The 57671-nt window shown below is 50.8% G+C and carries 48 protein-coding genes and 3 tRNA genes (1 of these 51 only partly in view); 22 read left to right on the forward strand and 29 right to left on the reverse strand.

What is annotated here, in order from left to right:
• Positions 1–1062: the 3' portion of a MocR-like pyridoxine biosynthesis transcription factor PdxR gene (gene pdxR, locus ACJJJA_RS18850; protein ID WP_444903039.1), read on the forward strand. The gene continues 411 nt to the left of window position 1, outside the view; 1062 of the gene's 1473 nt are visible here — the last part of the coding sequence; its start codon lies off the left edge, out of view; it ends in the stop codon at positions 1060–1062.
• 314 nt (positions 1063–1376) lie between these two features.
• Positions 1377–2717, forward strand: a complete 1341-nt coding sequence (locus ACJJJA_RS18855; protein WP_444903040.1) for a hypothetical protein — start codon at positions 1377–1379, stop codon at positions 2715–2717.
• Between the two features lie 404 nt (positions 2718–3121).
• Here ACJJJA_RS18855 and ACJJJA_RS18860 read toward each other — a convergent pair whose 3' ends face one another.
• The 3 genes from ACJJJA_RS18860 to ACJJJA_RS18870 form a co-directional block, all read right to left on the reverse strand.
• Entirely contained in the window at positions 3122–4033 is a 912-nt protein-coding gene (locus ACJJJA_RS18860; RefSeq protein ID WP_444883926.1) for an alpha/beta hydrolase, read from the reverse strand.
• An 11-nt stretch (positions 4034–4044) separates the two neighbouring features.
• Positions 4045–4422: a YybH family protein gene (locus tag ACJJJA_RS18865; protein ID WP_444889533.1), complete on the reverse strand. Its 378-nt coding sequence runs from the start codon at positions 4420–4422 to the stop codon at positions 4045–4047.
• A gap of 866 nt (positions 4423–5288) precedes the next feature.
• Positions 5289–7748, reverse strand: coding sequence for a ricin-type beta-trefoil lectin domain protein (locus ACJJJA_RS18870; protein WP_444903041.1), 2460 nt, complete (start codon positions 7746–7748; stop codon positions 5289–5291).
• A 355-nt stretch (positions 7749–8103) separates the two neighbouring features.
• Between ACJJJA_RS18870 and pdxR (ACJJJA_RS18875) the strand changes: the two genes are divergently transcribed.
• Positions 8104–9570 (forward strand): MocR-like pyridoxine biosynthesis transcription factor PdxR, encoded by a 1467-nt coding sequence (pdxR, locus tag ACJJJA_RS18875; RefSeq protein ID WP_444903042.1) that lies wholly within the window; start codon positions 8104–8106, stop codon positions 9568–9570.
• Between the two features lie 925 nt (positions 9571–10495).
• Complete coding sequence (gene pdxR, locus ACJJJA_RS18880; RefSeq protein WP_444903043.1) at positions 10496–11974, forward strand: MocR-like pyridoxine biosynthesis transcription factor PdxR; 1479 nt, start codon at positions 10496–10498, stop codon at positions 11972–11974.
• 157 nt (positions 11975–12131) lie between these two features.
• Here the strand turns inward: pdxR (ACJJJA_RS18880) and ACJJJA_RS18885 are convergent, their stop codons facing one another.
• From ACJJJA_RS18885 to ACJJJA_RS18910, 6 genes are all read right to left on the reverse strand, one after another.
• The gene (locus ACJJJA_RS18885) at positions 12132–13157 is read right to left on the reverse strand and encodes a lipase family protein (protein WP_444903044.1); all 1026 of its coding nucleotides are present in this window, start codon (positions 13155–13157) and stop codon (positions 12132–12134) included.
• 132 nt (positions 13158–13289) lie between these two features.
• Entirely contained in the window at positions 13290–13886 is a 597-nt protein-coding gene (gene msrA, locus ACJJJA_RS18890) for a peptide-methionine (S)-S-oxide reductase MsrA (RefSeq protein ID WP_444887072.1), read from the reverse strand.
• A 63-nt stretch (positions 13887–13949) separates the two neighbouring features.
• Positions 13950–15134: an iron-containing alcohol dehydrogenase gene (locus tag ACJJJA_RS18895; RefSeq protein WP_444903045.1), complete on the reverse strand. Its 1185-nt coding sequence runs from the start codon at positions 15132–15134 to the stop codon at positions 13950–13952.
• 233 nt (positions 15135–15367) lie between these two features.
• A complete protein-coding gene (locus tag ACJJJA_RS18900) occupies positions 15368–15829 on the reverse strand; it encodes a hypothetical protein (RefSeq protein WP_444903046.1) in 462 nt (153 codons plus the stop codon).
• Positions 15830–15853: 24 nt separating this feature from the next.
• Complete coding sequence (locus tag ACJJJA_RS18905) at positions 15854–17242, reverse strand: aldehyde dehydrogenase family protein (protein WP_444903047.1); 1389 nt, start codon at positions 17240–17242, stop codon at positions 15854–15856.
• Positions 17243–17323: 81 nt separating this feature from the next.
• Entirely contained in the window at positions 17324–18697 is a 1374-nt protein-coding gene (locus tag ACJJJA_RS18910) for a glutamine synthetase family protein (RefSeq protein WP_444887076.1), read from the reverse strand.
• A gap of 162 nt (positions 18698–18859) precedes the next feature.
• On the opposite strand from ACJJJA_RS18910, the gene ppa reads away from it, so the two are divergent.
• On the forward strand, positions 18860–19396 hold the full coding sequence (ppa, locus tag ACJJJA_RS18915) for an inorganic diphosphatase (protein WP_020412430.1): 537 nt from the start codon (positions 18860–18862) through the stop codon (positions 19394–19396).
• Between the two features lie 121 nt (positions 19397–19517).
• On the opposite strand, the gene ACJJJA_RS18920 is transcribed toward ppa, so the two are convergent.
• The 3 genes from ACJJJA_RS18920 to ACJJJA_RS18930 all read right to left on the reverse strand — a co-directional run bounded on the left by ACJJJA_RS18920 (position 19518) and on the right by ACJJJA_RS18930 (position 21741).
• Positions 19518–20006, reverse strand: coding sequence for a hypothetical protein (locus ACJJJA_RS18920; RefSeq protein ID WP_444903048.1), 489 nt, complete (start codon positions 20004–20006; stop codon positions 19518–19520).
• A 51-nt stretch (positions 20007–20057) separates the two neighbouring features.
• Positions 20058–20882: a serine O-acetyltransferase gene (cysE, locus tag ACJJJA_RS18925; RefSeq protein WP_252083153.1), complete on the reverse strand. Its 825-nt coding sequence runs from the start codon at positions 20880–20882 to the stop codon at positions 20058–20060.
• Positions 20883–21024: 142 nt separating this feature from the next.
• Entirely contained in the window at positions 21025–21741 is a 717-nt protein-coding gene (locus ACJJJA_RS18930; RefSeq protein WP_444903049.1) for a M15 family metallopeptidase, read from the reverse strand.
• A 243-nt stretch (positions 21742–21984) separates the two neighbouring features.
• Between ACJJJA_RS18930 and ACJJJA_RS18935 the strand changes: the two genes are divergently transcribed.
• The 4 genes from ACJJJA_RS18935 (at position 21985) to ACJJJA_RS18950 (ending at position 24984) form a co-directional block, all read left to right on the forward strand.
• Positions 21985–22269 carry a TfoX/Sxy family protein gene (locus ACJJJA_RS18935; protein WP_252083155.1) on the forward strand — a complete coding sequence of 95 codons (285 nt, stop codon included), beginning with the start codon at positions 21985–21987 and terminating at the stop codon, positions 22267–22269.
• A gap of 208 nt (positions 22270–22477) precedes the next feature.
• Positions 22478–23362: a protease HtpX gene (htpX, locus tag ACJJJA_RS18940; protein WP_252083156.1), complete on the forward strand. Its 885-nt coding sequence runs from the start codon at positions 22478–22480 to the stop codon at positions 23360–23362.
• Between the two features lie 124 nt (positions 23363–23486).
• The gene (locus ACJJJA_RS18945; protein ID WP_444903050.1) at positions 23487–24542 is read left to right on the forward strand and encodes a S1C family serine protease; all 1056 of its coding nucleotides are present in this window, start codon (positions 23487–23489) and stop codon (positions 24540–24542) included.
• 97 nt (positions 24543–24639) lie between these two features.
• Positions 24640–24984 (forward strand): Rieske (2Fe-2S) protein, encoded by a 345-nt coding sequence (locus ACJJJA_RS18950; RefSeq protein WP_252083158.1) that lies wholly within the window; start codon positions 24640–24642, stop codon positions 24982–24984.
• A 49-nt stretch (positions 24985–25033) separates the two neighbouring features.
• Here ACJJJA_RS18950 and sfsA read toward each other — a convergent pair whose 3' ends face one another.
• Complete coding sequence (sfsA, locus tag ACJJJA_RS18955; protein WP_444883909.1) at positions 25034–25732, reverse strand: DNA/RNA nuclease SfsA; 699 nt, start codon at positions 25730–25732, stop codon at positions 25034–25036.
• A gap of 254 nt (positions 25733–25986) precedes the next feature.
• On the opposite strand from sfsA, the gene dksA reads away from it, so the two are divergent.
• From dksA to ACJJJA_RS19010, 11 genes are all read left to right on the forward strand, one after another.
• Positions 25987–26424: an RNA polymerase-binding protein DksA gene (gene dksA / locus ACJJJA_RS18960; RefSeq protein WP_152454721.1), complete on the forward strand. Its 438-nt coding sequence runs from the start codon at positions 25987–25989 to the stop codon at positions 26422–26424.
• 30 nt (positions 26425–26454) lie between these two features.
• Positions 26455–27375, forward strand: coding sequence for a tRNA glutamyl-Q(34) synthetase GluQRS (gene gluQRS / locus ACJJJA_RS18965; RefSeq protein WP_444903051.1), 921 nt, complete (start codon positions 26455–26457; stop codon positions 27373–27375).
• An 86-nt stretch (positions 27376–27461) separates the two neighbouring features.
• On the forward strand, positions 27462–27638 hold the full coding sequence (locus ACJJJA_RS18970; RefSeq protein ID WP_252083161.1) for a hypothetical protein: 177 nt from the start codon (positions 27462–27464) through the stop codon (positions 27636–27638).
• A complete protein-coding gene (locus tag ACJJJA_RS18975) occupies positions 27628–30588 on the forward strand; it encodes an ATP-binding protein (RefSeq protein WP_444903052.1) in 2961 nt (986 codons plus the stop codon). The genes ACJJJA_RS18970 and ACJJJA_RS18975 overlap by 11 nt, the downstream gene beginning before the upstream one ends.
• Positions 30589–30715: 127 nt before the next feature.
• Positions 30716–32107 (forward strand): sigma-54-dependent transcriptional regulator, encoded by a 1392-nt coding sequence (locus ACJJJA_RS18980; protein ID WP_252083163.1) that lies wholly within the window; start codon positions 30716–30718, stop codon positions 32105–32107.
• A gap of 856 nt (positions 32108–32963) precedes the next feature.
• The gene (gene pcnB / locus ACJJJA_RS18985) at positions 32964–34343 is read left to right on the forward strand and encodes a polynucleotide adenylyltransferase PcnB (protein WP_252083164.1); all 1380 of its coding nucleotides are present in this window, start codon (positions 32964–32966) and stop codon (positions 34341–34343) included.
• Positions 34343–34819 (forward strand): 2-amino-4-hydroxy-6-hydroxymethyldihydropteridine diphosphokinase, encoded by a 477-nt coding sequence (folK, locus tag ACJJJA_RS18990; protein WP_444903053.1) that lies wholly within the window; start codon positions 34343–34345, stop codon positions 34817–34819. The genes pcnB and folK overlap by 1 nt, the downstream gene beginning before the upstream one ends.
• A gap of 108 nt (positions 34820–34927) precedes the next feature.
• Positions 34928–35614: a deoxynucleoside kinase gene (locus ACJJJA_RS18995; protein ID WP_252083166.1), complete on the forward strand. Its 687-nt coding sequence runs from the start codon at positions 34928–34930 to the stop codon at positions 35612–35614.
• Positions 35615–35619: 5 nt separating this feature from the next.
• Positions 35620–36432 (forward strand): 3-methyl-2-oxobutanoate hydroxymethyltransferase, encoded by an 813-nt coding sequence (gene panB, locus ACJJJA_RS19000; protein WP_444903054.1) that lies wholly within the window; start codon positions 35620–35622, stop codon positions 36430–36432.
• Between the two features lie 89 nt (positions 36433–36521).
• Positions 36522–37313, forward strand: a complete 792-nt coding sequence (locus ACJJJA_RS19005) for an acyl-CoA thioesterase (protein WP_444903055.1) — start codon at positions 36522–36524, stop codon at positions 37311–37313.
• Positions 37314–37745: 432 nt separating this feature from the next.
• A complete protein-coding gene (locus ACJJJA_RS19010; protein ID WP_444903056.1) occupies positions 37746–38783 on the forward strand; it encodes an endonuclease/exonuclease/phosphatase family protein in 1038 nt (345 codons plus the stop codon).
• A 39-nt stretch (positions 38784–38822) separates the two neighbouring features.
• Here ACJJJA_RS19010 and ACJJJA_RS19015 read toward each other — a convergent pair whose 3' ends face one another.
• The 14 genes from ACJJJA_RS19015 to ubiM form a co-directional block, all read right to left on the reverse strand.
• Positions 38823–39791, reverse strand: a complete 969-nt coding sequence (locus ACJJJA_RS19015; protein ID WP_444903057.1) for a zinc transporter ZntB — start codon at positions 39789–39791, stop codon at positions 38823–38825.
• Between the two features lie 142 nt (positions 39792–39933).
• Complete coding sequence (locus tag ACJJJA_RS19020; RefSeq protein WP_444903058.1) at positions 39934–40347, reverse strand: GFA family protein; 414 nt, start codon at positions 40345–40347, stop codon at positions 39934–39936.
• On the reverse strand, positions 40340–40990 hold the full coding sequence (locus ACJJJA_RS19025) for a hypothetical protein (RefSeq protein ID WP_444903059.1): 651 nt from the start codon (positions 40988–40990) through the stop codon (positions 40340–40342). Before ACJJJA_RS19025 ends, ACJJJA_RS19020 begins: the two co-directional genes overlap by 8 nt.
• Before the next feature lie 138 nt (positions 40991–41128).
• Positions 41129–43252 (reverse strand): polyribonucleotide nucleotidyltransferase, encoded by a 2124-nt coding sequence (gene pnp, locus ACJJJA_RS19030; RefSeq protein ID WP_444903060.1) that lies wholly within the window; start codon positions 43250–43252, stop codon positions 41129–41131.
• A gap of 263 nt (positions 43253–43515) precedes the next feature.
• The gene (gene rpsO / locus ACJJJA_RS19035) at positions 43516–43785 is read right to left on the reverse strand and encodes a 30S ribosomal protein S15 (RefSeq protein ID WP_252083174.1); all 270 of its coding nucleotides are present in this window, start codon (positions 43783–43785) and stop codon (positions 43516–43518) included.
• A 144-nt stretch (positions 43786–43929) separates the two neighbouring features.
• The gene (gene truB / locus ACJJJA_RS19040; RefSeq protein ID WP_252083175.1) at positions 43930–44871 is read right to left on the reverse strand and encodes a tRNA pseudouridine(55) synthase TruB; all 942 of its coding nucleotides are present in this window, start codon (positions 44869–44871) and stop codon (positions 43930–43932) included.
• Between the two features lie 3 nt (positions 44872–44874).
• Positions 44875–45270 carry a 30S ribosome-binding factor RbfA gene (gene rbfA / locus ACJJJA_RS19045; RefSeq protein ID WP_252083176.1) on the reverse strand — a complete coding sequence of 132 codons (396 nt, stop codon included), beginning with the start codon at positions 45268–45270 and terminating at the stop codon, positions 44875–44877.
• Between the two features lie 90 nt (positions 45271–45360).
• On the reverse strand, positions 45361–48222 hold the full coding sequence (gene infB / locus ACJJJA_RS19050; RefSeq protein WP_444903061.1) for a translation initiation factor IF-2: 2862 nt from the start codon (positions 48220–48222) through the stop codon (positions 45361–45363).
• A gap of 64 nt (positions 48223–48286) precedes the next feature.
• A complete protein-coding gene (gene nusA / locus ACJJJA_RS19055) occupies positions 48287–49789 on the reverse strand; it encodes a transcription termination factor NusA (protein ID WP_444883899.1) in 1503 nt (500 codons plus the stop codon).
• A gap of 42 nt (positions 49790–49831) precedes the next feature.
• Entirely contained in the window at positions 49832–50296 is a 465-nt protein-coding gene (gene rimP / locus ACJJJA_RS19060; RefSeq protein ID WP_252083179.1) for a ribosome maturation factor RimP, read from the reverse strand.
• A gap of 136 nt (positions 50297–50432) precedes the next feature.
• A tRNA-Met gene (locus ACJJJA_RS19065) sits at positions 50433–50509 on the reverse strand.
• Positions 50510–50550: 41 nt separating this feature from the next.
• Positions 50551–50627: transfer RNA gene (locus ACJJJA_RS19070), tRNA-Met, on the reverse strand.
• Positions 50628–50666: 39 nt separating this feature from the next.
• Positions 50667–50743: transfer RNA gene (locus ACJJJA_RS19075), tRNA-Met, on the reverse strand.
• Between the two features lie 274 nt (positions 50744–51017).
• Positions 51018–52184, reverse strand: coding sequence for a 5-demethoxyubiquinol-8 5-hydroxylase UbiM (ubiM, locus tag ACJJJA_RS19080; protein ID WP_444903062.1), 1167 nt, complete (start codon positions 52182–52184; stop codon positions 51018–51020).
• 169 nt (positions 52185–52353) lie between these two features.
• On the opposite strand from ubiM, the gene ACJJJA_RS19085 reads away from it, so the two are divergent.
• Positions 52354–53160, forward strand: a complete 807-nt coding sequence (locus ACJJJA_RS19085) for a PhzF family protein (protein WP_444903063.1) — start codon at positions 52354–52356, stop codon at positions 53158–53160.
• Between the two features lie 75 nt (positions 53161–53235).
• Positions 53236–53658 carry a GFA family protein gene (locus tag ACJJJA_RS19090; RefSeq protein WP_444883896.1) on the forward strand — a complete coding sequence of 141 codons (423 nt, stop codon included), beginning with the start codon at positions 53236–53238 and terminating at the stop codon, positions 53656–53658.
• A 60-nt stretch (positions 53659–53718) separates the two neighbouring features.
• Here ACJJJA_RS19090 and ACJJJA_RS19095 read toward each other — a convergent pair whose 3' ends face one another.
• Positions 53719–54879 carry an NnrS family protein gene (locus ACJJJA_RS19095; protein ID WP_444887096.1) on the reverse strand — a complete coding sequence of 387 codons (1161 nt, stop codon included), beginning with the start codon at positions 54877–54879 and terminating at the stop codon, positions 53719–53721.
• Positions 54880–55401: 522 nt separating this feature from the next.
• Positions 55402–56787, reverse strand: coding sequence for an MFS transporter (locus ACJJJA_RS19100; protein WP_444903064.1), 1386 nt, complete (start codon positions 56785–56787; stop codon positions 55402–55404).
• Positions 56788–57671: the final 884 nt, after the last annotated feature.

Below are 57671 nucleotides of genomic sequence, written 5' to 3' on the forward strand. Positions count from 1 at the left end.
CCGGATCTCAATGCCTTTCCTTTAGCTATTTGGTCCAGACTCTACAGGCGCCACAAAGATAGGTTTCCACTGCTTGGTTATGGGCACAGCCAGGGCCATCCACCCTTACGCCAGGCACTGGCAGAATACCTGCGCAGCTGCCGCGGAGTGCTCTGTGATGAAAGCCAGATCATCATAACCAATGGCGCCCAGGAAGCCTTGAGCCTGTGCGCACAAGTGCTACTAAGCCCCGGCGATACCGCCATCATGGAAAACCCTGGCTACCGCCGCGCCCGCTGGGTGTTTCAAGCCTGCGGCGCCAAGTTGGCATTGGCCGAATTGCAAAGCGGCTATTTAGACGTGGATGCACTGATCAAAAGCCAACTGCACGGCAAAGTCCTCTACACCACGCCAACCCATCAGTACCCCATGGGCGGAGTCATGCCTGCCAGTGAACGGCTAAAGCTGTTGGACTGGGCCAGCAAGACGCGATGCTGGATTTTAGAGGATGACTATGACAGCGAATTTTCCTTTAAGCACAAACCTGTCGCCGCTCTCCAGGGAATGGCAGAGCATACCCCGGTTATCTATATGGGCAGCTTCAGTAAAAGCCTGCAGCCCGGCCTTCGTTTAGGTTACATGATCGTTCCCAAACCCTTTGTACAGGCATTTGCTCGGGCAAAGGAAATACTCTCCGGCCACTCCCCCCTACTTGCCCAGGCGGTTGTTGCCGACTTTATTGACGAGGGACACTTCGTACGACACCTGCGCAAAATGCGCATCAACTATCGGGAAAAATGGCTGCATTTTTGCGACTTGGCACGAGATAAACTTGAACCCCAGGCGCAACTCATCGCAAGTAGTGCCGGAATGCACTTGGTACTCGCCACGCCCGGCAGGAATGACCTAGAACTGTCAAAGCAATTAGCCCAGCACCGCTTCGGTAGCACGCCACTTTCTTTTTTCTACCCCGATAAATCATTGAACCATGGCCTGGTATTAGGGTTTGCCAATACCAGTAAACAACAACGAGAGGACTGTATAGATCTTCTGCAGAGTTTTTTAACACACTCATTCAGCTAGCAAACTTTCAATATCATTATTATTGGCAACAGCATTTCTATGCCATGGTCAGTAGAAAATATTGTTAGTGTATTTCTTATATACACTCACCCCGCATATGCCTGGCCAGCCCTAGCCTGAAGTTATCCACGCTTTCCTATTGCCGATAAAGACAACAACTTGGATGAAAACACGCTGAAATAGCGAACTTTTTTTGGCACAAGGATTGATCTATGGGGGTCGAATTCAACTAGGCTGGGTTTATGCACAATTCCAGCCAAACTTTAGATACTAGCCAAACAAAAGCGGCAACCTCGCCAACTGCATGGCTAGCCATGATAAGCCTTTTTTTAGGCGCCGCTTGTATCCAACTGGTAATTATGCGCTACCTGAATGGCGAGATGGCTCCGCAGGCCTTTGCAGCCGTATTAGAGCAGCTTATTCGAACGGAAGAAGTCCCCGCAGCTATTCAATCTTTAGCCATATTTTTCACCCCGCACATCACTAGCCTGACTTACTCACTGCATTTTGTCATTCTACTTGCCGCGGTACTCTTAATATTGCGGGTATTAATGACCCTAGGCGCCCTACTCATGTTTGTGAGCTTCATAGTATTATGGGGCTTTACTTATATGGGCGAAAATAGCTGGTTCTTTGAGTTTTTATCACCGGCTTTATATGCATTAGTCTTAGCGGTAAGCAACTATAGCCTCACCCCAAATATTCAGAAACCATCCGATCAAGCCTTATCTCATCCAACGCCCTATCACCAGCGTCTATTGGGCAGTATTCAGGCACCCGATATAAGCTTTTTGTCCTGGTGCCTCTGGGTGATTGTGGCATCTAGCGTGCTGTTCGCGATATTTTTGATGTCGCGTAACGGTGGCAATCACATACTTCTAGCCAGCCTTTTATCCAGTATCACCATTGCCGCCCTAGCAATACTTTCAAAATTTTTAGACCGATATCGCATAGTCTTACAGACAGAACAATCCAACCTACTGGTAGGGCGTTGGATTAACCTGTTCACCATCACCATAGGTGTTATGTTGATTTTCCAGGTTTATGAAGACAGCTTACTGAACTGGTTTACCGTAGAGGGCTATAGGGGGCTGGTGAAATCCTATGTAGAATACGGAAACACCCCGTTATGGTTTCGCAACGCATTAGCCTGGGTTGCAGAGCATGCCAATATTTTTATGCCCATTCAAAGGGTTTTCGAAGTCTCTGCCGCAATTTGCATGGTCATATTAGTTTTTCGGTTCCCTATCGTTCTATTGACTACCGGACTATTTGCCATTCTTTCCTTTACCGAGTTCGGCGTGACCAACGTTTGGCCCCCAGCCCCTGGCAAGCCCCCGGCCTGGGTATTTGAGCTACTACTCACAACTTTGGTGAGCTTAACTTGTGGCCTCTACTACCTTTTTGATGCTTTAAAATACAAATCCTGGCGTTACTGGCTGCTTGGTTCCAAGGTGTTTAAATCCATATCTAAGCTGGATAAACATCTATTGTTTATCTTGTTTTTTATCCTGGAGATAATTGTATTTTCAGTGAGCCCATCCAGCAAAGAAAACGATGTAATAGCATTGCACTTGGCAGCGCTCACACTGATTCCTTTATTTTATATATTGATACTTATAGATATTTATAGAAAAGACAGCACAAAACACTAATCATCAATCCGACTTAATCTTGGTCAAACTGATAAGCGTCCATTCGCGGCTCTCTACTCTTTTATCCACATAATTTATTCACACAAAAATTTAGCACAGGAATCAGAAAAACCTAAACCAAAGGCTTGGATAAAAATTCAATATCAAAAACAGGTTACTAAAGAATTAAAAGCTTGTTAAAGCTGAGCACAGTATTTCTATATTAAAAAAACAGACAAACTCTGAGCCATACAACTTGGTTGTCAATAGAGGCTTATCTTTATTACTTGAAACCAAGTTAGAAAAATTAAGCTATTTATTTAAAAGACACCCCACCTAGGATTTATCTACAATTTATTTCAAAACTTTAAATACTGTTTAGACAGGAGGACATAGACATTACTTGCCATGCCCTAGTTTTAGCACTAAACCAAAATATGATTCAAGAGATAACTTAGCACTTCATCATCTTCGACAACTAATCTTTCAAGCAAATCAAGATGATCACGATTATTTGCAATGATAAAATGACAGGGATTTCCGGACTTTAATAGCTTTTCTTGGTACTCCTTTGTCTGACGAAAAAACTCAGGGGTATCAAATTCAGGTACTATCAAATGTAGTGGACAGAGCTTTCTACCTTCACTTAGCGGCATTAACTGTGGGCTTACCTTCTCCGCCGACTCCATTGACATATTAATCGTGTCATTGACAAAGCTATTCACCAGTGGACGGATATCGAAAAGCCCAGCCAGAGAAAATGCGCCTTTGAACTTATCCTGCGTAGATTTTGAAATATCAAACTGGCTCCAATCTGTCTGATGTAACATCCCAACTAACTGACCACCTGCCGAGTGCCCCATCAGGTAAACTGCAGGCGTACCTCTTAGCTCTGCCTCCTTAAGTACCTTAGCCATTGCATACTGTGTCTGTTTTACTATGGACTCCATAGGCACGCCATTATTCCAATCCTGGGCCATACGATAACCAGGCATATAAACAGCAATCCCTTTTCTATTAAAAGGCTCAGCCAGAAAGGAAAACTGCTCTTTTGAGAACCATTGCCACCAACCTCCATGGATATAAATGACTATGGGTGCATCTTCAGCAACATTCTCAGGCCTAAAAATATCCATTGAACCTGAAAATTCCCCTTCCCCAAAACTAACTGTTTGCAGTCCACCTTTGATCGCCTGTCGGTAATTGGAGCTGTGACTCTCTGTGAATTCTACATGAGCTGGTAACAATTTTTCTGGCGGCAAACGATGATTCCACAGAGTCGGATTGTACTGTTCGTCAGTTTTTTCCCGGGTAAAACTATTCCAATATTCGTTCATGTTATATCCTTTCACTTCGCATTTTTGTCCAAGGCTTCAAAATGGTCCTCACGCAGGCGCATAGTACCGTCCTCCTGGAGAACCCAGAGCTCTCGTGTAATTACCCCTTGCGCGTTATTCATTCTCCAGTTGCTGGAAAGTACGGTTGAAGTGTCATCTACTGCCTCGATTTTTGTATCCAGATAAGTCACATCCGAGAACCCCTGAGCCACAAGGTTTTCCCAAAAAGCCTGTATCTGCTCCCGCCCCTGGAATAGCCCAAATGGCTTGGCCATCATTTGCGCATCTTTTTCGTACATAGAAGCGCAGCCTTCTGCATTTCCTTGGTTGAAAAATGACTTCCAACGCTCGCTGGCTATTACAGTTTTCTCAATTAATGCCTTATTCAAATCAGATTCCTCTTCACGATAATTAAGTATTAACTTTCTGCAAGCATAGTGCCCCAGACACCGCCTTTTGATAAACAGCCATAAAGTTAAATTAGTGTTTAGAAGAATTAAACAATGAAACCCTAACTAGAAGATATGCAAGTATTTCTAGCTGTTGTTAAAATGTGCAGTTTTACGGCAGTGGCTAATAGCCTGTCACGTACTAGACCGGCAAAGCCAAACGGTAACCCAACTGGAAAGAGGTCTGGGAATGAGGCTACTATACCGAAGTACCCGAGTGCTCTCGTTAATGTAAGCAGGCACGCAGTTCTACATTACTTGCCATAAAATAAGTATCCACCATTTTTATGGTCTAAATAAATCAACTGGTAGATCCTCTCCTGATGTAACGATACACCGTTATATCTCTTTAAATAGATGGCTGTCTGCTGAAGATTTAACTCTTTCCGAGTTAGGCTGCCTATTTGTTGCCACACAACACCAATCACTTTCCGTGCCTTATCCGCTTGCAGGCTTCTTAGCTCCTCAAACTTGTGTGCTTGCCCTAGGCGATATCCTCGCAATCCAGTATTGCCTCATAGCTCTCAACCGATCGTCAGAGGGTACCCCATCAAGAGGTTTGCTATTACTTTCTGGGAGTGTCCAGCTTTTCTTGGACTGTAAATCTGGTATCGCTGATTCTCACTCAGTTGATAGCAGCTCATCAGCGCCGATCTCTTGGTTGCGAGAGGTGACGATTCTATCAACTAAGCCCTCCCGTACTAATTGCACTTATAATCCGAAACCAAGACCAGATAAAATTCCAGACAATCCTATCTATAAAAACGCCCACTAAAGCGGGCGTTTTTATTAGAGCTGTTTAGTTCTTACTCTCCAATATCATAGAGGGTCCAAATTCTTGACGCAGTAGTATCACTACAGTCTCCTTTTGAAAGAGCCCCAACACCACTATTAGTACTCAGTTTTACTGTTTTCAGGCATTCACCAGTAGCTCTATTCCTAATACTGAAATAGTTAACCCCAGAATAGTTATATGGACCAAGGAAATCCCAGGTCGTAGAATCACTCGGCACACCGCTTGGTACTAACTGTTCGTATTTACGAAGATCGGTATCGTTACTGTCTTCGATATACTCGTCATTAGTGATATCATAGATCATGTAACCGCCATTATATTTTACGAGTGCCATGTCTGTTAGACTACACGATCCATTGAAATAGGCAGTCTGACCCGTGCCCGCGTTTGCAGTATATCTTTTACCCATACAACGACCAACAGTCGATGTATTATCCTTTAGATAGATTCTCTCGGCATTTGAGGAATTGGGTAAATCTACAATATCAAATGCAAACAATTCACTTACTGCTGTATCAAGATGACAGCTAGCTGCAACTAGACTTCCACTCTGGTAATCAAGGCACTGTCCGGTATATCGATTTTGCAGTTTAAAAACACCATCACTATTCCAGTCTGAAAAATCCCAAGTAGCAATATCTCCTATCGCAGGGGAAAATAAGATCCCAGAACCTTCCATATTTATCAAATTCAATCCATTGTGTGACACACGATAGCCGCCGTTGTATGGAAGAATTTGATAGATAACCGAGTCTATATCACAGCTTACAGTTGCACCAGCATTGTTAATGCACTTTCCCTCTCCGGTATGTCGCATACTGACTAAGGAATGGGTATCAGGGATATCGACTCCATCAACCTCCCAAAAATCACCCTCAATTTCATCACAATCAACCGCTGTGAGGCTGGCATTATCATCAAGTGCTAAACATCTTCCTGTACTCGCATTAATAAAATTAGGATAAGGGTCTAAGCCCCAAGCACCTTCTTTTTCGGCTATCCACTTGGAGTCCAACCCTTCTCCAGACCGAATAACGAAGCCATCAGAGTCTTCACCTTTGTCTTTAAAATTCCTGTTATCAGATATCCGAGTTATTTTAAAACCATCTTCAAATGGACGGAACATAAAAACATTTTTACTGATATCGCAAGTATACTGTGCTTTTGCATCTGAACCGACACATAAATCGGTATCTAAGTGTTTCAGTCTCACACCACTATAAGTTGGTACTGAAAAAGCCTCATAGAGTCGCATTGTATCTTCATCTAGCTGGGCCACGCCTTCCGGAGTGACGTGACTATACCAGTCCCAAGAGTCTACAACCGCTGCCAAATTATGAAGAATATGGTTTCTTTCTGCTTCATCTGGATATTTATCATCACTAGCATATACCCCCTCAGGAGTAATATCTGCTAAATGGTGTTCTCGGGCGCCCTCACATAAGCTTGAACCCTCAGCAGTATAAGAGTGGCCATAATAATCATCTGAATATTTATTTTTATCACACTCGGTTAGCATTAGTTCTCTGTAGGCGCCCAATTCTGAATTATACACATCTACAGCTGCAGAAATCATACCCGGTATTTTTGTACTTTCAGTAATGAAAATACCAAGCATTTCCAGTACCGCTTTGTATGAGTCAAACTCGTCACCGATTACCCGGTCAAAAGTTAAGAAAGTATTATAGTCTGCATTACAATTCGCTACGGAACCTTCTGGGGCAGTTAAATAAGAGTCAATAAATTCAGAAGTGTCATACTTAATTGTTTCTAACAGTTCAGGGTCAACGAGTTCATCGCTATCTATACCATTCCAGGTTGGATAATTTTCCTGATTAAAACAGAAACGATTAAATTCTCTTCTGTGTAAGAGTTCCATTTGAATAATGGAAACAAAAGCTGGCGCAACATTGTAAACCAAAGAGTTATACTTAGACTTCAAAATCTTTGGGTTTTCTGCATTCACTTCATCCAGTGTATTTTTTATTGTGGCCCCTAATTTTACTGCCAGCCCTTGATAGGCGTCTGCAACTTCATCATGGTAATACAAATTACCTAAATCAATAATTTCTCGTTTTGAATCTGATAAAATTTGATTTAGTGTATTAAGATCAGCTTCAATAAAGGCCGATTCTAGATCAGAAATTCTATTATTAAATTGCTGCAAACAACCAACAAGCTCTGGATCTGCCCCGTCTGTGGTTTCTTTGACAAATCCCCCGGTTATTGAACCATAAACAATTGGATACAAACCTTCTAGTATTGAAAAACCAGAAACGCCCAGCGCTGTGCTTACCACATTGTTAGCAACAACCATTCCTATCGCTTGACCATCAAGCTTTACAGCTGAGGTGGGTTCTCGTGAAGCATAGTCATAACAAGCGCCAGTTAGTTCCGCTGCGCTGGCAGACTGGTAAGCAACAGCTAGGGCAACACCTGCACATAAGCCTACCCGTTTCATAATTTTCATTTATTTAGACCTCTTAAGAGATTTTTTACATTTAAATTAGAGCAAATTCCCATTTAAATTTAGCCAAATAAGCTAAACAAAAGTAAGGTCCAGTTTTGAAAAAAACATGGTGCCAGAAACAAGATTTTTTAATCTTGAAAGTAAACCTTTAAGTACAATAAATTAACAAAACAATCTAGTTTCAAATGAAACCTTTTGTCGTATTGACACATCACAGTTCAAATCTGTGAAATCCATCAATTTTTTTCTTTGTAATTTTTAAAGAAGCTTAAGCAAATAATCATTTGATGACACGATGTAGATATAATACAAAAAAATAATAGAATTTAAGTTTGAATACTTCTTGGTGCAGGTAGTGAGTGCTCCAGACCTTTTTGACCTATCTCTTGATCGAAATCGCCCCCTTCAAAAGCAGCTCTATCAAATACTGATAGATTGGATAGTGAATGGGCGACTTACTAAGGGTACAAAGCTGCCCTCTTCACGAAGACTGTCTGAGAGCCTGAATATCAGTAGAAATACCGTTATCCAAGTGATTGAACAATTAAAAAAAGAGGGATTTCTTGTTAGTAAGGCAGGTAAAGCTATTTATGTCTCCAGCAACTTAGCTTTCTGCACAATTGAAACAGCCGAAAATTCTACTCTGAGCGAGAATAATCCAGAGTTCTCCTTACCACCACTCTCAGATTATAGTGAGACAATAAAATCTCGTCCTAAACTTAAGTCGCGCTGGCCCACCCTTCTTCCTTTCTCACCAGGTGTGCCAGATTTAAAGTTATTTCCCTTTGCTATCTGGAATAAAATATATCGACAACACCAAGATAGGATACCAATTAGCGGTTATGGAGATCCACAAGGATACTTAGCATTAAGAAAAAGGCTAGCACAACATTTACTGGCCTCACGGGGTGTTCGTTGTACAGCTGAGCAGATCATCATCACTAACGGAAGACAAGAAGCTTTAAATATATGTGCCCAAACAATACTTAATAGTGGCGATACAGTTTTAATGGAAAATCCTGGCTATAGAGGAGCTAGATTTGCTTTTCACGCAAAGAATGCAACCGTAAATTTGGTTGAATTAAATGAAAACCGACTGGATATAGATCGATTAGTCAGAGAAAACAAACAAGCAAGACTCATTTATACAACAGCGACTTATCAACACCCTATGGGTGGGGTTATCCCACTTCAAGAAAGAAGTAAGCTACTCAATTGGGCTGAAAAATCGAAGTGTTGGATATTAGAAGATGAAGCCAACGGTATATTTTCATTTGAAGAAAAGCCGATAGCCGCAATACAAGGCATGAAGAAACACACTCCAGTTATATTTATTGGCAGTTTTAGCCGTACACTTTTGCCAAGCTTCCGTTTGGGCTATCTTATAGTACCAAAGTCTGTTGTATCCTCTTTTGTAGATATTAAGTCCATACTATCAGGACCATGTAACCAGCTCCAACAAGCAGTGTTAGCCGACTTTATTAATGATGGGCACTATGTGCGGCACATTCGCAGAATGCAAATAAACTATCAAGAAAAGTGGGAACACTTCTGTCAGCTAATTCATATTCATCTAGAGCCAGATGTAAAACTTATTAAAAGCAGTGCTGCTATGTTTGTAGTTATAAAAACTCCAGGGCATGATGATACCTATTTGCATGAAAAACTTAACCAGAGAGGTTTCGGGAGTGCCCCATTGTCTCTATCTGACGCTAACAAACCAAAAGTATCCGGCCTAATATTAGGATGTGCCAATACGACTCACCTTCAACGACAACAGTTCGTTGAATACCTATCGAAGCTTTTAAAAAAACAAGGATAGTTACCCGAAATTTTCAACCTTAAGCTGGCACTTACTATAAAAATAAACATAATAAAACTATTAAAAACCACTAGCCAGAATATTATTACTGATACCTCTTAACAACGGTTTTCATCCACCTTAACAGCGGTGAAATTCACACTCCTACCCAATACAAAACTGTTGCTCACCCAATAAAGAAAACTTCAAACCTTATCAAGCTAAAATATTTAAGCATTATTTAAAGAGCATAATACCGCAATTATAAACTTCTAGATATTTACAACCGCATTAACTTATCGCACAGAATTATAAGTGATTGCGCTTTATAAAACTTTGCCCACCCCAAAACAAGTCACTGCATAAAAATTATATATTGCACTATTCGCAAATGGGCGCATCTCGACTATATAAGTTTTTCTCACACTATAAGCCCGCCCCAATAAGTCACCTAACTTTAACATAGGGAAATATCTTGCACTCCTAAATAAACAACTAAAAGTTAAACCGCTTCACTTACATTAAAACACCTTGCCATAATAATACCGAAATCAAATTCAACAACAAATAAGGCAATTAAATCAATTACAAACAAAAAAAGTAAGGTCCAGTTTAGAAAAAATCATGGTACCACCCGCTGAAAGGTTTTCTAAGGTGGTAAACTTGGCAAACTAATTTATGAAAAAAAAATAAACTCTGAAATCTATACTGAATGATAACACTCCATATCCCCAATCATATCTAAAAGGAAGTGCAATAAGATTTAACCATCAAACATTATTGAACCAATAATAGATCTCTTAAATTTACACATACCATCCTAATTTAAAAAAATTGTACAATAATGCAGCATATAAAGCCTCACACAACCTAGATCAAACAGATGAAATTAAACTTGAAAGTTATCATTCTCCTATAAATTTAATTTTATTTAATGGTACCTACGGTGAGTGCCCCAGATTTTTCTGACTTAATCCTAAATCGAGACAAACCTCTTCAGAAGCAACTCTATAATGCCTTAATGGCACGAATAATTAATGGGCGTCTATCACCTGGAGTTAAACTCCCTTCATCCAGAAGAATGTCTGAATGTTTACAAATCAGCCGAAATACTGTCACGCAAGTAATAGAACAACTAAAAAATGAAGGATTTCTTTTTAGTGAAGCAGGAAAAGGGATTTTTGTTTCTTATCACCTACCACATTGTGTAATAGATTCAAACAAGTCAAATTTAGTCAGTGAGAGTGGCAATAACAACAATGATCTTCCAGTGTTATCAAACTATTGTGAGATGTTAAAATCTCAATCTTCTCTTATGGCACGCTGGCCACCAACCCTCCCTTTTTCTCCAGGCATGCCCGATTTAAGAGCTTTTCCTTTTTCTATTTGGAATAAAATATATCGACAACATCAAGATAGGATTTCCATTAGCGGATATGGTGATCCAATTGGATATCTCCCTTTAAGAGAGAGACTTGCAGAATATTTACTTTTATCTCGGGGTGTTCGCTGCAACCCAGATCAAATCATTATCACAAACGGGAGGCAGGAAGCCTTAAACATTTGCGCTCAAACCATATTAAATCATGCTGATCCTGTAATTATTGAAAACCCATGCTACAGAGGTGCAAGAATCGCTTTTGAAGCCAAAAATGCAAAATTAAATTTTATTGATCTAGATGCAAATCGACTGGATGTAAGCAAAGTTTTACAAGCTAATATAGAAGCAAAATTAATCTATACAAGCCCAACTCATCAACACCCAATGGGTGGCGTTATTCCAACTTATGAAAGAGACAAGCTCTTAGACTGGGCAGAAAAATCTAATTGCTGGGTATTAGAAGATGAATCTAATAGTGTGTTTTCATTTGGAGAAAAGCCGATAGCGGCTTTACAAGGAATGCGTGAAAACAGCCCAGTGATATTTATCGGTAGTTTTAATCGTGTATTAAAACCAAATTTACGCTTAGGCTATCTTGTAGTACCTAAGCCCGTAGTATCTTCTTTCACATATACAAAAGCCACACTCTCAGGACCTTCAACACTACTTTATCAAGCAGTAATAGCTGACTTTATTGCCGAAGGACACTTTGTGAGACATGTGCGAAAAATGCAAAAACATTATCGGGATAAATGGAAGCATTTTTGCGAATTAATCACAAGTAAACTCGAACCAAATGTTAAGCTAATTAGAAGCAGTGCATCTATGTATGTTGTTATTAGTACACCAGGCTTTAATGACATCAAACTTGCACAAAAACTCAACCAGAATGGATATGGGAGTTCAGCGCTTTCCCTATCTTACGCAAATCAACCAGCCAAGTCTGGATTAATTATTGGTTGCGTGAATACAACACAGACTCAACGAGAGCAATTTGTGGAGCATTTAAAAAATCTACTAAAGGACAAAATAAATTATATTTGATATAAATTATACTGCTTCAACTCATTGATTTCACCCACCCTTAGACTGTATTTATATTAAATAGCTACAGTCTAAGATTATCTCCTGATAATATATCCTGCAATACCTATCCGCAAAATCCCACTACTACATCGCCTTATAATATGTATTACAAGCCCTATAAATTATGGCCGCATAATTGTGGAATATTATTAGTCCGTAGCAATAATTTAAATATGCTTTTCACCACTGACTTGGCACCGAGCTCCCCCAAAAAAAAGAAGTGTCCCCCGGGAAGAGATATTGAAAAGTGGCTACCAGAACATTCAACTTGTTCTTGAAGACACTCCCAATGACTAGAAGAGAGGTCCTTCAATGCATTATCTCCAAGCACCCTCTTAATAAGCACTCTATTTCTAATAAACGCCCAGTTAGAGGTATTCAGTAATACATTTTCCGCATCAGATATCGAATTACCATGAATAATTACAGGAAAAGGATAGTCGTCATAATTGAAAGTGTTCGCGGACTTAAGGCTCCATTCTAAGTCTTCCACAAACTGGCCATTCTTATACATCAGGCCCGTGCCAATCAATCCCACAGGGGTGGCCCCCAGGATCCTCTGCCGATAAATATCTTTTGGGAGAATAGTATGGCCGTTATAGGTACTTTGATCTTCCAGTGCCTGAAAAAACCAGGGGTATAAGCTCTCCCGGTTTGCCAGCCCTTCTGGTGTCATAGCGATATTTTCAGCATTTGCTTTTGGCAAGAAGCCTGGAACAGCGGGATCTCCCGACATGGCAACAAACATCACTATTGAGAAGCACTTACCAATCGCTTCCCTCCCAAGAGCTCCGGCAATCTTGCATCCCATACTCCAGCCACAGACGATCACCTCTTGCTGCAAGCTATTCTCAGAGACAATCTTGTCAATTACTTCCGCGACCTGCTTACCCCAATCTGCGATGGTGAAATTGGGATAATATCCATCAAAGGCCTTATTGGCGATGGGGAAGGATATCGCGAGAAAAGGGTGGCCTGAACGATGTACCCAATAACTGATAAAGTCTTCTTCCCTGGCCTCAGGGCAGCCATAAAAGATACGTGCCAAGTGAGAGTTACCCGGCACAAATACTATTAGAGGTTTGGATTTATCTGCAGCCATATAGCGATAAAGAACGGGGAATCCTGCTGCAGTGCTCATTACCTCCCCTTCTTGCAACCTGCCAGATTCGGTGTTCCCCATGCCGTTTACCACATCTGAATTATCCTAGTCAGCAGACTTATTCGCTTAAGGGCACCTCTATTTAAGAGATCAAAAAACACCCCAAACTCTTCAGCTCTTGCTCTTACCTTTTCCCCAAACTTCCTCAAGCCGCTGATCCCGCCCGCAGCGAAAGCGGTAGTATTTATAGCGTAGGGGATTGCGCTGATAATAATCCTGGTGGTAAGCCTCTGCCGGATAGAAAGTAGCGGCAGGCTTTATCTGGGTGACAACTTTCTTACCCAGCTCGGCCTCTACTTTCTTCTTACTCTCTTCGGCCAGCTTCTTCTCTTCTTCATTACCGTAAAAGATCTCAGCACGGTACTGGTCGCCCCGGTCACAAAACTGGCCACCGGCATCAAAGGGGTCCACGTTGTGCCAAAAAATATTGAGTAACTCGGAATAACTCACTTTGTTTGCATCATATTTAACTTGCACCACCTCGGCATGGCCGGTGCCACCAGCAGAGACCTGATCATAGGAGGGGTTCTTTACATGACCACCGCTGTAACCTGAGGTGGTTTCCAGCACGCCATTCACTTTGTCATACGGCGGTTCCATACACCAGAAACAGCCTCCAGCAAAAATAGCGGTTCGTATATCAGGAGAATCCTGGGCATATCCGAGGGTGGCTGCCAGAAGAATAAACAGAGTAAAAATACCGCGCATAACGAATTCCTATGGAATGTTCTATAAATGGTTACTCTTCTGTCGACTCATAGAGGGAAACTCTTACAGTGTGACACTACCCTGGCAAGCACGCAGGAAAATATCGCGATATTTCACTGCACTAAACGACATAGGATTACTGGCTGCCGAGGGATCTGCCGCAGCCATATGAGCGATTCTATCGGCGTCTTCGGCTTTGATACCGATTTCAACCAGGGTGTGGGGAATATTTAATTGCTGACGCAGACCGAGAATCCAATTCAGTACGGCATCGAAACCGCTCTCGAACCTATCTTTGCCGGTCAATTGCAGTGAGAGGGCCAACTGCCCCATGGGAACCTCTATAGCAGGCCGGTTGGCTACAAGCACATAGGGCATCAATATGGCGTTGAGTAAACCGTGGTGCTTGTCATATAGGGCACCGAGCGGATGTGCCAGGGCATGAATAGCTCCCAAGCCACGCTGAAATGCGGTGGCTCCCATACAGGAGGCTACCAACATCTGTTGGCGGGCTTTCAACTCAGTACCAATCATGTAAGCACGGGGCAGATAGTTCTTAATCAGACGCATCCCCTGTAGTGCGATGCCCTCTGCCATGGGGTGGTAAATGGGGGAATAATAAGCTTCCAGGTTATGCGAGAGTGCATCCATGCCGGTGGCTGCAGTAATCTGGGGGGGAAGATCCAGAGTCAGTTCGGCATCCAGTATGACGATATCCGGCAATAGTTTGGGGTGAAATATCAGGCGTTTTAGCTTCGCCTGCTCATCGGTTATGACCGCCACCCGCCCGACTTCCGAGCCAGTGCCCGCGGTTGTAGGCACGGCAATTACTGGGAGCATGCCGTCAGGGTCAACCCGCTTATAGTTATCGCCAATATCTTCAAAATCCCAAATGGGACGACGCTGCCCGGCCATTAGGGCAATCGCCTTACCGGCATCTATGGCTGAACCACCACCGAAGGCGATTACGCCGTCGCAATTTTTATCTCGTAACAGCTCGACACCACTGTCAATATTCTCACCGTTGGGATTCCCCTTGATTGTGGAGAAAATCTCCACCTCCAGGCCGTATTCCTTACAAGGCACCAATGCGCGTTGAAGCAGTGGTATGCCTGCAATACCGGGATCCGTTACCAGTAAGGGGTGCTGCATATTGAGATCAAAGCAGGCTTTGGCAAGATCTGATATCCGGCCGGGACCAACCCAAATATTGGTAGGAAAATTCCAGTTTACCCGGTATTTATCCACATTATCCTCTCTGCCTTTACTGCCTAGCCATTTAAAATTTCTTGTTACCCACAGTCTCTATGCATTTAACCGATAGGATAAGGTTAAAAAAAAATTTTCTATTCATGACCTCAACGCTATCTGGATATCCCACCTGTAAAAGCTCGGGGTTATTATCCATAGGCGAAACTAGAGCTGAAAAAAGCGCGATTGTTATTTTAGTAATTGGATCTGTAAAACCAGCAGAAGCATCATTAATCGACTACATCTTCTAAGGGCTCGACAGATTCAACCAACTTAATCACTGGAGTAAAGTCCACTGAATGACAGTCACCTTGATAGGACGCAATCAGTAGATCGCTCCCATCCCCCAAAAACCAATTTGCCGAACACTTCCCTTCCGATGTAAAAGTGACAAAGTAACCTGAATATTTGCCAATCTGTACCGAAGAAACTGGATGCTCCAATGGGTGCATTTTTAAGAACGCACTGGGGTCTCCTCCATTAACCAACAACCCTTTCCTCAGAAAAAACCCCATCACATTACCTGTATCATTCTGGCAAAATTCTATTCCCACATAGTCATTATATTCTCTGCGTATCGACCAACCATCAGGGACCTCTAGAGCAATATCTCTATAAACATAGGACTCCGCGTTTAGCACTAGGGGATAAGTTAAGAACACACCATAAATACAACAAGCAATCCACCTCACAACATTTCCCTCTTTACTGGTTTACTAGCCCCCAACTTTAAAGTGAAATGATTTGGGCCTGGTTAGCTGCTCAAACCCGACTCTGGACAAAGTACACCCCCTGCCAGATTGTTTAACGCCGCTCCAGGCCAATTCCGGGTCTAAATAGTCGCAGCGATTGAGAAACACTGTGCCCACTCGCAAGTGATCGCCAATTGCCAGGGCAGTTTCTTCATCTTGTGAAAAAATAGCTGCCGTCAAACCGAAAGGGCTGTTATTCATTAATTCTAGAGCCTCACCATCGTCATGGACTTTTTGCACCCCCAAAACCGGGCCAAAAGATTCATCGCGCATTACCCGCATTTTTTGCCGCACACCAGTAAGTAATTGTGGTGCCATATACTGAGTACCGCGCCTGTCCATGAAAAATTTACTGCTGTGCAGGTGGGGCTGGGCGCCCTGGGCCACAGCTTCGTCAATTTGAGTGCGCACTTTGTCGGCAGCCTCTGCATTGACTAACGGACCCAGGGTTGTTTGAGGATCATCGGGGCGCCCCAATTGGTAATCACCCACTAGTGCCACGGCGCGTTCGACAAATTCTTCGAATAGATTTTCCTGCACATAGGCACGTTCAATACCACAGCAAGACTGACCGGAATTAAAAAAAGCACCATCCACTACAGTCTCTACCGCCAATTCAAGGTCCGCATCTTCACGCACATAAGCGGGGTCCTTACCACCCAGCTCCAGTCCCAACTGGATAAATCGGCCGGCAACAATACGCTCTATATTGGCCCCGGCATCCACAGATCCGGTAAAAGCAATATGCTGGATTTCTTCGGCACAGGCTAAACGTTGCGTATTGGAATGATTGAGGTGCAAATATTGAAATACTCCGTAGGGCAGACCCGCTTCCCTGAAAGCCTCCACCATACGCTCGGCGCACAAGGGCGTTTGTGCCGAGTGTTTTAATATGACCGCATTGCCGGCCAGCAAAGATGGCACCAGTGCATTTACCGCGGTTAAATAGGGGTAGTTCCAGGGGGCGATCACCAGGGAAACCCCCAGCGGTTCACGGCGTATAAAGCGGGAAAATCCCGGTTTAATTGGCAAATGGATATCTACAAGGGCCTCCTCTGCCAGATTTGCCATGGCCGTAGCGCGCTCTGCAAAGCCGTCTATTTCGCCCGGTGCAAAACGAATGGGTCTGCCCATCATCCAACAGAGTTCCTCAGCCAGACGATGCCTGCGCTCGGTAAAAAACTCCACTGCACGGTGGACAATGGCGATTCGCTCCACCAGAGGGGTCAATCGCCAGGCTTTTTGTGAAGCCGCCGCCCTATCCAGGGCTACACGAATTTCAGCCTCGCCGGCCAGGGCTCGCTCCAGATATACACTGTTATCGACAGGGGAAATACAGCGCAGGTGGTGCATATTAAATATTCCTTATCCGCGGCTTATTTTGATTTCCTTACCATCCAAAAAATCACAAAAGCGGGCTTTTAAAAGGGCCATTTAAATAATTTCAAAATACCTATCCAGCTCCCAGTCAGTAACATGGCGACGATACTCGCGCTCCTCCCATTCCCGGCTGGCGGCGAAATGCTCAATAAATTCACTGCCGAATAATTCATGAGCCGTCTCGGAATTTTTTAGACGCTGGGTGGCATCCCATAAAGTGGTAGGCAACGCCTGCTGTGCCTCTTGTGTCAGGGCATAGGCATTGCCCTCGATGGGCGTACTGGGCTGCCACTGCTGCATGATTCCGTAAAGGCCGGAGCCCAGGGCGGCGGCCAGCGCCAGATAGGGGTTGGCATCTGCAGCGCCCAGGCGGTATTCCACCCGCTGTGATTTTTCCCCGCCGGGGATGGCACGCAAGGCCGTGGTGCGATTTTCCACGCCCCAGTTCGCACCGGTAGGCGCCCAAAAACCCGGAACCAGGCGGCGGTAGCTGTTGATAGTTGGCGCGAACAGAGCCAGGAATTCTGGCATCAGGCGCTGTTGGCCGGCGATAAAGTAACGCATGGTCTCACTGATTCCCTGGGGCTGAGAGCCATCGAAAAACGCGGCATTGCCGTTATTCAAATCGCGCAGCGATAAATGAATATGGCCACTCTGCCCGGGAAGATCGCTGGACCAGCGCGACATAAAAGTCGCCATCAGGCCCATACGCTGGGCCAGCACTTTCATAAAGGTTTTAAACAGTGCGGCTTTATCCCCAGCAGCCTCGACCCTATCCACGGCGATTGCCGCTTCGAGAACCCCCGGGCCGGTTTCTGTATGAAGCCCCTCCAACGGGAAGTCCATACACTCACCCATTTCGAGGATTTCCCGGTAGAGTTCGGCGTGAACCGAGTTGCGCAGCATTGAATAGCCAAACCAGTCCGGCGTGAAAGGCTTCAGATTGCGAAAGCCCTTTTCCCGTACCGACTCGGGTGTTTCATCAAATAAAAAGAACTCGTATTCCAAAGCCGCGAAGGGCTCAAATCCAATAGCCCGACAACGGTCTACCACCCGCTGAAGAGCCGCACGCGGACACACGACCTGAGCCCGTTCATCAAACTCCGCCAGAAATAACAGCATATTGTCTTCAAAGGGAATATCGCGACAGCTGTGCGGCAGGATACGCACCGGCGCGTCTGGGTAGCCCGTGTGCCAGCCGGTATAACGGGTATTGTCATAGAGCTGGTCTTTAACATCCCAGCCCAGCACCACATCACAGAAGGAAAACCCCTGCTCCAGGGCAGAGAAGAATTTTTCACGGCTCATATATTTGCCGCGCATGACCCCATCCAAATCAAACAGGCCCACTTTCACATGACTGAGACCGCGCCCCTCAACGATGGCACGAGCCTCCTGAACGGTTTTTACCTCCCGCGCTTTGATCATGGCCATCCCTGCCCATTGTTGTTATCAATGTCCTACAGGATAGACCCGCCAGCCGAGCCTTGACGCCCCATATTTCCTTTAAGGGCGTGACTTTCAGCCGTGCCGAACTGCATATATAATCCGCGCTCCAAATTTTTCGTTTTACCCAGTTCAGGACCAGCAATGAGCTTCGACAAGATCCCCGCAGGTAAAGACCTGCCCAGCGATATCAACGTAATCATCGAGATCCCTGCCAACTCCGACCCCATCAAATATGAGGTGGACAAGGACTCAGACGCCGTATTTGTGGATCGTTTCGTTGCCACTCCCATGTTCTACCCAGCCAACTACGGTTATGTACCCCAGACTCTGTCGGAAGACGGCGACCCCCTGGACGTACTGGTAGTGGCACCCTACCCGGTAATGGTTGGCTCCGTGATCCGCTCTCGCGTGATCGGCGTTCTGAAAATGACCGACGAATCCGGTGTTGACGCCAAGCTGCTGGCGGTACCTCACACCAAGCTGACCAAGCTGTACGATCACGTTCAGGAAATTGGCGACCTGCCCGAGCTGCTGCTCAAGCAGATCGAACACTACTTCGAGAACTACAAGGCTCTGGAAGCTGGCAAGTGGGTGAAAGTGGAAGGCTGGGCCGACGCTGAAGAAGCGCGCAAAGAAGTGCTTTCCTCTCGCGAGCGCTACCTGAAAGAAGAAGGCTGATCACAGCTTCTCTTAAGCCCGGCACGATTTTGTATTGGCCGGGCTGACAGGCATAAAAAAACCGGCATCTAGCCGGTTTTTTTATGCCTGGGCGCTGCAATCAACGCGAATCGAAGAAAATCTAATTGAGATCCCACTGGGGAATATTGACTGGTGCAGCAACTGTTTCGGCCCGCTCGCTCTCATCCAGTAACAACCCCTCCGCCGCGCGCAGGCTGATATGTTCGGTGGGCACCTGCACCTCAGCTATCGACTCGCGTTCGTGGTCCTTAATCAGGTTGCCCTCCATTGGCGCGAGCGTCCAGTTTGGAACGCGAGGGCCCTCTGGCTGAGGTGTTTGACTCGGCTCGGGCACCGGAGGGATCTCTTCAGGGCCACCCTCGCTTTTCAGATTGACCTGAGCCCCAACCTTGGCCAGGGTCGCTTGAAATTGCTCCGCCTGGGCGCGACTCAATCCCTTGCGCAGCACCAGCGGTCGACCACTAAACAGTTTTTCCACTGCCTGCGGACTGCTCTTAAACAAGCGCGCCAAATTGGCCTTCACATCACCGGCGGTAAACCCGGCAATCAGGTCGCCGCGGAAAATCAGGCTATAGGTGGCTTGGGTCATCACTCAATCCCTATGTGTAATGCTGGTTGGATAATACTTGCTGCAGCGAGTTTATTCTTCGGAATCCAGGGTTTGATCCATGGTAAAGGCGGGGGCCTTTTCTATCCGGCCACCCACTTGACGCGCGGGGACACCGGCCACTGTGGTGTGGTCGGGGACGTCCTGTAGAACCAGGCTACCCGCAGCAATCTTCACATCCTCACCCACCCGCACAGGCCCCAATATCTTGGCGCCGGCACCGATCATAACCCCGTGACCAATCTTCGGGTGGCGATCCCCGGAACCTCGGCCGCTGCCGCCCAGAGTCACTGAGTGCAAAATAGAGACGTTGTCGCCCACCACCGAGGTCTCTCCCACGACCAGGCCCGTAGCGTGGTCAATCATAATGCCGCTGCCAAATTGAGCTGCGGGGTGGATGTCCACAGAAAACTGTTCCGAAACACGGCTCTGGAAGTACAGCGCGAGCGTCGTGCGGCCCTGCTTCCACAGCCAGTGGGCAATTCGGTGCGACTGCAGTGCATGAAAGCCCTTGAAGTAGAGAAAGGGGGTGAGGTACTGATCACAGGCGGGATCGCGATCGTACCAGGCACAGATATCCGCCAGCATACTGCGGGATATCCCTGTATCTGCTTGTAAGGCCGAAGCGATCACCTCCTGCAAAGCGGTGGAGGTGAGTGCATTGTGATCCAGGACTGAGGCTAACTGGTCGGCGATTGCGTGCTCCGCCGACTTGTGGCGCAGCACCGTATTGTGAAAATAACTCGCCAGAATCGGTTCATCCCTGGCAGCTGCGGCAGCCTCTGCGCGCATAGCACTCCATACGTCTCTGGGCTCAGTTTGGCTGTCGATATTCAGTTCCTCACCTGTCGTACTCATTTTCCCGGCGCTTTCCTAATGTATTTGATTTGTCTCACACAACTTTGCGCCATTGGGCCCGCGCAGCTTCGCAGGAATACCAGGGCCTTTCAAGCGCCATCCGGCGGTGAAAATAAAGCGTACCGATTTGCGTAAATTTTGCTCAGAGCGGCATATCTGTCGGATAACAGTGATCCGGAATCCATACAAAGCGCGTATAGATTTGCTCCAGCTGCTCGCAAACCGTGTCACACAGCGCCAAGTCGCAGGAGCGCAACTGCGCCTCCAGGCGTTCGGGTGTCAACAGGTGCTGTAGCTCCAGGGCTCGCGGTGCATAACTCAAATGCCAGCGCTCCGGTGCAACGCCACCGAGATCTTCGGCATAAGGACGAAACAGGCCGTAACTTTGCCCCGCGGCTATACGCTGATCCAGCCATTGGTGAAAAGCGCCAAAAACCCCATCATCGGCCACTTCCTGTGGGGTGAGCTGTACCTGGTAATCCTCGGCTACAGCGGCGGCATCGATAATATCGAAGTCAGTACCCCAATGATGGCGCGAGGCACCGGGCAGTGCCGACCAACGCAGTATGGCCAGCACTAACTCCTGCGGTGGCAGCTCAGAGACTTCAAGCTCTACGCCATCGGTGTTCAGCACTGGACGCAGTCCTTGTGCCTTGTTATTCCAGATGGTGCGCTGGCGCTCAAAGCTGCGAAAACCTGAGACCACCTTGGGGTCAAAACCGACATCTCGCGCATCGCGCCGTAGGCGCTGAAATGCCACCAGTGCCTCAGGGTGCAGCAGCTGTCCTGAGGGTGGATCGAGGATAACGTGCATATCGGTTAGCCCGAAGAGCATACTCTTAAGCGGTGTGGATAACATTTGGCTCCTATAGACAGGCGATTTTCAAAAGGCGGGCTAAAGTGAGTAAACCCCCAGCTATTACTCTACCAAAGAGCGGCATGGAATAAGTGGCCACTGGAAATGCTAGGCAAAGTAATAGGCGCTTTCTTAGGCCATGCGGCGGTTATCTTTGTTGGCAGCTTGCTAATTTATGTTAAGTTCAGCCCCGCGATTGGGGATTGATCGTGACTACTGGACGGAAAACCTTGCAGGGAAAACTGAATGCACCCAAGTCAATCAGAACTACTTAAGCTGAAAAATTTGGGGCTCGCCTCCGTTAACATCCTTCACTCCATTGGTATTCGCACCTACGAAGACCTCCATCGTATTGGCCCGGTTGAGGCCTTTATCAGTATTCGCAACCGCGGGATCAACGCCTCGCGCGTCATGCTTTATGCACTGCAAGGTGCTCTACTTGATGTGCACTGGAACGATCTGGACCCAGATCTTAAACAGCAATTGGTGACTGAAGCCGACCGCCTGCTGGCTACACAGAATTCAAACTAAAGCCTGTCACCAACAATTTTAGAAAGGGAAAAGCTACGCTGGGGCCCTTGCGCATCTGAGTGCCTGCGCAACAAGATGTACCGAGACGTTCGCACAGGCCCTTAATGCCTTACCCCATGCTACGGCTACGCAATAACTCGAGCTTTTGTCACACAAACCACCACAACCTATCTAAACTTGTCTAAGGGCAAAGAGACGGAGAGAGCCGATGTTGCGCATTGGGCTATTCCTGCTGACCAACCTTGCGGTATTAGTTCTGGTTGGCATCATCTTCAATATTTTTGGCATCGGGGGCATCCTTCAGGCCAACGGGGTCGACCTGAATCTGGGGGCACTGTTACTCCTCTGCGCTCTTTTTGGGTTTGGTGGTTCGTTTATATCCCTGTTTCTCTCCAAGACCATCGCCCGCATGAGTACCCGCACCCAGATTATCACCGAGCCGCGCAGCGCCGATGAGCAATGGCTGGTGGAGACTGTGCGGGAGCTTTCGCGCAAAGCCAATATCGGTATGCCGGATGTGGGTATTTTTCCCATGCCCCAGGCCAACGCCTTTGCCACCGGCTGGAATCGCAACAATGCCCTGGTCTCTGTAAGCGCCGGATTACTGCAGCGCTTTAGCCGCGAAGAGGCCCGTGCGGTGATCGGCCATGAGATCGGTCACGTGGCCAACGGCGATATGGTAACTCTGGCGTTGATTCAGGGAGTGGTGAATACCTTTGTGATGTTCTTCGCACGGCTGGTCGGTTTCTTTGTCGACCGGGTGATACTGCGCAATGAGCAAGGCCTTGGCATCGGCTATTACGTTACCTCTATCGTGATGGATATAATTTTTGGCTTCCTCGCCATGTTTATCATCGCTTGGTTCAGCCGCCGTCGGGAGTATCGCGCAGACCACGCCGGCGCCACCCTCGCCAGTCCCAATTCAATGATCGCCGCACTGCAACGGCTCAAAGTGGAATCTGAACGGGGTCACGAGGAACCGCTGCCAGGCAATATGAAAGCCTTCGGTATTTTCGGTAATATGGGCGCACTATTAGCCACCCATCCACCCTTGGATGATCGTATCCTGGCCCTGCAAAACTTCCGTAAGTAATACCCAGATTGCTGTTGGCATGTTTTAGGGGCGGGTTTTAATTCATTGCCGCGCCCCCATCTTCACTCCCTCACAACGAGCAAAGTAAACTTTTCATTAAAGTGCTAAAGCGAAGACAGCGACCATGACACCGCTTAAAACTCTGCCCATTACTCTGTCGATCCTTTTATTCATTCTCAGTGCTCCCCTGTACGCAGAGGTACAGGAGTTCGCCACAGATGATGAACGCAACACCATGCAGGTGTTTAATTTTGCCAGCCCCTCTGTGGTGTATGTCACCAATGAAACCCTGGTTCGCGATCGCAGAACCCTGCGCCTGCACGCAGTACCCAAAGGCGCCGGCAGTGGATTTATCTGGGATGAACAGGGTCACGTTGTGACCAATTTCCATGTCATCGAGGGCGCGCGTAAAGTCACAATCACCCTGCAGGACCGCAGTGAGTGGCCCGCCACTGTAGTGGGTTCCGCTCCAGAAAAAGATCTGGCGGTGTTGAAAATCGAGGCTCCGAAAAAATTACTTAAACCACTGGTTGCCGGTACTTCCAGTGAACTCTCTGTGGGCCGAAAAGTACTCGCCATCGGCAACCCCTTTGGCCTCGATACCACCCTAACCACCGGGGTGGTCAGCGCGTTGGGGCGTGAAATCGAGGCCGCCAACAACCGCACCATTCGCAATGTGATTCAAACCGATGCCGCCATTAATCCCGGCAACTCTGGCGGTCCCCTGCTCGATTCCCTCGGCCGTCTGATCGGGGTAAATACCGCCATCTATAGCCCCAGCGGTGCCAGTGTGGGCATCGGTTTTGCTATTCCTGTGGATACTGTAAAGAAAATAGTGCCGCAACTGATTAACTACGGCCGCCTGGTGCGACCGATTCTCGGCATTGAATCCGCACCGGATCAGTGGAGCAGCCGCTACGGTTTTGAAGGTGTGGCGGTGCTGCGCACAGCCCCTGGTATGCCGGCGGAAAAAGCCGGGTTGCAAGGCATTTATCGCACACGCCAAGGGGGCTGGCAGCTCGGAGACGTTATCGTGGAAGTCGAGCAGCAACCCGTCCGCAGCTACGACGACCTGCTCAACGCACTGGAGAAGTACCGCGCCGGCGACCAGATCACTTTGGGGATAATGCGCAACGGGACAATCCGCTACACCTCGATTACACTCGCGGCGCCCCAATAACTCGGGGCAGAATCTGGCGCAGCTTCTCCAAATCAACCTATCTGGAGAGAAGGCGCCACAATAACGAATAAATAATTGCGCCTAAGGCCGACCAGTTATGCAGAAATACTTCCTGTGCCGTTACGAGGAATTAGCGGAAGGGCAATCCAAGGGCTTCTCCCTCGGTGACACCGCCGCCGGCACCGACAATGTGTTTGCGGTAATGAAAGGGGGCGAGGTTTTCGCCTATAAAAACACCTGCCCCCATCGCGGCATCAATCTCGACTGGCAGGAAGACCAGTTCCTCGATCCCGATGGCGCACTGATCCAATGCGCCTCCCATGGGGCGCTGTTCACCATTGAAACCGGCGAGTGTATTGCCGGGCCCTGCACCGGCGATTCACTGACTCCCATACCCGTCGAATACGCCCAAGACGGCCTCTACGCCCTGCTGCCTGAATAAGATTTTACTGGCTGGGTGGCCCCCACCCGACCAGTTACTCTAAATTCCCTCAGCGAAACGGCAGAGCTTCGCCTAAAACGATTTCATCGGCGCTCATCCGCGCCCGGTAAGCGAGCACCTGCACACCGGCTGAGACAGCACTGTCGAGAGCTTTAGCATAAGCCGGGTCGATTTCTCGCGCTGCCTCTACGCTATCTATGCCACTGTGCTGTACACAGTAAAAAAGCACTGCACGCACACCACTCTCAGCCAATTTCTGTAACTCACGCAGGTGCTTAGCACCGCGAGCACTCACCGCATCGGGAAAATAACCCCGCGCACCATCCGCCAGGGTGACATTCTTAACCTCCACATAGCAGTCGCCAGCATCGCCAGACAACAGAAAATCGATGCGGCTGTTTTCTTCACCATAACGCACTTCCCGACGCAGGGATTCATACCCTTGCAACTCACTAACCACACCGGAATTTATTGCCTCTTCCACCAGGGCATTCGCGCGCCCAGTATTAACGCCGGCCAGAGATCCATCCGGTGTTGTACAAATTTCCAGCGTGTGGCGGTACTTGCGCTTGGGATTGCCCGAGTCCGAATACCAGCAGGCGCCGCCTTCGATCCAGCAATTTTTCATAGAACCGGTATTTGGGCAGTGGATGGTAAATTTCTCGCCATCAGCCGTCTCCACATCAGCGAGGAAACGTTTGTAGCGACGCAAAAGGGTGGCCTTTTGTAACTCAGGGGAAAACTTCACTGGCTGGCACTCTTGTACATTTCAGCGCCACAAAATAGCAGACAACTATTTGTGGCGCGAATCGCGCAGATTTGATAGCTTCCTCGCTCTCGGTCGCCGGGGTACCGGCAATCGGGGCAAGGATTAGCCTGCCACCGCAACTGATTTGATAGGTGAAAAAAGCATCACCCAAAAAGATTCCGGTCTAGGCTAGATTGAATTTGGTGGTATCGCCCCCATTATCGGGGGCCCGTAAAGAAAGAGAGGCAACGACTATGCCCAAAACTGCTGCGAGCACCGATTCTCTGCACGGCTTTGAGCCCTACAAGGAGACTAAGGGCGAAGAGTACATGAATGAGAAGCAGCAGGAGCATTTCCGCAACTTGCTGTTGGCCTGGAAGGCCGAACTGATGGCGGAAGTGGACCGCACCGTTTCCCACATGAAAGACGAGGCTGCAAACTTTCCCGATCCCGCTGATCGTGCGAGCCAGGAAGAGGAGTTCAGCCTTGAACTTCGCACCCGCGATCGCGAGCGCAAGCTGATTAAGAAAATCGACGCCACCCTGGAACTGATCGACCAGGATGATTACGGTTTCTGTGAAGCTTGCGGGGTCGATATTGGTATTCGCCGTCTTGAAGCGCGCCCCACCGCAACCCTGTGTGTGGACTGCAAAACCCTGGCGGAAATCAAAGAAAAACAGCTTTCCGGCTGATTTTTCCCCATCGTATTGCGGCGATCACCCTTGATCGCCCAGCTCGGCAGGGCGGTCGACGGGACCGCCCCTATCACTTTGAATAGTAAAACGCCCTATTTCGGTCGCTTCGCGCCTTCGCCGAGCGGTCCTCTGCATTTCGGCTCGCTAGTGTGCGCACTCGGCAGCTATCTGGACGCCCTTGCGCATGGTGGGCACTGGCTCGTGCGTATGGAAGATCTCGACCCCCCGCGTGAGGAGCCCGGCGCAGCCACTCGAATACTGAAATCCCTGGAATCCCATGGGCTACACTGGCACGGCCCTGTGGTGTGGCAAAGTAAGCGCCATGCCCAGTACGAGGCAGTTCTGTCACAGTTACGCCAACGCGGACTCCTATATCCATGTTATTGCTCACGCAGCCAGATCCGTCAAAATGGTGGGCACGACAATCAAGCTTGCCGGATAAAAGACGGGGGCACAGGTACCTGCGCCCTGCGCCTGTCCTGTGCCGGAGGTGAGGAGCACTTCGAAGATATCTGGCGCGGGCCCCAATCCCAGCCAGTGCGCGAAGACACCATTCTCAAGCGCCGCGATGGCCTCTACGCCTATCAGCTGGCGGTAGTGGTCGATGATATTGCCCAGGGCATTACTCATATCGTGCGCGGAACGGACCTGCTCGACACCACTGCTGCACAAATTCGCCTGTTTCACCTGCTCGATAACAGAGCACCGATCTTCGGCCACCTGCCGCTGGTCATGGGACCCGGGGGGGCGCAAAAACTCAGCAAACAAAACCACGCACCAGCTATCGACGACAACCGAGCCGCCAGCAATCTCTGCTCCGCACTGGATTTTCTCGGCTTTCATGTCGCGGATGGGCTGGAGGGCGAGGCGCCAGAACATATTCTCAAGTGGGCTGCTGCACGCTGGCAGCGTCATCAGATCGATAAACGCGACCGACAATTGCACTGATCGTTGGAGGCAATTAACATTTTTGCGCCAGCCGACAGGCTCGCCATTTAACTTTTCACCCTCCACGCGGATTTACATAACAACCTATGAGCAACCGCACCCTGCTAATCCTGCTCGTGCTGGTGGGCTATGTGTTCTCCCCCACCATATTTACCTGGATGATCAACCCCGTTGGCGCCTGGTACCGGCCCTTTATCCTCTGGTTCGTTTTGATCCTGCTGGCAATTTTTATCCAGTGGAGGCGCAACTCAAATGAGCTTTGAGATCGCCCATATTGCCCTGATCGGGGTTGCCTACATCGCTACCTTGTTCTTTGTCGCTTTCGCCACTTCCAAGGGCTGGCTGCCCGCACGCTGGGTGCGCCATCCACTGGTGTACGTACTCTCGCTGGGGGTCTCTCTATCCGCCTGGACGTTCTATGGCATTGTCGACCTCGCCTGGCAATACGGCTACGGGGTGCTTGCCTACTACCTGGGCACCGGTGCCATGTTCTTATTTGCGCCAGTGGCACTGGAGCCCCTGGCGCGCCTGGCCCAACGCTACCAGCTCTACTCCCCCGCAGATCTACTGGTTTTCCGCTACCACAGCCGCCAGGTGGGCACCCTGGCCACCCTGTTTATGCTATTGGCGCTGCTACCACTGGTCGCCCTACAGATCCAGGCGGTGTCGGAAACCTTGGCACTGTTGTCACGAGACAGCGTCGCTGCCCTCGGCCTACCCGACAGTGGTGTTTCCAGTAAAAACCTGATCGCCTTTTTCTACTGTGTGCTGTTGGCAGTCTTCACCAGTATGTACGGCGCCACCCGCGAGCGCGGTGAGGGCCTCGCCAGTGCCATGGCACTGGAATCCCTGGTTAAACTGGTGGCACTGACCGCGGTCGGTGGTTATGCCGTTTACGGTGTGTTCGGCGGTTTCTCGGGGCTCGACCAGTGGCTGCTGGAAAACAATGATATGCAGCAGCTGCTCTACACCCCCATTGAACAGGGCTCCTCGCATACGCTGCTGTTAGTCTTTATCGCTACCGCCGTGGCCATGCCACATATCTTTTACCTCAGCATCGCCGAGCGCCCCACCGGTCAGGCCCTGCGCACCGCCAGCTGGGGTTTTCCGCTTTTCCTGTTGCTAATGGCGCTGCCGATCTTTCCGATTATGTGGGCGGGCTTCGCCCTGGATGTGGCTGAACCGGTACAGTACTTCTCGCTGGCGGTGCCGCGTGCCAGTGGCTCAGCGTTGCTCACAACACTGGCCTTTATCGGCGGGCTCTCCGCCGCAACCGGCGCACTGATTATGATCACCCTGGCATTATCTACCATGGTCATGAATCACTGGCTGCTACCGGGCACTCGCTGGGACTCCGAAGACAATATGTACCGCCAGTTGGTGTGGCTGCGTCGCGCTTTAATCGCTGCATTGTTTATTGCGGGTTTTGCTTTTTATCTGCTGCTGGACAATCGCCTAACCCTGTCGGATTTAGCCCTGCTGGCCTTTATCGGTTCCCTTCAATTCCTACCGGGTATCTTCGCTGTTATTCACTGGCCGCGAGGCAATCGACGCGGACTGATTGGCGGACTTCTGGCGGGGATGTTGATCTGGGGTTGCGGCCTGTTGCTGCCATCGGTGTTCGAACTAACCGGTATTACCCTACCGGGTACTTCTCTGCAGATACCCCTGGGCATGTCCATCTGGACCCAGGTCACTACCCTGTCTCTCGGTGTCAACATACTCCTATTCGTCAGCCTCTCACTGTTCACGTCAACGAGCAGCCTGGAGCAATATGCCGCCGACCTATGCAGTGACGACACCATCGCCCAGGCCCTGCGCCTGGGGCTCGATGTGCAGTCCGCAGCGGACTTTCGCCTGCGCCTGGCGGAGAGCCTAGGGGCGGCCACCGCCAACACCGAAGTGAAGCGCGCCCTCAATCAGCTCAACCTGCCCGATAACGAGCGTCGCCCCTACGCCCTGCGCCAGCTGCGCAATCGTATTGAATCCAACCTGTCCGGACTGCTCGGACGGGTACTGGCCGGCCAGATTATCGATCGCCACTTTCCCTTCCAGAACAGCGATCAACCGGCCAACAAGGATATCCACTTGATTGAGACACGCCTGGGGCGTTACAAGCACCAGCTGACCGGGCTGGCCGCAGAGCTAAACAATTTGCGGCTGTACCACCGGCAAATGCTGGAGGAGCTGCCCATGGCCGCCTGCTCCCTGGGGCGCGACGGCGAGATACTGTTGTGGAATTACGCCATGCAGGATCTCACCGGGATTGCCGCCGTTGAGGTAATTGGCTCCAAGCTGGAATATCTGGCAGAGCCCTGGCGGAGTCTGCTAGCGGAGTTTGCCGAATCCAGCGATGCCAGCCGCTTCAAGCAGCAAGTCAGTCTCGGCGGCAACAGCCACTGGCTCAACCTGCACAAAACCCGGCAGAAACGCAGCCGCAGCGGGCGGGCCCGCAACCAGCGAGGCGATGGGCAGATGCTACTGCTCGAGGACATCACCGAGACCCAGACTCTGGAGCAGGAGCTGATTCACAGCGAGCGCCTGGCCTCGGTAGGACGCCTCGCCGCCGGTGTCGCCCACGAGGTGGGCAACCCAGTGACCGGCATCGCCTGCCTGGCACAGAACCTCCAGTTCGATTGCGACAACCCGGAAGTGCTGGAAACCGCCGACCAAATCCTCAGCCAGACCCAGCGCATCAGCCGCATCGTACACTCACTGGTGAATTTCTCTCACAGTGGCAGCCAAGAGAGCGAGCGGGCTCCGGTAGACCTCTACGCCTGTGTGCAGGAAGCGGTGCACCTGCTATCCCTGCAACGGGATAAAACCGAGGTGCGCTTCGAAAATGCAGTCCCAGCAGATCTGATCGCCCCCGGGGATAACCAGCGTCTGATCCAGGTATTTATCAACCTGCTCAGCAATGCCCGCGACGCCAGCCCGGATGGCGGGCTCATCCGCATTGAAGGTCGAGAAGCCAAAGGTTGTGCCTGTGTGTCAGTCACCGACGACGGCCCCGGTATCTCTGCCCAACACCGCGAGCGTATTCTGGAACCCTTCTTCACGACCAAGGAACCCGGAGAAGGTACAGGCCTGGGCTTGGCCATGGTGTACAGCATTGTTGAGGAGCACGGAGGGCAGCTAGAACTGGAGAGCCCAGCCAATCCGGAGACCGGCCGCGGCGCCAGATTTACTGTACAGCTGCCCTTGGCAGGCTAAGACTCCAGCCGGCAAACCGGCCAGGAACTGGGCAAAAATAACCCGGTTATCCGTTTTTGAGTTGCATCGAAACGGCGGCCGGGTAAAACTAGGCGTTTATTGAGCATTTTGTAACCAGGCGTAACATATGAGCCACATCCTGATCGTCGAAGATGAAGCCATTATTCGAACGGCGCTGCGCAAACTGTTAGAGCGGCACCGATATAAGGTCAGTGAGGCGGGCTCAGTTAGGGAGGCCCTTAGTAAGCACCGGGTCAATGAAGTTGACCTGGTTATCTCAGACCTGCGCCTACCCGGTGCACCGGGCACCGACTTGCTCAAACATGCCGGTGAAGTACCGGTATTGATCATGACCAGTTACGCCAGCCTGCGCTCCGCTGTGGACTCCATGCGCATGGGCGCCGCGGACTATATCGCCAAGCCATTCGACCACGACGAGATGCTCGCCACCGTGCGCCGCGTCATCGGCAAGGCCGAACAAAGTCGCGCCCAAGCGCCTTTGGATAAAAGTAACCCAGGCACTATCGCCGGAATGATCGGCGACAGCATGGCTATGCGCGAACTCTACAGGCGCATTCACAAAGTGGCCCCCACAGACGCCACCGTACTGGTGCATGGAGAAACCGGCACCGGTAAAGAGCTGGTGGCCAAAGCTATCCATGAAGAGAGCCGCCGCGCTGGCAAGCCGTTGATCTCCGTCAACTGTGCCGCCATTCCCGAAACATTGATCGAATCGGAGCTGTTTGGTTACGAAAAAGGCGCTTTTACCGGCGCCCAGAGTGCCCGCGAGGGACTGGTTGCCGCCGCTGATGGCGGCACCCTGTTTCTCGATGAAATCGGTGAACTCCCGCTAGAGGCTCAAGCACGGCTATTGCGAGTGATACAAGAGGGTGAGGTGCGCCCAATTGGCTCTATCGAGTCGCACAAAGTGGATGTGCGCCTAGTTACCGCCACCCACCGTAACCTGCGTCAACTTGCCGCTGAACGCAAGTTCCGCGAAGACCTTTACTACCGCATCAACGTGGTGCAGATGACTCTGGCACCGCTGCGCGAGCGCGGCCGCGATGTCCTTGCACTGGCAGAGCACCTTCTCGAAAAGTTCTGCACCAAAATTGAGCGCCCACTGCTGCGCCTCTCTCCCGAGGCAGTTCAGGCAGTCACCACGTACACTTGGCCTGGTAACGTTCGCGAACTGGAGAACGCCATACAACGCGCGGTCATCCTCACCGACCGTGACAGCCGGGAAATCGACCACAAAACCCTAGATATAGACTTGGACCTGGTCCCCGTGGAGGAGGCCATCGGCGAGCCTCGCCCGCGCAGCCTGCATACTGATCCCCGCGAGGATCTCTCGCTGGAGGACTACTTCGCTCGCTTCGTAATCGAGCACCAGGACACCATGAGCGAGACCGAGCTGGCGAAAAAGCTGGGGGTCAGCCGCAAGTGCCTGTGGGAGCGCCGCCAAAAACTGGGCATTCCCCGCAAGAAAACCCGCCGCAGCGCGGTTGCCGAAGCCTGATCAACTTTCTTGGGGGCTGAGCCCCCTCCCTCACCTACGCCACACTTCCTTAACAAGTAGCCCCTTAAACTTCTCTTCAACAGGCTTTAGCCGCGTCCATGACCGCTGTCCCACTTTGTTACATCACCGGTAACAGAGGGAAGTGTTACCCAAGACCTACCTCAAGTAACAGTTGCCGCACCTTACGTAACGCAATGCCACCCAGAAAAGTTCCATCAATTTTCGTAAAGATTATAAGCTGTTGATTTATAAGGGTTTTTAAAAGTTGGCACACTAAATGCTTTACTCTTAGTACAAAAATTAAAAACGGCCAACAATAAAAATAAATGACCGTTAAAAGCCCTATAACTACTCAAAATAAGTGGGCGAAACACAATAAAAATAATGGGGCGGCCGATAACAAAAGCAATGAGTGGCCAAAACCGCAAGAACAACAATAAACAATAACAATAATTTCGAAAGAAGAATAAAAATAACAACAAGCGCGTTGCAAACTGACTGATTTATACCTGGGAGAGGGTGTTTGCTTGATAGCAAATTAAGAGCGCAAGGAAGCCGCTGCCTTCATACCTGTAATAATAATTCCCAAACTTTTCCCCAACTTTCCGGCACCCGCAGATTGCGGGCGCATTGCTTTGCGTGTGTTAGAATCGCGCCAGCGAGTCCTCCACACTGACAGCAGATGCCATTGCCGCCCCCTGTTTTGGACTTCGCCCCCTGGGCCCGCCCAGGTACAGAGGCCCCAGTAGTGCAACAACATGCCCCAACTTCGTTGGGGAGGAAAGTGCAGGTGTAATGCCTGTCGCCACCGGAGATGTGGCCTCAGCACCAACAGGGCATTTTCGGTCACCAACAGATGGCAGCAGTCAAGACAGACAGCCGTATGCTCAATAATTTGATTAGTAGTATCAAACGCTGGCGCAAGCCGGCCAAGAAAGGCCCCAGGGTTATCGCCCGCAACGACCACAATATATCCCGCCGGGATATCAGCCGCGCAGCCCTAACGGTCATGAAACGCCTACAGGAAGCAGGTTACCAAGCGTACATTGTCGGGGGGGGCGTGCGGGATCTAATGCTCGGCGGCCACCCCAAAGACTTCGATGTTGCCACTGACGCTACACCAGAACAGGCTAAAGTACTGTTTCGCGGCGCACGCATTGTCGGTCGGCGCTTTCGAATCCTGCACGCTCGTATTGGCCGCGAGGTTATTGAGGTCACCACTTTTCGGGGCCACCACAGCGATGGCGAGACGCACGAAGCAAAACAATCCGAACACGGTATGTTGCTGCGCGACAACGTCTACGGCGACCTGGAAAGCGATGCCATGCGCCGCGACTTTACAGTCAATGCTCTCTATTACACCACCGATGGCTTCGCTGTTCACGACTACACCGGGGGTGTTGAGGACATTAATAATCGCCTGATCCGCATGATCGGGGCTCCCGCTACCCGCTATAAAGAAGACCCTGTGCGGATGCTGCGTGCGGTGCGCTTCGCAGCCAAACTGGATTTTGCCATCGAACCCGCTACCGAGGCCCCGCTAAAAGAGCTGGCTCCTCTACTGCGCAATATCGCCCCCGCGCGCTTGTTTGACGAGATCCTCAAACTGCTGATGAGCGGCCAGGGCGAGCGCACTTTCGAACTATTGCGCCGCTATCATCTGTGGCAGCACCTGTTCCCAGATAATGCAGCCCAAATTGAAAAGAACCCCGCAGCACTGGAGCTGACAAAGCGCGCCCTTCGTAATACCGACCAGCGCATCCAGGCTGATATGCGCGTGACCCCCGCCTTCCTATACGCTGCCCTGTTGTGGCCGGCTGTGGACGAGGAGCAGAAAAAGCTCATCGAGAAAGGGATTCCACCGGCGCCGGCACTGGCCCAGGCGGCTCAAAAAATTACCAGTAACCAACTGGCCCACACCGCTATTCCCAAGCGCTTTTCTATCCCCATGCGCGAGATATGGGATCTCCAGCATCGCCTGCCACAACGCGGCGGCAGTCGCGCCCAGCGCCAGCTGGAGCACCCCCGCTTCCGCGCCGCTTACGACTTCCTGCTATTGCGCGAAGAGTGTGGAGAAATTGAACCCGGTCTGGGTAACTGGTGGACCGACTTTCAGCAAGCCGATGATGAACAACGCCAGCAAATGGTGCGCAAACTCCAGCGCAGCGGCGGCAACAATCGACGTGGCCGCAATTCCCGTGGCGGACGCCGACGCAAGCCAAAGGCTGCCGAATAATGGAAAGGGTTTTTATCGGGCTCGGCAGTAATCTGTCTGAGCCACAGAAGCAGCTGCGCAGTGCCCTGGCGGCTATGGAGGAAATCCCCGACTGCCGCCTGCTGCGCTGCTCCAGCTTTTATCACAGTGCGCCCATAGGCCCTGGCGAGCAGCCAGATTATGTCAACGCCGTGGCTGAGCTGGAGTGCGCACTAACGCCCATTGAGTTACTCGACCAGCTGCAAACGATTGAGCAGGCTCACGGGCGCGAGCGCTCGGTGCGCTGGGGAGCGCGAACCCTCGATTTGGATGTACTTTTGTTTGGCGAACAGCAATTAGACGAGACGCGTCTGCAGGTACCGCACCCGCGTATGGCTGAGCGCAATTTTGTACTGCAGCCACTCGCTGAGCTCGATCCACAATTGCAACTGCCATCGGGGGAGCTATTGCAACAGTTGCTGCAGGATTGCCCACAAAACCGCCTGGAGAAATTCTAAACAGCCTCAAATACAGCGCTAAAAGTACTCGACTGGCCGCCCCGCTTGATAGTATTTTGGCGCCTGTAACCCATCAGGGAAGACGCCCCAACCAGAGGAGTCGAGCACGTGGTTATCGACAACAGCGAAACCAGTTCGTGTGAGTTTGGCCAGCCGGAGAGAACGCCACCGAAATTTATTGCCGTTGAGGGTAATATCGGAGTGGGCAAAACTACCCTCGCCAAAAAACTGGCCTGTACCTTCAATTACGACACTCTGTTGGAGCTACCCGAGGAAAACCCCTTTCTCGAACGCTTCTATCGCGACCCCAAAAACGCCGCACTACCCACCCAGTTACATTTTTTGCTGCAACGCTCTCAACAGATTCAGGCCCTGCGCCAGGATGATTTGTTTGAACCCGTGCGGGTGGCAGACTTTCTTATCGAGAAAGACCAACTGTTTGCCCAAGTCACGCTGGACGCGGATGAACTCGCGCTCTACCAACAGGTATTTCAGCACCTCACACTAGAGGCCCCCAAGCCCGACTTGGTTATTTATTTACAGGCCCCACTGGAAGTCCTACAGGCTCGTATCCGCAATCGAGGCGTCCCAGCTGAACGCGTTATCAGCACCGAATATCTGGCCACACTCAACGACGCCTACACGCAATTTTTCCACTTTTACGACAGCTCACCGCTGTTGATTGTCAACAGTGAGGAAATCGATATCGTCGATAGCCCCGAGGATTACCAACAACTGGTGGAGTATATGCTCACCGTCACCAAGGGCCGTCATTACTACAACCCGGGAAGTTAACCGCTATGTATGCACCTTCAGAATTAGAAAAGCTCGTTACCGTGCAAACCCTGCGCAAAATGAAAGCGAACGGCGAGAAATTTATTACCGTCGCCCTCTACGATGCGCCCATGGCGGCCATGGCGCAGAAAACCGGAGTGGAAACCGTGCTGGTAGGCGACTCCCTCGGTATGACCGTACTGGGCTACGACAGCACAGTGCCGGTCACCATGGAACAGATGATCTACCACGTGGAAGCAGTGGCAAGGGGCAATAAAAAATCCCTGATCATGGGTGATATGCCATTTATGACATATGCCACACCGGAGCAAGCGCTCACAAATGCCACCCGTATCATGCAGGCTGGCGCCCATATGGTGAAGATTGAGGGTGGCGCCTGGCTTGCCGACACAGTCAAAATGCTGACAGACCGCGGTATCCCTGTTTGTGCTCACCTGGGGCTCACTCCTCAGTCCGTTCACAAGCTGGGCGGCTATAGGGTTCAGGGGCGCGACGAAAAACACGCCGAACAAATGTTGGAAGATGCGACCCTCCTAGATCAGGCTGGCGCCGATCTGCTCGTGCTCGAATGCGTGCCCAGCGCCCTGGCCAAACGCATCACAGAATCAGTTTCCATGCCCACAATCGGCATCGGCGCTGGGCGCGATACCGATGCCCAAGTCCTGGTTATCAACGATATCCTCGGCCTTACCGAACAGCCGCCGAAATTTTCCAAGAACTTTTTAGTGGAGGCCGGCGATATCCCCGGTGCCCTGCGCAAGTATGCAGGGGACGTTAAACTCGGCGTATTCCCAGAAGACAGCCACACTTTCAATTAAGTTTCTACGGGGCCACTTAACGACAGTGCGGTGGCCCAGACACCTCCTCCCGTGGACTGCACAAAGCCCGCTCTACCAGCGGTAACACTATGACTTTTGATGAACTTCTCCTTGATTGGCGCGATAAAGATGGCGCCAATGTGGTACCGACAGGCTGGAGCCAGGGCCGCGCCACTTTTGGCGGCCTGGTTGCTGCCATGCTCTATGAGAAAATGGCAGCGGAGGTGATTGCAGAAAGCAGTTTACGCTCACTCACCTTCTCCTTCGTCAGCCCGGTTAACGCGGATGCGGTAAAAGTCGAAGCACAGCTACTGCGTGCAGGCCGCTCCGTCACCCAGGTGCAGGGCCAATTACAGCAAAATAACGCAACTGTGCTCGCTGGACTTGCCAGTTTTGGCAGCGGCAGGGAATCTTCCGTTAAAGTCGACACCCCTTCTGCTCCTGAGTTTGCCAGCCCGGATAAATGTATCGCCCTACCTTATATCGAGGGTGTGGTGCCAGAATTCACTCAGAAATATGACTATCGCATCGCTCGTGGCCAACTCCCCTTCAGCGGCACCACGGAGCGGCAACTGGGTGGTTGGGTGCGTTTCAAAGACGGCAGCGAATCTACTATAGGTATTAGCCATCTACTCACACTCATCGACGCCTGGCCACCAGCTACTCTACCCATGCTAAAAGTTCCAGCACCGGCCAGCTCGCTCACCTGGACGCTGGAGCTGATGGAACCGCTACCACAACGCAGCGCGTCGGATTGGTGGCAATATTTGGCAGAGGTGGAGCAGGCTGAAGATGGCTATGCGGTGATCCAGGCGCGCCTTTGGGATAACGCGGGCAGACTCGTTGCTTTATCCCGGCAAATGGTGACTATTTTTGCTTAAGCAAACTCACTACTGACTTCCCTTCTTTTAGGCGCGCCATATAGAAACCACACCCAATACCACGCAGGGCCATATTCTAATAAAGTTAAAGAGAGTGCTCTGCGACTAAGTTCTTTACTTAATTACCAACCAGAAAATACTGACGCAGAAAAACCTGTGAGCAATCGTGTAGCTGGCGCCGCTTTATTGTCAGGATAATCTCAACTGACCGACCTGTTAGTGTCTAACTTTTCTGACGCTGAGTATTTTCCTGGCAAAGCGTACAAATTAACGTCAATTAAAGTAAAAAATAAAATAAAAAAAACCTTCCTTACTCCAATTTGTAATCTACGCTATCCATTATCCCACCCTCGAAAAATCAAAGACCGAGACAAAAAGGCCTCGCCTTTTTAATTTCAGTCCACCGGCGATAAGAACCATGGAGAATAAAAAATGATAAGAAAAATCTGTATATCCCTTGCTCTACTGATCAGCTACCCCGCTAGCGCAGCAGATTTTGAAGATGTATGGGATGCGATCACCTCATGCAACTGGTTCGAATTTATCGATGATGTGGATGACACGGGCTCAAAAGATCTGGATGGCTACGAGTATGGTGACACCAGCTTCGAAGATGCCAACTCAGGCAACTTTGACATGATGGTGTATAACATGGATGGATTTTTACAATGTATTGGTGGCAACAGTAAGTCAGATTTCAAACAAATTATCCGCACTTTTAATGACGACCCCAAGGATCTCTGGTTAATGCAGGAGGTGTGGAGTAAAACCAAAGCCAACTACCTGGATGACGATGACAAACTGAGCAACGATACGGTTCCCTATCGTTCAAAACACTGGAAAGGTGGCGGCACCTCTTTTGGTAACGGCTTGCTGACTTTTTCCAAATTCCCCTTTGACCGGGACAATCGCGACGATAACGATTATTCCTTTGCCACTTATGAAGAGGAAACTTTTGATAAATGCTCAGGCAACGATTGTGATACCGAGAAAGGTTTCACCGTGGCCAACGTTGAAGTGACGGAGAACTATCATGTGCATATTTATAACACCCACATGGATGCGGGCCATCAAGATGCCGACCTAAACGCAAAGGCAAAGCAACTTGATCAAATCGCCGATATGATTGTCTCCCACTCAAATAATGCCACTGTTATTTTGGCAGGGGACTTCAATATGGCATTCGATGAAAATGATGATGGCTGGCGCGGCGTTAACTACCAAACCTGGAAGGCCTTTTTCGAAAAAACCGGCGGTAAGCACGCCTGCCAATATATGCTCTCTGGCAATGACACCAGCTTGGAAGCTTGCTCCGATGAGCTACAAAATGACACAGACCATGTAGTAATCATCAACAATAATCCCAACTACACGCTAGAAGTCACTGATTATTTTATCGGTTCTGCAACCTATTCTGGGTTAAGCGACCACGACCCAGTTTTTGTAGATTTTTCCTGGGTTAAAAACTAATTTCAAAAAGGCTTCTTCTACTGCATTACTGAAGGAGCCTTACAACCATTTCTTCCAGAAGAAAAATGCAATTTGTCCGGCAAGGGCAACGCCCAATAGAATACAGAATGTCACAAAACCCTCTTGAGACTGTGCCCAGGGCAAGCCCCCAACATTGATACCAAACAGCCCGGTCAAAAAACTTAATGGTAGAAATACTGCTGCCACCACCGACAGCATGTACATACGGCTATTCAGCTGCTCGGAGTTGTAACTCAATAACTCCTCCTGAGTGACGGAAGCGCGCTCGCGCACCACATCAATATCCTCAATATGCCTCTGCAAGCGATCACTGACCTCGCGCATATGCAGTAAATTCGCCTCGTGGAACCAGGGCATTTCCGCAGCCATAATCCCAGACAGTGCTTCTCGTTGCGGGGATAAATAACGCCGTAGAGTAATAGCCTGCTTGCGAAGGTGCGCCAGTTCTGAACGCAACTCACCACCAGATTCATCCAGAGCCAAGCTCTCTAGCTCATCAATTTTTTCCTCGAGCTGATCCACGGTATCACTCATTCGCCGCACCAGTAAATCCACCAGGGAGACAATAAAGTTAGAGGGACCGCTGGGACCACGACCAGCGCGCAGGCGCCCGAGCAAATCCTCTATCGATAATAAGCGGCGCTTGCGGGTACTGATAATACGGTTTTCTTCTATCCACAGGCGGATCGAAACCATATCTTCAGGCTGTGAGGCCGGATTTAGATTCACACCGCGCAAAGCGATTAACAAGCTATCGCCTATCGGCGTGGTACGGGGACGCGACTCCTCTGTCAGGAGAGCCTCTACCACCAGACGATCCAAACCACTTTCTGTGCGCAACCACTGGGCTGCTGTCTCATCGGTGTAATCCATGTGTAACCACAGCACTCCCTGCCCGGGTTGCCAGTCTGCTACCTCTGCCCAGCTCAGCTCCCTGCCGCCACCGCGATGATCAAGTAGATAGGCGTGAATCAACCCAGATTGCATTTTCCCTCTCCTGCACCGGTCTAATTCCAATACCAAAAACCCGGTTGCTAAATAACCCCAAAAAAGCCGACACGAATACCAAGCCTGAAGTATTTCCTTCTTGCTCAAGACCCAATTTTTATTTGGCCGAAAAACCGAGTGACTATTTCTCTGCTGCACTCAAGTGCGCTAATCCCGCAGCATTCTGTTCCCAGTTTTGCCCATCAAATGGCTCGACTTCTAATTCCTGCGGCACAATATCGAGACAACGCGCATTGAGGCTGTAACCATCGGGATTGGAGCGCGGTATGTAAAAAGGTTTTACACCGCAATGACGGCAAAAATAGTGTTTTGCCACACCCGTATTAAAAGTGTAACAAGTGAGAGCTTCCTCTCCCCGCTCCAGCTGGAAGTTTGCCGCAGGTACGATCAGATGTAAGTAACCCACCTTTTCGCACATAGAGCAATTACAGGCGTGCGCCACCAGCGGCTCTCCATTTTGGCGACGATGTATCGCACGAAAGCGCACAGCATCACAGTGGCAACCGCCCTGCAGTGGCAAGGTAACTTCACTCATTATTAGATTGATCCAGATTAAATAATGGACGTGCCCACAATAGGGATAAAATTGAGAGGGCAAGAAGTAGGTGGAACCAATTAGTACGGGCAAGGCCCAACAGTCGTGAAGCTCCGGTGCCAATAAAGAGCCCATTGAACACTACTAACAGTGCACCCGCGCCAATTAACAGGGCTTGGTTGCGCTTGAGCCGGCGCGGCGCTATCAGCTCCAATAATGCTACCAATAACCACAGTACCAGCCCCACAGTAGAAAAGAGGTCGATCACTGTAAGGGCTGACATGCTGGTACTTTGCGCGAGACCAATTGCCCCAGCCAATATCAAAACCATTACCAGATAAGCCGGCGCGCGAGTATCTCGGCCCCAAGATATTTCCAGACGTGCCCAGGCAAGACCTATGCCGATCAACAGGAAGGAGGCAAAACCGGAGATCTGCGCAAGTGCCCGATGCAGCTCTGTCACTCCAGGATCAATGCCATAGCGATAAGCGCCCACCAGGGCGGCCAGGGCCATAATCATCAGGGCGGCCACGATTATCAGAGCTGCCGATTGAAAGCGCGCGCGGGTGAGATACCAATACTGGTTGGCAACCAGCAGGCTAGCGAGACCAAGGAGTGCATCGAGAAGCCAGTAGTTGTGCAAAATTTTCCCCTTTTTCGACAAATTCTAACCGAAAAATCCCTGGGGCAAGTGCCTTTATTCCGTGTGAAGCCACTTTGAACAGCTACAAAAAACCCGGCACTGGGCCGGGTTTTTTCAGGCTTCATCAGCTCGAGAGGTTTACGCCTCTTCGGAACCCTGTTTCGCCTCTTCGGAAGCGGCTTGGTCAGCCTTGGCTTCCTTGATGGACAGCTTGATACGTCCGCGCTGGTCAACGTCGAGTACCTTAACCTTAATCTTCTCACCTTCACTCAGGTAATCGGTTACGGCATTTACGCGCTCTTCAGCGATCTGGGAGATATGCACCAGACCGTCTTTGCCCGGCAGGAAGTTAACGAACGCACCGAAGTCTACGATACGCACTACGGTACCTTCGTAGATAGCGCCAATCTCAGCTTCCGCAGTGATCTCCTCGATGCGGGTTACCGCCGCTTCCAGGCTCTCACCGTCATCACCGAAGACTTTGATAGTGCCGTCATCTTCGATATCGATGGAGGCGCCGGTCTCTTCAGTGATGGAGCGGATAGTCGCACCACCCTTACCGATCACGTCGCGGATCTTGTCTGGATGGATTTTCAGGGTCGCGTAGCGCGGTGCGTTCTCATTCACGGTGGTGCGGGAAGAGTCGATCACCTTGTTCATTTCCGCGAGGATGTGCAGACGTGCGTGCAGGGCCTGCTCCAGAGCGGTTTCCATGATCTCTTCGGTAATACCTTCGATCTTGATGTCCATCTGCAGCGCGGTTACACCAGAAGCTGTACCCGCTACTTTAAAGTCCATATCGCCGAGGTGGTCTTCGTCACCGAGGATATCGGTCAGAACCGCATAGCCTTCGTCTTCCTTCACCAGGCCCATAGCGATACCGGCTACCGGTGCCTTCAGTGGAACACCCGCATCCATCAGCGCCAGGCTGGAACCACAGACGGAAGCCATGGAGCTGGAACCGTTGGATTCAGTGATCTCGGAAACCACACGTACGGTGTAGGGGAAGCTGTCCGGGCTCGGCAGAACCGCAGCGATACCGCGACGAGCGAGGCGGCCGTGACCGATTTCGCGACGACCGGTAGCACCGACACGACCCGCTTCACCTACAGAGTAGGGAGGGAAGTTGTAGTGCAGCATAAAGTAGTCTTTGCGCTCACCTTCCAGGGCGTCGATGATCTGTGCATCGCCAGTGGAACCGAGGGTAGCCACTACCAGAGCCTGGGTCTCACCACGGGTGAACAACGCGGAACCGTGGGACTTGGGCAGAGCGCCAACTTCCACTGCGATCGAGCGTACAGTTTTGCTGTCGCGACCGTCGATACGGGGCTCGCCGCGCACTACAGCGCCGCGCACCAGTTTCTTCTCCAGCTTGCCGAAGTAGCTTTTTACCAAATCGGCGCTAATTTCTTCAGTAGCCAGGGCTTCAGCGGCTTCGTTGCGCAGTTCCGCCAGGCGGGTGCTGCGCTCTTGCTTGTTGGTGATGCGGTAGGCTTCGGCAACCTTCTCGCCGAACTGACCTTCCAGGGCAGTTTTCAGCTCGGTATTTTCTGCAGGTGCCTGCCAGTCCCATTGGGGCTTGCCCGCTTCCGCTTTCAGTTCTTCACAAACCTTGATGATGGCCTGCATCTCTTGGTGTGCATACAGCACAGCACCGAGCATGATGTCTTCCGGCAGCTCTTGCGCTTCAGATTCCACCATCAACACAGCGTCTTTGGTACCGGCAACGACCATGTCCAGCTCGGAGGTCTTCAGAGCTTCATAACCCGGGTTTAACAGGTAACCGTCTTGCTGGGTGTAACCCACGCGTGCAGCGCCTATGGGGCCTGCGAAAGGAATACCGGAAACAGACAGTGCTGCGGAAGTGCCGATCATGGCAGCGATATCCGGATCCATGTCCTTCTCAGCGGAGAGAACGGTACACATCACCTGAACTTCGTTCATAAAGCCATTCGGGAACAGCGGGCGGATCGGGCGATCGATCAGACGGGAAGTCAGGGTTTCTTTTTCAGACGGACGGCCTTCACGCTTGAAGAAACCACCGGGAATTTTGCCAGCCGCGTAGGCTTTTTCTTGATAATGCACGGACAACGGGAAGAAGCCCTGATCTGGCTTGGCTTCTTTAGCGCCGACAACAGTACACAGGACGACGGTCTCACCCATGCTAACCAGGGCAGCACCGGTTGCCTGGCGCGCGATGCGGCCGGTCTCGATGGTGACTTGGTGTTGTCCGTATTGGAAAGTTTTGCTTACTGGATTCACTAGTTTTTTCCTATTTCCTTACGGTTACTGGCCCATTCCAGTAACCCCTACATAGTTGCCCGGGAGAGAGTTCCGAAAGCCTCACCCGAGGCGGCACGGGGATGTGCCACCACCGACCTGGGGTGGCCGGTGCAAACACTACACATCCAGCTCGGGTTGTTTTCCGCTGGCCTGTGCAGTGCGACTTCTGAAAAATGACAGTAAGGCCACTTTTCAGCAAGCATTAAAAAAGAATGCCCGCCAGAGGCGGGCATTCCAGGGTCTTAGCGACGCAGGCCGAGCTTGGCGATCAGCTGTGCGTAACGATTCAGATCCTTGCGCTTCAGGTAGTCCAGCAGCTTACGGCGCTGGTTTACCATGCGGATCAGACCACGACGAGAGTGGTGATCCTGCTTGTGCGCAGAGAAGTGACCCTGCAGTTTGTTGATGTTAGCGGTCAGCAGGGCTACCTGGACTTCCGGAGAACCGGTATCGCCTTCAGATTGGCCGTGCTCTTTCAGGATGGCTGCTTTTTCAACTGCAGACAGTGCCATAACGAATTACCTCGTCGTAATATGCTTTAAAAGATTCGGCTGGCCCGTGCATATTTACAGACCAGCTAATCGTGAATGCGGCTGCGCCGCGCGGGCACCTTGCGGGTTACCGAATGTTGGCTTTCACCAAAAAGCAGCTTCCATTCAGGTGCCACTTACCAGACGTCGTGGTGCCACGCACCCTTCGTCGGTAATTTCTCCTACGCCCAGAAAATCACCGTTTTCCAGGAAGAGGCGCACCATATCACCTTCTGTACCGATACGGTAGACCTGCAAATCCATTACCGGTTGCCCCTGACGCACATAGTAACCAGAGTCGTCCGGCAGGACGAGTTTGGGCAGTGAAGACGCTGGAGAATCCATCGGCAACAAGTGGTGATCAAGCACTTCTGCCTTATCTTCACCGCGTTCTTCTGTAAGCTCATCCAGGGTCACTGCGTCGGCTTCATCGAAGGGGCCGGCAGCACTGCGGTGCAGTACTTCCACATAGGCGCCTACACCCAGAGCTTGACCCAGGTCCTCGGCAATACTGCGAATATAGGTTCCCTTGGAGCAGTGCACCTCAACTTCCGCACGAGGCTGTGCGCCCGGCGTAAAGCTCAGCAGTTCAAACTCAAAAATTTCCACTTCACGCGCTTCGCGTTCCACTTCCAAGCCCTGGCGCGCCAGCTTATATAGAGGCTGCCCCTTGTGCTTAAGGGCGGAATACATGGAGGGCACCTGTTTGATGCTGCCGCGAAAGGCTTCCATGGCCTTGAGCACTGCTTTTTCGGTCAAACCGGAAGCATCTTTGGTTTCCAGTACATCACCATCGGCATCGCCACTGGCAGTGGTCATACCGAAGACAAAGGTGCTGCGGTAACGCTTGTCAGCATCGAGCAGGTACTGGGAAAACTTGGTGGCTTCGCCAAGACAGATCGGCAGCACACCGGTTGCCAGTGGATCTAAGGCCCCGGTATGACCGGCGCGATTGGCAAAAAAGAGTCGTTTGGCTTTCTGCAGGGCGTCATTGGCGGTAATACCGGCGGGCTTGTTTAATAACAGCACGCCGTGAACCGGCCGGCCCCATTTTGGTCTGCGGCCCATGGATCAATCTTCGTTAGAGTCGCTGTCGTCTTGGTGCTTGCGATCGGCGCGCACCGCCTTGTCGATCAGAGCGGAGAGCTCCTGGCCGCGCACCGAGGTCTCGTCGTAGCGGAAATACAGACGCGGGATGGTGCGTATCTGGATGGCGCGCGCCAACTGGCTGCGCAGAAAACCTGCGGCCTTGTTAAGCACTTCCATCGAGGTATTGATCTTACTGCGGTCGTCCTCACCCACAAAGGTGACAAACACTTTTGCGGTGGTCAGATCACGGCTGACTTCAACATCGTTGATATTGACCATGCCCAGACGCGGGTCGCGCACTTCCTGCTGAATCAGCTGGGCCAGTTCGCGACGCATAGCATCGGCGACGCGGTCGGCGCGTTGGAATTCTCTTGCCATTGTTTACCTATTGAGAATGGCGGTTTAAAGACAGGAAAACCCGCACGGCCAAAGCCGCGCGGGTTTTCCTTCACCAGGTGCCGGAACGCTTTACAGTTCGCGGGCAACCTTGACGATATCGTAAACTTCGATCTGGTCACCGGACTTAACGTCGTTGTAGTCCTTCACCCCGATACCACACTCCATACCGTTGCGCACATCCTGCACATCGTCTTTGAAGCGGCGCAGGGATTCCAGCTCGCCCTGGTAGATTACAACGTTGTCGCGCAGCACGCGGATCGGCTTGTTGCGGTAAACGGTACCCTCGGTAACCATACAACCGGCAATCGCGCCAAACTTCGGTGAGCGGAATACATCGCGAACCTGGGCAATACCCACAATCTCTTCGCGAACTTCCGGCTCCAGCATACCAGACAGTGCCTGCTTCACTTCGTCGAGCAGGTTGTAGATCACGCTGTAGTAGCGAATCTCTACGCCTTCGGTCTCTGCAGTTTTACGCGCTGCAACATCGGCACGGGTGTTAAAGCCCAGTACGATAGCACCAGAGGTCAGTGCCAGGTTGATATCGTTCTCGGCGATACCACCCACACCACTGGAGACTACATTTACAGAAACCTCTTCGTTACCGATATCCGCCAGTGCACCCAGAATAGCTTCCAGGGAACCACGCACGTCGGCCTTGATGACAACCGGCAGCACCTTGCGCTCGCCAGCTTCCATATCCGCAAACATGTTTTCCAGCTTGGCTGCCTGCTGGCGCTGCATACGATCGCGTCGCTCGCTGTCAGCGCGCTGTTCAGCCACCTCACGGGCCTTGCGCTCATCGGCAACCACCATGAACTCGTCACCGGCATTCGGGGTGGAATCCAGACCCAGCAGCTCTACTGGGGTGGACGGACCAGCTTCCTTCACCTGCTTGCCGTGCTCGTTGGTCATGGCACGTACGCGACCATAGCTCTGACCAGCCAAGATAATGTCGCCGCGCTTCAATTCGCCATTCTGCACCAGCAGGGTAGCAACAACACCGCGGCCTTTTTCCAGGCGGGACTCAATCACAACGCCAGTGGCCGGTACATTTACCTTGGCCTTCAGCTCCAGCATTTCCGCTTGTAGGGACACCGCTTCCAGGAGGTCATCAATACCCTGGCCAGTATGCGCGGATACGTTGATGAACTGGGTATCGCCGCCCCAGTCTTCTGGGATTACGTCTTTTGCGGCCAACTCATTTTTCACGCGATCGGGATCCGCGGCTTCTTTGTCGCACTTGTTCACGGCAACAACCAGCGGTACACCGGCGGCGCGGGCGTGATTCACGGCTTCCTCGGTCTGCGGCATAACGCCATCATCGGCGGCCACTACCAGGATTACCACGTCGGTGGCCTGAGCACCGCGGGCACGCATGGCAGTAAAGGCGGCGTGTCCCGGAGTATCTAGGAACGCGATCTCGCCCTGGCTGGTTTTCACTCGGTAGGCACCGATATGCTGGGTAATACCACCAGCCTCACCAGAAGCCACCTTGGTCTTGCGGATATAGTCGAGCAAAGAGGTTTTACCGTGGTCGACGTGCCCCATTACGGTTACTACCGGTGCGCGGGTAACCTCGGTGCCCTCTTGAGCCTTGGCATGCGCCACCAAGCTGTCTTCCAGCTCGGTCTCGGAGCGCATTACGACTTTGTGGCCCATTTCCTCGATGATCAACTGTGCAGTCTCACGGTCCAGGCTCTGGTTGATGGTAGCCATCTCGCCCATTTTCATCAGGCGCTTGATCAGCTCCCCAGCCTTCACATTCATCTGCTTGGCCAGTTCTGCGACGGTGATGGTATCGCCCAACTGTACTTCGTACACCTGCTTCTCCGTGGGCCGTTTAAACCCATGAGTCGGTTTAATTTTCAGATTCGGACGAGACAGGGAGCGCGTGCTGCGCTTGCTGGCTTCATCTTCCTCAAATACTTCCAGTGCCTGCTCGTACAGAGAGGTTTTGCTGGACTTCTTCGGGCCGGACTTGGAGCGACGACCGCGGCGTTTGCGTGGCTCGTCCTCAGTGCGATCTTCACTTGGAGCTGTTTCCAGCTTGCGACGCAGAGAGGGTTTAACCTCTTCAGCTTTCTCTGCAGGCTTAGCGGGCTTAGTCTTGGCTGCCTGGGCAGCTTTCTCTTTTTTCTCCTGAGCTGCGCGTCGGTCGGCTTCTACTTTCGCCTTCTTCTCTTCTAGCTCGCGCTTCTCTTGCTCAGCCTGCTGCTTGCGACGCTCCATCGCGGCGATACGCATCGCCTCAATATCGTCTACATACGTTGAGCGGATGGGTGCGGCGGGTTGCGCCTTTTTCGCTACATTATCTACGGGTTTACCCTCTGCCTTTTTATCGGCTTTCTGTGCTTCTTTAGCGGCTTCTGCTGCGGCGGCTTCCGCGCGAGCCTTCTCTTCTGCCTCGGCAGCGGCTTTCGCCTCTGCCTCAGCCTTCAAACGTGCTTCCTCTTCCTCAGCAGCGCGACGAGCGGCCTCAGCTTCAGCAGCAGCCTTGGCTTCCGCTGCTGCTTTAGCTTCAGCGGCTGCTTTGGCTTCCGCTTCTGTGATAGCAGTAGCATCCGCACCCTGAAGAGCCTCTTCCACCTCGGCAGCGCTCTCGGTACCAGCTCCTGTTTCAAGCTCAGCCTGTGGACGCTTCACATAAGTGCGCTTCTTGCGCACTTCCACGTTTACAGTTTTACGGCCGGTGCCAGAGCCGGTTTTCAGCGTGGTTGTGGTCTTGCGCTTCAAGGTGATCTTGCGCGGGCTAGCGCCCTGCTCCCCGTGACTGCTTTTCAGGAAACTGAGCAGGACCTGCTTTTCCTCATCTGACACCACTGCATTCGCAGAGGTGTGAGGCAAACCCGCTTCTTTCATCTGCTTGAGCAGACGGTCTTCGGTGGCACCAACCGATTTGGCGAGTTCGCTAACTGTTACTTCGGCCATTCTCTCTCCTAAAAGTCACTTGGTCGGAGGGGGTTACTTATACGTAATACTTATTGCGGTGTGTTTAAGCCTGCTCGCCATCATCGTCGGCAAACCAGGGCTCACGCGCCTTCATAATCAGCGCTGCGGCGCGCTCCTGATCGAGACCCTCGATATCGAGCAGGTCATCCACTGCTTGTTCCGCCAGGTCTTCCATCGTGGAAATACCGCGACTGGCCAGCTGGAAGGCCAGGTGGCGCTCCATACCATCCATATTCAACAGATCTTCCTGGGGCTCAGAAGCATCCAGCTTTTCTTCAGAGGCCAGGGCCTGGGTGAGCAGGGAATCCTTGGCTCGGGCGCGTAACTCTTCGGCGATATCCTCATCGAAGCCCTCGATTCCGAGCATTTCTTCGATGGGCACGTAAGCCACTTCCTCTAGGGAGGTAAAGCCCTCTTCCACCAGTACAGAGGCGACATCTTCATCAATATCCAGGCGATCGATAAACACCTGCATGATGGAGCTAGATTCAGCCTCCTGCTTATTCTGCCACTCGTCGGAACTCATGACATTGATTTGCCACTGAGTCAGCTCTGAAGCCAAGCGAACATTCTGGCCACTGCGGCCGATAGCCATAGCGAGATTTTCCTCAGCTACCGCCACATCCATAGAGCCGGTGTCTTCGTCGACAACGATGGATTCAATTTCCGCCGGCGCCATGGCGTTGATTACAAACTGGGCCGGATTTTCGTCCCACAGCACGATATCCACACGCTCACCAGACAGCTCATTGGAGACTGCCTGAACACGCGCACCGCGCATGCCCACACAAGCACCGACAGGATCGATACGGCCGTCATTGGTGTTTACTGCGATTTTTGCACGCAGGCCGGGATCGCGGGCCGCGCCTTTAATTTCGATTACCTGCTCGGAGATTTCCGGCACTTCAATGCGGAACAATTCGATAATCATTTCCGGGCAGGAGCGGCTCAGCATTAACTGAGGGCCGCGGGCTTCCGGCTGGATTTCCAACAGAATTGCGCGCACACGATCTCCGAGGCGGAAAATTTCGCGGCCAACCAGCTGATCGCGGGGCAGGCGCGCTTCGGCGTTATTCCCCAGGTCTACAGCGATAAAGTCGCGGGTCACCTTCTTCACAGTGCCGCTGACCATCTCTCCGACGCGATCGCGGTACTCGTCTACAACTTTGGCGCGCTCGGCTTCACGTACTTTTTGCACGATAACCTGCTTGGCGGTCTGTGCAGCGATGCGGCCAAATTCTACATTTTCCACCTGCTCGCGGAAAACGTCACCTGCTTTCAGGTCAGCATCTTTTTCGTGAGCTTCTTCCAGGGTGAACTGGGTACCCAGCTCCGCCAGGACTTCATCACCGACTACTTCCCAGCTGCGGAAAGTTTCGTAATCGCCCGAACGACGATCAATGATAACCTCAATGGTTGAATCTTCGTCGTAGCGCTTCTTCGTGGCCGTTGCCAATGCCGCTTCGATGGCCTGGAAAATAATCTCCTGGTCAACGCCCTTCTCGTTGGATACCGCCTCGGCTACCAGCAAGATCTCTTTGTTCATGCAACTGTGCCTCAAAATCGCCTGAGCTCAGGCTCCTACAGGTTACTTGGTAAATTGGGGAATAATATTTGCTTTCTCGATGCTGTCGATCGGCAGCAGGTATTCATTTTCACTGTCCACGCGCAGAACGACTTCATCCCCTTCCACACCGGCCAGCAGGCCGCGCCACTTGCGCTGACCGTCGAGCGGCATACGCAGGCGCACCTCGATTTGGGCACCGGCAAAACGCTCGTACTGCTCCAGCTTATACAGGGGACGGTCTAGTCCTGGGGAGGAGACCTCCAGGGTATATCTACCGCTAATGGGGTCTTCCACATCCAGTACGGCACTGGCCTGGCGACTGACTTTCTCGCAGTCCTCCACACCTATGCCATTTTCAGAATCGATATAGATGCGCAGCAGCGCGTTGCGACCATGGGTCTGATAATCGATCCCCCACAGTTCACACCCCAGCGATGCCACCACCGGCGCCAGAAGTTCTTCCAGCAATTCGCGTTTGCTCGCCATTTACGTCACCACATACAAAAAATGGGCCTGCGGCCCACTTCGAAAATTATCTGCAACTTTTCTTGCAGATACGAAAAAGCCCCTGACGGGGCTTTGACCGCACATTCATGCAGCCAGTATGCATGAATGCAAAATTTGGTAGCGGGGGCAGGATTTGAACCTACGACCTTCGGGTTATGAGCCCGACGAGCTACCAGGCTGCTCCACCCCGCAACAACACATGCGCATCAAAGCTTTTCATAGAAAAGCAAAATTGGTAGCGGGGGCAGGATTTGAACCTACGACCTTCGGGTTATGAGCCCGACGAGCTACCAGGCTGCTCCACCCCGCAACAACAAATGCACATCAAAGTTTTTGCTAAAAGCAAAATTGGTAGCGGGGGCAGGATTTGAACCTACGACCTTCGGGTTATGAGCCCGACGAGCTACCAGGCTGCTCCACCCCGCAACAACTCCGAGAAACAAAGCCTGGTTGACCTTTGTTTCCCTGCGGCGGGACCAGCCCAACCACTCAAGAGGCTGCGCATTCTATGGTTAGCGTCCCCATGAGTCAAGCCACAATTGGCATTTGTTTTCCCCTTCAGTCGGGAACAGCCTCGAATATACCTCGCTGATCAGTATAGAAAAGGAAGAAAATCCCGCAAATACAGCCCACTGCATATGCCGATTCTTACTTCCAATGCCACGGCCCTGTGTGCATTCATCACATCAAGCCTTGCTGTTTAGCGGGTGAGCTGATGCACTATGGCACGCCGTACCGGTGGAAAATGTTCACTGATACGCAATATCGCTCTGCGTAATAATTTCGCTGGCAGTCGATCATCGGTGAAAAGGTCCACAACCCGGTTAGTACCGGTATAAATAGGGTGCGAATCCAAACGGTGCTGAGCCTGATAGCGAGACAATGCAAGGGAGAGCCCCGCCGGCTGATACAGCCGCGTTACATTATGCAATTGGCTAGCCAGAGTATTCGCGCCGGCCAAGCCCAGGTTAAAACCGTGCGCCGTAACTGGGTGCATCCCCACCGCAGCATCTCCCACCAGGGCAAAGCGCTCAGCAAGAAATCGATGGGCATAAACTGCCACCAGCGGGTAACAATGGCGCCTAGTGAAAGCCTCAACAGCCCCAAGAGCCCCAGCGCTCTCTCTCTGTACATGGGCCGCAAATTCCCTATCGCTGTAGGCCATCATTTCCTCGGCACAATTGGCGGATACCGTCACTACCGCCGAACAGGTTTGCGCATCGGACATTGGCAGTAGAGCAAGGGTTGAACCGTAACGAAAACACTCCCGGGCAACGCCACCATGCTCCCGCTCTGTGCGCACCGGACCTAGCACCGCAACCCTGCCGAAGTCGCGCATATCTGCGCCAATCCCAGCCATACGACGAACCTCAGAAAAGCGGCTATCCGCCGCCACCAACAAGGCCGCAGTAACAACCTGCCCCCCTTCAAGCTGTACCAGTCGCCGACTCGTCTCGCAACCTGTGCCAATCACCTTACTATTAGGCAGCAGCTGTATATTGCTATCCTTACGCACCGCTTCATAAAGCACCCGCCGAATTGCAGCATTGGGCACAATAAAGCCCAGTGGACCTCGCCCCCGAGTATCGAAGTCCAGACTAGAGGGGGAATCGCCATCCACCACCTGCGCAGACTGCAGCGAGCTCTGCTCCTCGGGCTTCAGCCGCTGCCAGGCTCCTAGAGACTGCAACAATCTTACGGATTTGTGAGTGAGCGCAATTTCCCGCCCATCGTTCTCTGGACACGCCAGCATTTCATCATCCTGGCGCTCCAGCAACGTTACCCTGCAATCCCGAGCAGCCAGCATAAGCGCCAAAGCCAGACCCGCAGGACCCGCCCCTACAATCGCGACATCTGTGTGCAGCATCCTCCCCCCCCTAGAACATCCCACTTCAATTTCTGCTTGTGATAAATAACTTTTGTTATCTACCGATCGAAGCTCACTGTATGCTGGAGTAACAGCGGAGCAACTGATACAAATCAGAAAACCTCAAGGCAGGCGCAACAAGAGAATAGACACATACAAAGGATCGTATATGCAGGTAGAAATCGATATCGTCGACGCTTTCACCAGCGCCCAATTTGGAGGCAACTCTGCAGGGGTAATCATTACTGAAAAGTGGCTCAGCGAGCCCTTGATGCAATCCATCGCCGCACAAAACAATCTCTCGGAAACAGCATTCCTACTCAAACGCAGCGACAGCGAATATCATATCCGCTGGTTTTCTCCGTTAACCGAAATCGACTTTTGTGGCCACGCCACCCTGGCCTCTGCTTTTGTAGTCTTTCGAAAGCACCCACATTTAAAAGCTTTGGATTTATTTGCCGAGGCAGTCGGTGAGATGCATGTCACTCATAGAGGGGACGGCCTGTTCGCTATGAATTTTCCCTCCCGCACCCCACAGCCATTAGCTAACATTCCCTGTGACCTGCTCGAAGGGCTATCGATCACACCGAGAGAAGTTCTGCGCAACAATCAAGCCTACTTTGCCATTTACGCTGACGAAGAGGATATTCTGCAACTGCAGCAGGACCCCGCCAGGCTGGCAAAACTCGCTCCCTATGATGTGGTAGTCACCGCACAATCTAGGCAATACGATTTTATCTCCAGGTATTTTTGGCCCACCAATGGCGGTGCTGAAGACCCAGTAACCGGCTCCATTCACACCGGACTGGCACCCTACTGGGGAGAAAAACTGGGAAAATCAAACCTGATAGCCTTCCAAGCCTCAAAACGCGGAGGCCTGCTACACTGCCAGCTTGATGGAGAGCGAGTGATCATCTCCGGCAACGCGGTGCCATACCTTAGCGGCGTGATTGATGTAGTCGAAAAGGACAAGTAGTTCTTAGTCACTGCACGATCGTCAGATTTCACGCGCAAAAAATCCTTTGCCACAAAAAAATAAATGGAGAAAAAAATGAATCACAAAGGTTCATGCCTCTGTAATGAAGTCCAGTTCACAGTGGAGGGGGCTTTTGAAAGCTTCTTCCTTTGCCACTGCGACCACTGCCGTAAAGACACTGGTTCCGCCCATGCCGCCAGCCTCTTTTCCACCTCGGCCAAGCTCCACTGGAACCACGGGGAAGAACTCATCAAGGTCTTTAAACTCCCTTCAACCCGACACGTAAAAAGCTTCTGCGGTCAATGCGGATCCGCCCTGCCCTTTGCCGACAAAGAAGCAGGATTACTGGCAGTGCCCGCTGGCAGCCTTAACAGCCCTATAACCATTAGACCCAATGCACATATCTTTATGGCCAGTAAAGCCGATTGGGACAAGGACCTTGGCAAAGTACCAGAACTCGATGGTTTCCCCCAGGTTGATAAAGCCGACACCCCCTGAAAGGAACAACGGTGCCGCTTGCAAATAAGCAAAGCAGCACCTCACAACCTTTTGTAAGTTTTAGCCTGGGTGACCATCTACTCTGGGTTGAAATAGAACTGGGGTGTAGTAAATCAGGAAAAGTGAGTAACCCAGCACCCAGGCAACAATAGCAGCGAGAAAGCCACTGGGAGCCGGCGCCCAGAAAATACGGGCCAGGGCGGATAACGCCAGTGCGGCAAACGCCAACGGCATAAGACGCGGCGCCTGTAAAATACGGCCGGTATGCCCCAAACTCACACGACTGGTCATAGCCAGAATCAAACCACCAATGCCACCCACCGCAAAAGCATGTAGCGCTGGGCTCTGCCAAGCGGGCGCGATTCCACTCCAGGCCAAAGCGGCGAGAAAACAACCCAAAATCACCAACCAATAACTGAGGTGTAGGGACCAAACCATGGGCTCCGCCCAGATCTTGGTGGGATGCCAGCGCAACACTCTTACCAGCTGCAAAACACCCAGGGTAATGGCCAGCAATGCCCAAACTATCTTGGGCAGATCCAAGGCCACACTAAGCAGTAGGAGTACGACCGCAATATGCGTGCCCCATTCCACAATGGGTAACTTCTCACGCGGGCTCAAATGGAAGCGTCGCGCAGTAAAGAAAGGAATAACCCTGCCACCAATCACCAAAATAATCGCCGTCACCAAGAGCAGAGCCATCAACGCCACCCGGCTCTGCGCAGCGGGTAACAACCAGTGGCTGGCCGCCAGTCCAGCAAAGGCCAACATAGCCGGCAGTACAAATAAGTTGCGCCATTGCTTGGTGCGCAGTACACGCGCCCCTAACAAGAATGCAGCCAGCAGGAAGAAAGACACCTCGGCCACGACCGGCATCCACAGAGGCACTGCCGCAAAGAGATATCCCAGGCGTGCCAGCAACCATAAACCCACCAGGCTTATTAGCTGAGTCCCCTTTGGTGAGGGAATTCCGGTCCAGGTTTGCATGGCGGTACCCAAAAAGCCCACCACTACTGCCGCGGCAAAGCCAAACAACATTTCATGGGAATGCCAGGCAACCCCCACACGTAGGGCGGGCAGCTGCCAACCGGACAGAGAGGCCTGCCAGATCAGTAATGCGATCATGCTCCACAGGGCACCACCCCAAAAGAAAGGTCGAAAAGGCATGCGCCAGAAAGGGGCGATGGATTCCGCGCTCGCGCGGTCGACAATGGGTATCACAATCTTTTCTCCTTAAACAAAGGGAGGTTAATTCTCCCGGGGCAGGTATTTGCCTTCACAAGGCTCCATCCACAGTTAACACGCACTGCACAGCGTCATTATCACTGCTTCGAAATCAGCAATTTAAACGCAGGAGCCAAGAAAGGGGTTAGCACCAATAAGTCCCGTTTCTACTCAATGCCCAATGTAATGCCAGCCTGATGATTCATCACGATGTGAATTAACATCTGAGAGTCCATTCTAAGAATTGAGCACTCCGCTTATTTTCCCCCAATCAATCCTATTAGTTAATAGGCAAGGGGCATAGTTTTTAAAATTTATAACCCTATGCAAAAAGCGGGCATTTCCCCATAAAAAAATCAAATAATGATTGACAAAAAAGCAACCTCAGCAAAAAACCGCTAACTTAAAGTTCAACTTTAAGTTAGTAAGCCAACAACTTTATTCAAAGAATCCTCACTGGCTATCGATAAAATTTATAAACACCGAAATATCAACAATTAAACAACTAGGATTTATATTTTACATTTTGTTATCTGCAGGCTTTCCACGTACAAACAGAACACATACCAGCAGCGCCAATAAAGCCAAGTAAGCATTGACCACAAACGCACGATCAATACCTGTGGCTAAACTCGGGGCCAAGGATACTATGGTGGTATTCATTGCCAGCCCTATCGCTCCACCAATAATCTGAAACATAAAAATCAGGGCTGCAGCAAGGCTAGCTCGATCAGGGCCCACTGCAGTAACAGCAGCAGTGGTAATGGTGGGAAAAAATAGACCCAGCCCAATTCCTAGAGAAATTAAGCCAGGTACTAAATGAAAATAACGGGTGTGCTCCAAGAGGTTCGATAACAAAAACATCCCTCCACCAAGAAAGATAGCTGCCGCTGACAAAATCACTTTGGCCCCAAGCATGGCATATAGCCTGCCAGCAACATAGGAAATAATTCCATAAGTAATCATAACCGGCAGCAAGCCGGCACCAGACCAGACAGCGGAGAGTTTTAATTCTTTTATTAAAAATTGTGGTACATAAAGCAACATCGAGACAAAAATCACGGAGAGTAACAGCGTGGTAATGCCCACAGTAAAAAATCGCCCATTTGTTGCCACATCCGCAGGGATGAGTGGGCTTACCCTCGCATGAGCCTCCACCCAGGAAAAAGAACAAAATGTAATAACAGAAACGATAAGCAACCCCAAAACCAAGGAGCTACTCAAGCCCATATCCACAACAAAATCCAGAGCCAGCAAGAGTGTTAATAAAGAAATCGACAGGAAAATAATTCCTGCATAATCCACCTGCTCACCAGATTTTTCTGGACTGTCATCATCAATTACTCGCCAGCTAATCAACATAGCGATAAGCGCAATAGGGAAATTAATAAGAAATATCCAACGCCAACTAAGGAAATCAGTAAGCAAGCCTCCGAGTAGCGGCCCAACCGAATTGGCAAACCCGCAAACTGTCATAATCAAACCACCAGCCTGTCCAGCTCGATCCTCTGGCATAATCTGATAGGTCATTCCAAGAATTGCCGGCCACATCAAGGCCCCACCCACCCCCATCAGCGCCCGGCTGCCCAATAGCATCCAGACATTCACCGCAAAGCCACCCAATAGAGAAAACAGAATAAAAATACTGCTGCCAATAAAAAACAGACGGCGACGCCCAAACATATCAGCCAGGCGACCTCCGGTGACAATCAACACACCGAATACCAGTGCATAACCGTTAATTACCCACTGCATCGTAGAAATATCGACCTGGAAATGTCTCTGCATAGCCGGTATTGCCACAGAGAAAGCTGTAAAGTCATTGGCGATTAGAAAAATCGCAAAGGTTAATGCGATTAGAGCAATGATCTGTTTTTTTGAAAGTGCCTCTTTTGCCGCTACCATAGGTACTCCAGGCTGCCAATAGCTGAATTTATCGGCTCAATCTATTCACAATTTTAGAAGTAAAAAGTTGATCTCAAACTTTAAAGGAGAGGATTCAATTTGACATTTTAAGAACTGGGATCTAATTACTGATAACAAAGTCCTATATTACTGAGAAACTCCCCTTATAAACTGTAGCCACCCAATAGCCTCCTACTTTATTCCCAGGATTTCTACACTTCTCTCTCATACCGCCTTCCCGTTTTATCACCAACACTTACCCATGTAACAAGGTGAGTCCGGAAAGTTACTCTCAGAAATGAATTAGGGTATCTCACGGCACAGTGAGAACGAGGCAGTAGAATTTGGATTTTAATCCTATGCGCCATGAATTTAATTCATCAGGATGAGAATAGTGAAACCCATCCTGATTCAAACTCCGCCATCGACCGGCACCTAGGTAAAGACAAGCAGTAGTGCCATTAACAGTGGTTTGGGAAGGGTTCTATTAAGCTGTTCTGGAACTGATCCGCCACTAAAGCCGATCCAATGCAGTAAACCGACTTCAGCGCCAGGCAGAGGCGGAAAGTAGTCGCCTGCGCTTGAAGTCGGACTTTTACGAGCAAACAAAAAAATAATATATAGATCTCAGTGCCAGCTGTGAATAACATCCAGTGTACACACTGTATCTACAATGGCTCACACTTACGATATAACCCCGCTTACTTAAAGCGATTTACCGTCATAGTGAAAGGTTTAGGCCAGGCTACACTTACAGTCGCACCAGACGAAAGTAATGGAGCTGTTATTCTGCAGTAACCACCCTAGCTGCCTGTTTTACTCACAATTCACAGCCACACCATTTACGATCCCCGTGCGCTATATTCATATCTGCCAGCACTTTA

The sequence above is a fragment of the Microbulbifer mixtoriginis (SeqCode) genome (assembly GCF_052466865.1).

Bases quoted from the DNA above. Each gene is read 5' to 3' on its own strand.
- ACJJJA_RS18980 (WP_252083163.1), top strand. From the start codon at position 30,716: ATGAGCCACATCCTGATCGTCGAAGATGAAGCCATTATTCGAACGGCG.
- ACJJJA_RS18855 (WP_444903040.1), top strand. From the start codon at position 1,377: ATGATAAGCCTTTTTTTAGGCGCCGCTTGTATCCAACTGGTAATTATG.
- ACJJJA_RS19100 (WP_444903064.1), bottom strand. From the start codon at position 56,787: ATGGTAGCGGCAAAAGAGGCACTTTCAAAAAAACAGATCATTGCTCTA.
- msrA (WP_444887072.1), bottom strand. From the start codon at position 13,886: ATGCGCGGTATTTTTACTCTGTTTATTCTTCTGGCAGCCACCCTCGGA.
- cysE (WP_252083153.1), bottom strand. From the start codon at position 20,882: ATGAGTACGACAGGTGAGGAACTGAATATCGACAGCCAAACTGAGCCC.
- ACJJJA_RS18970 (WP_252083161.1), top strand. From the start codon at position 27,462: ATGAGCAACCGCACCCTGCTAATCCTGCTCGTGCTGGTGGGCTATGTG.
- dksA (WP_152454721.1), top strand. From the start codon at position 25,987: ATGCCCAAAACTGCTGCGAGCACCGATTCTCTGCACGGCTTTGAGCCC.
- ACJJJA_RS19010 (WP_444903056.1), top strand. From the start codon at position 37,746: ATGATAAGAAAAATCTGTATATCCCTTGCTCTACTGATCAGCTACCCC.
- ACJJJA_RS18975 (WP_444903052.1), top strand. From the start codon at position 27,628: ATGAGCTTTGAGATCGCCCATATTGCCCTGATCGGGGTTGCCTACATC.
- folK (WP_444903053.1), top strand. From the start codon at position 34,343: ATGGAAAGGGTTTTTATCGGGCTCGGCAGTAATCTGTCTGAGCCACAG.
- ACJJJA_RS18910 (WP_444887076.1), bottom strand. From the start codon at position 18,697: ATGATCAAAGCGCGGGAGGTAAAAACCGTTCAGGAGGCTCGTGCCATC.
- ubiM (WP_444903062.1), bottom strand. From the start codon at position 52,184: ATGCTGCACACAGATGTCGCGATTGTAGGGGCGGGTCCTGCGGGTCTG.
- ACJJJA_RS19090 (WP_444883896.1), top strand. From the start codon at position 53,236: ATGAATCACAAAGGTTCATGCCTCTGTAATGAAGTCCAGTTCACAGTG.
- truB (WP_252083175.1), bottom strand. From the start codon at position 44,871: ATGGGCCGCAGACCAAAATGGGGCCGGCCGGTTCACGGCGTGCTGTTA.
- ACJJJA_RS19005 (WP_444903055.1), top strand. From the start codon at position 36,522: ATGACTTTTGATGAACTTCTCCTTGATTGGCGCGATAAAGATGGCGCC.
- ACJJJA_RS19015 (WP_444903057.1), bottom strand. From the start codon at position 39,791: ATGCAATCTGGGTTGATTCACGCCTATCTACTTGATCATCGCGGTGGC.
- ACJJJA_RS18930 (WP_444903049.1), bottom strand. From the start codon at position 21,741: ATGTTATCCACACCGCTTAAGAGTATGCTCTTCGGGCTAACCGATATG.
- pcnB (WP_252083164.1), top strand. From the start codon at position 32,964: ATGGCAGCAGTCAAGACAGACAGCCGTATGCTCAATAATTTGATTAGT.
- panB (WP_444903054.1), top strand. From the start codon at position 35,620: ATGTATGCACCTTCAGAATTAGAAAAGCTCGTTACCGTGCAAACCCTG.
- ACJJJA_RS18870 (WP_444903041.1), bottom strand. From the start codon at position 7,748: ATGAAAATTATGAAACGGGTAGGCTTATGTGCAGGTGTTGCCCTAGCT.
- ACJJJA_RS18920 (WP_444903048.1), bottom strand. From the start codon at position 20,006: ATGACCCAAGCCACCTATAGCCTGATTTTCCGCGGCGACCTGATTGCC.
- ppa (WP_020412430.1), top strand. From the start codon at position 18,860: ATGAGCTTCGACAAGATCCCCGCAGGTAAAGACCTGCCCAGCGATATC.
- ACJJJA_RS18950 (WP_252083158.1), top strand. From the start codon at position 24,640: ATGCAGAAATACTTCCTGTGCCGTTACGAGGAATTAGCGGAAGGGCAA.
- nusA (WP_444883899.1), bottom strand. From the start codon at position 49,789: ATGAACAAAGAGATCTTGCTGGTAGCCGAGGCGGTATCCAACGAGAAG.
- ACJJJA_RS18935 (WP_252083155.1), top strand. From the start codon at position 21,985: ATGCACCCAAGTCAATCAGAACTACTTAAGCTGAAAAATTTGGGGCTC.
- rbfA (WP_252083176.1), bottom strand. From the start codon at position 45,270: ATGGCAAGAGAATTCCAACGCGCCGACCGCGTCGCCGATGCTATGCGT.
- ACJJJA_RS19085 (WP_444903063.1), top strand. From the start codon at position 52,354: ATGCAGGTAGAAATCGATATCGTCGACGCTTTCACCAGCGCCCAATTT.
- ACJJJA_RS18905 (WP_444903047.1), bottom strand. From the start codon at position 17,242: ATGCACCACCTGCGCTGTATTTCCCCTGTCGATAACAGTGTATATCTG.
- rpsO (WP_252083174.1), bottom strand. From the start codon at position 43,785: ATGGCACTGTCTGCAGTTGAAAAAGCAGCCATCCTGAAAGAGCACGGC.
- htpX (WP_252083156.1), top strand. From the start codon at position 22,478: ATGTTGCGCATTGGGCTATTCCTGCTGACCAACCTTGCGGTATTAGTT.
- ACJJJA_RS19020 (WP_444903058.1), bottom strand. From the start codon at position 40,347: ATGAGTGAAGTTACCTTGCCACTGCAGGGCGGTTGCCACTGTGATGCT.
- ACJJJA_RS18860 (WP_444883926.1), bottom strand. From the start codon at position 4,033: ATGAACGAATATTGGAATAGTTTTACCCGGGAAAAAACTGACGAACAG.
- rimP (WP_252083179.1), bottom strand. From the start codon at position 50,296: ATGGCGAGCAAACGCGAATTGCTGGAAGAACTTCTGGCGCCGGTGGTG.
- ACJJJA_RS18885 (WP_444903044.1), bottom strand. From the start codon at position 13,157: ATGAGCACTGCAGCAGGATTCCCCGTTCTTTATCGCTATATGGCTGCA.
- infB (WP_444903061.1), bottom strand. From the start codon at position 48,222: ATGGCCGAAGTAACAGTTAGCGAACTCGCCAAATCGGTTGGTGCCACC.
- ACJJJA_RS18945 (WP_444903050.1), top strand. From the start codon at position 23,487: ATGACACCGCTTAAAACTCTGCCCATTACTCTGTCGATCCTTTTATTC.